Source organism: Rathayibacter rubneri, from assembly GCF_023743255.1.
Taxonomy (GTDB): domain Bacteria; phylum Actinomycetota; class Actinomycetes; order Actinomycetales; family Microbacteriaceae; genus Rathayibacter; species Rathayibacter rubneri.
Map to the genome: position 1 here is coordinate 1 of NZ_JAMRYM010000018.1, position 47,587 is coordinate 47,587.

Below are 47,587 nucleotides of genomic sequence, written 5' to 3' on the forward strand. Positions count from 1 at the left end.
TGGAACGACCCCGTCGCCGTCGCCGCCGGCATGCTCGGCGCCGCGATCGTCTCGGGCGACGTCGTCGTGCACAAGCCCAGCGAGCGCAGCCCCGGCACAGGCGCCCTCTTCACCCGCCTCCTCGCCGAGGCGCTCCCCGAGGGCGTCCTCACGCTCGTCGAGGGAGACGGCGCGGTCGGCGACGCCCTCGCCCGCACCGAGGGCGTCGACGTCCTCGCGCACGTCGGATCCACGGCCACGGGCCGCGCCCTCGCCCGCGTCGCCGCCGTCACCGGAGCGCACGTGATCCTCGAGAACGGCGGCAACGACGCGCTCGTCGTCGACGCCGACGTCGATCCGGTGTGGGCCGCCGAGCAGGCCGCCCTCGGCGCCTTCGCCAACGCCGGCCAGATCTGCACCTCCGTCGAGCGGATCTACGTGCACCGAGCCGTCGCCGAGGCGTTCACCGCCGCGCTCGTCGCCGAGGCCGAGCGCTGGAGCGCAGGCCCCCTCCCCCGCCTCGTCGACGCCCGCATGCGCGACGCCGTGCACGAGCACGTGACCGAGGCGCTCGAGTCCGGCGCCCGCGCCCTCACCGGCGGAGCGCCCGGCGACGGCACCTTCTACCCGGCCACGGTCCTCGCCGACTGCACCGACGAGATGCTCGTCATGACCGAGGAGACCTTCGGCCCGGTCGCGCCGATCGCCGTCGTCGACGACTTCGACGAGGCGCTCGCCCGCGCCGCCGCGAGCCCCTACGGCCTCGCCGCCACCGTGCTCACCGCCGACATGGAGCACGCGCACCGGGCGGCCGCGACACTCCCGGTCGGCACCGTCAAGATCAACGGCGTCTTCGGAGGCGCACCCGGCGGCAGCGCGCAGCCGCGCGGCACGAGCGGGTCGGGCTTCGGCTACGGCCCCGAGCTGCTGGACGAGATGACCACCACCACGGTCGTCCACTTCGGCCTCCCCGTCCTCCCCGGCGGCGCGCGATGAGCCTCGAGGGCTCCGCGCTCCAGCGGGCGAGCGCGCTGGTCGCGCACGTGCGCGAGCACCCTCCCGTCGTCGCCGTGATCGGCGACCTCATCCTCGACTCCTGGTGGCTGGGCGACGCCGAGCGGGTCACGCGCGAGGCCCCGGCCCCGGTCCTCCGCCTCGATGACGTCGTCGACGTCGCGGGCGGCGCGGCCAACACTGCCGCGAACCTGGCCGCCCTGGGAGCCGAGGTCCGCACGGTCGGAGTCGCGGGCCGCGACCCCGAGGGCGACCGCCTGATCGCCTCGCTCGAGCGCGCGGGTCTTCAGACCGGTGCGATCCTCCGCACCACCGCCGCCACCACGATCAAGACCCGCGTGGTGGGCGGCGACAGCGTCATGCTGCGCGTCGACTCCGGCCCGCACCGCCCCACCGACGCCGAGATCGAGCAGCTCGCCGAGCTCGCGGTCCGGGCGGCCGAGGGCGCCGACGCCGTGCTCGTCTGCGACTACGGCTCCGGCATCCTCCGCTCGGCCGTCGAGCGCGTGCTCGCCGCCCGGCGCCCGGGGCTCCTGGTCGTCGACGCTCACGAGCTCGCCGACTGGGCCTTCGCCCGCCCCGACCTCGTCACGCCCAACGCCAAGGAGGCCGAGGTCCTCCTGGGCGCCGCCCTCGGCCGCGGAGCCGCGAGGGCGACCGCCGTCCGCGACGCCGCCGACCAGCTGCGCGAGCGCTCCGGCGCCCGTCACGTAGTGGTCACCCTCGATCGCGAGGGCAGCCTCGCCCTCGACGAGGACGGCACCGTCAGCCGCACCTTCGCGCAGCCCGCGGAGGAGAAGCAGGCGTCCGGAGCCGGCGACACGTTCGCCGCCACCGCGACGCTCGCCCTGGCCGCCGGCCGCTCCCTCGCCACCGCCGTCGATCTCGCCCAGGCGGCGGCCGACGTCGTCGTCCAGCGCCCCGGCACCTCCGTCTGCTCCGCCGACGACCTCCTCGCCTCCCTCGCCGCCCCGGGCGCCGTGGTCCTCGGCGAGGACCGCCTCGTCGAGGTCCTCGCGGAGGAGTCGCGCCGCGGCCGCCGCATCGTCTTCACCAACGGCTGCTTCGACGTCCTGCACCGCGGGCACACCGCCTACCTCCGCCAGGCGCGCGAGCTCGGCGACGTGCTGGTGGTCGCCGTGAACGACGACGACTCGGTCCGCCGACTCAAGGGCGAGGGCCGACCGATCAATCCCGAGGGCGACCGCGCCGGAGTGATCGCCGAGCTGGGCTGCGTCGACTACGTCACGCTCTTCAGCGGCGACACCCCCATCCCGCTGCTCGAGCGCGTGCAGCCGCACGTCTACGTGAAGGGCGGCGACTACAACCCCGACATGCTCCAGGAGGCGGTGGTCGTCCGCTCCTACGGCGGCACCGTCACGACGGTCGGCTACGTGTCCGAGCACTCCACCACCGAGATGGTGCAGCGCATCCGATCGGCGGCCCCGCGGTGAGCAGCCGGCGCTGGTCGGGCCGCTGGGGGCGGCCCACCGTGCCCGAGGCCCCGCTGATCGACGTGCTCGTGCCGACCGTCGGGCGCCGCGCCGAACTGGCCGCGACCCTCGCCGGTCTCGCCGCGCAGGACGATCCCCCGTTCCGCGTGATGATCAGCGACCAGTCCGACGGTGCGGTCGCCGAGAACGATCCGACCGTGCTCGCGATGCTCCGCGTGCTCGAGGCGCAGGGCCGAGCGCCGTTCGTCAGCCGTCACCTCCCGCGCCGCGGTCTCGCGGAGCAGCGCCACTACCTGCTCTCCCTCTCGAGCGCCCCGGCCGTCCTGTTCCTCGACGACGACGTGTGGCTCGAGCCGGGCACTCTGCTCCGACTGCACGAGGCCCTGGAGCGCCTCGGCTGCGGCTTCGTCGGCTCCGCCGTGCAGGGGCTGTCGTACCTCGGGGACGAGCGCCCGCACGAGCAGGCGGCCTTCCAGCCGTGGGACGACGGCGTGCGGCCCGAGCGCGTCCGCCGCGGCACGCCCGAGTTCGACCGCTGGCCCCTGCACAACGCGGCGAACCTGACGCACCTCGCCGCCCGCCTCGACGTGGCCGAGGGCGACTGGCGCGCCTACCGCGTCGCGTGGCTCGGCGCCTGCATCCTCTACCGCCGCGACGCCCTGGTGGCCAGCGGCGGCTTCGACTTCTGGGAGCAGCTGCCCCCGGAGCACAGCGGCGAGGACGTCGCCGCGCAGTGGCGCGTCATGGAGCGGTTCGGCGGCGCGGGGCTCATCCCCAGCGGCGCCGTCCACCTCGAGACGCCCACGACGGTCACCGACCGGCGCGTCGACGCCTTCGACCGGCTCTTCGCCGAAGAGCACACCCCGTAACACCTGCACGGCGACGAAAGGACAGCACGATGGACGCACCGAACCCTATCCAGATCCAGAAGTACCTCTCCGGAATCGACTACCCCGCCTCGAAGGACACGATCGTCGAGACCGCAGAGAAGGAGAACGCTCCCAGCGACGTCCTCGACGCCCTGCGCGCCATCCCGGAGGGCGACTACGACGCGCCCACCGCGGTGAGCTCGGCCGTCTCGAACGTCTGACCCGCACGCGAGAGGCCCCTCGCGCCCGCCGTCCGGCGGTGCGCGACGGGCCTCTCCTCGTGTCCGGAGCGATCAGACGGTCGCGTCCTCGCGCTCGCGCAGCACTCCCGACTCCAGGGCCTGGAACGAGAGCACCTTGTAGCCCTCGGACTCGAAGAAGATCGTCGCCCGGTCCGACTCGACGCTCATGACCGTGCCGGTGCCCCACTCGCGGTGCTCCACCGACTCGTCGACCGAGAGCGGAGCGTCGGCCGGCGCCGAGGAGGCCGCCTCCTGCTGCGCCTCGTGCCGCTCGCAGCCGTCGCAGTTGCCGCACCACTCCGGGCCCTCGACGCCGAAGTAGTCGAGCAGCACCCGCCGGCGGCACTGCTGCGTCTCGGCGTACGCGCGCATCATCGACAGCCGCGACTCCGCGATCCGCTCCCGGGAGGCCACGGCGTCGGCCACCGCCTGCACGGCGTCGTCGGCGCTCGCCTCGCGGGTGGGGCGGACGCCCTTCCCGGTCTCGATCAGACCCGCGTCGGCGAGATCGTTGACGAGTCGGGAGAGGGTCCGGGCCGGCTTCCCGAGCTCCTGCGCGAGCTCCGCGATCGTGCGACCGGGCTCCGCGCTCACCGCGGCCCAGATCACGCGCAGCGCGGCCTTGTCGACCGAGCGCTTGGCGAAGAAGCGGCGCAGCCCCAGGTCCTCGGCGCGGTAGTGCAGCGCGCCGGTCGCTGGCTCGCCGTCGCGTCCCGCCCGCCCGATCTCCTGGTAGTAGGCGTCCAGCGACTCGGTCGTGGTCGCGTGCAGCACGAAGCGCACGTCCGCGCGGTCGATGCCCATCCCGAACGCGGAGGTGGCGACGACGACGTCGAGCTCGCCCGCGCGCCAGCGCTCGTGCACCTCGCGACGTTCGGACACCTTCAGCCCCGCGTGGTACGCCGCGACCGTGCGGCCCTCCGCGCCGATCTCCTCGGCGTACGTCTCGGTCTCCTTGCGCGTCGCGACGTAGACGAGTCCCGGAGCCGTCCAGCTCCGCGCCTCCTCGACCACGGCCGCGCGCTTCTCGTTCTCGCTCTCGTGGCGGTGCACGACGAGGCGGATCTCGGGCCGGTCCACGCCGTGGACCTGCACCTCCGGGTCCGTCATGCGCAGGCGCTCGATGATCTCGGCCCGCACGGGGCCGGACGCCGTCGCGGTCATCGCGAGCACCGGAGGGTCGCCCAGCTCGCCGCGCACGTCCGCGAGACGGAGGTAGTCGGGCCGGAAGTCGTGCCCCCAGCTCGAGACGCAGTGCGCCTCGTCGACGACCAGGAGCGAGACGCCCGCCTTCGCGAGACGCGCCACGTTCTCGGCCTTCGCGAGCTGCTCAGGCGCGAGGAGCACGTAGAGCGGACCGCCCTCGTCGATGCGCTCCCAGGCGCGGGCGACCGCCGCGGCGCCCAGGGAGGAGTTCACCGCGACGGCGGGCGGCGCCGCCGGCGCGGCTTCGATCGAGGCGAGCTGATCGGCCTGCAGGGCGACGAGCGGAGAGACGACGAGGACGACTCCCCCGCGCTCGGCTCCCGCGATCTGGTACACGGCGGACTTGCCGCCGCCCGTCGCGAGGACCAGCAGGGTGTCGCGTCCGGAGGCCGCCGATTCGATCGCCTCGCGCTGCCCCGGCAGGAGCGACGTCCAGCCGAAGTCCTCTCGGGCGATGCGTGCGACGGGGTCGTTCCGGGACGAGTTCATGCCTTCGACGCTACGTCGAACACCCCTTCGAGGGACTCCGCTTGACAGCTCGGGGGAGCTCGGTGAAGCGCTCCCAGCCGCCCCGCCCGCCGACGCGCCGGTCGCTTCCGCGACCTGTTTGTCAACGTCCTGCGGCGCCGCCGGCTCCGTGCTGGGCTGGAGATCCACCGACGAGAGGAACAGACATGGCGAACGAGGACCTCCCCGAGCAGACCACCGGAGCCGGCGCGACCGCGGGCGCCGACCCGACCGCCGTCGACGGCGCGCAGACCACCCTCCCCGGCGAGGACGCGACGGACGCCTCGATGGCGGGAGCCGCTCCCGGCGGCACCGCGATCGACCGCGGGACGTCCGACCAGGTCACCGACCTGGACAGCGGAGGCGACTCCGTCGCCGACGACGACGAGCTGCCCGACGAGACGACCGGCCCGACCACCGCCGACTGACCCTCCCGCTCCACGCCTCCGGCACACTTCCGGGTCGCGGAGGTCCGTCCGGCTCGCAGAACGACGTTCGGCTCGCGAGGATCAGCGATCCCTGCGAGCCGAACGCCTTCCTGCGAGCCGGATGTCCGACCGGGGCCGGACCGGAGACCCTCAGTTCCGGACGATCACCGGATTGAACAGCGTCCCGATCCCCTCGATGTCGATCGCCACCGTGTCCCCGTTCGCGATCGGCCCTATCCCGGCCGGCGTGCCGGTGAGGATGATGTCCCCCGGCAGCAGGGTGAACACCCGCGACACGTACGCCACGATCTCGGGCACCCCGTGGATCATGTCGCCCGTGTTCCCGGACTGCACGCGGCGTCCGTTCACGCGCGTCTCCAAGGCCGCCTCGTTCCAGACGAACTCGGTCTCGATGACCGGCCCGATCGGGCAGAACGTGTCGTAGCCCTTCGCCCGCGTCCACTGGCCGTCGCTCTGCTGCAGGTCGCGCGCCGTGACGTCGTTCGCGATCGTGTACCCGAAGACGACGTCCTCGTAGTCCTCCGCGCGCACGTTCCGCGCGACGGCGCCGATCACGATCGCGAGCTCGCCCTCGTAGTCGACCTGCCGGCTGTCCTCGGGCAGCACGATCGCCTCGTCCGGCCCGATCACGGAGGTGTTGGGCTTGAGGAACATCAGCGGCTCGGCCGGGGCGTCCCCGCCCATCTCGGCCGCGTGGTCCGAGTAGTTCTTGCCGATGCCGACGACCTTCGAGCGCGGGATCACCGGGGCGAGGAGCTTCGCCTCCGAGATCGGGATGCGCTCCCCCGTCGTGTCGAATCCGGCGAACATCGGGTCCCCGGCGAGCACGACGAGGTCGTCCTCGTCGACGATCCCGAAGTGGATCGCTCCCCCGTTGTCCCCCGAGCGCTGCGTGGCGAATCGTGCGATCTTCATGCGTCCAACCTCGTCATCCATCCGTGCCGGTCCTCGCGGCGTCCGTACTGGATGCCGGTCAGCTCCTCCCGCAGCGACATCGTGAGCTCGCCCGCGGGCGCGCCCTCGCGGCCGACCGAGAAGCCCTCGCCCTTGAGCTCGGCGATCGGAGTGATGACCGCGGCGGTCCCGCACGCGAACACCTCCACCACGTCGCCCGACGTCACTCCATCGCGCCACTCGTCGATGCTCACACGACGCCGCTCGACGCGGTGGCCGCGGTCCTCGGCGAGCTGCAGCACGCTGTCGCGCGTGATGCCCTCGAGGATCGAGTCCGACTCCGGAGTGACGAGCGTGCCGTCCTTCTTGACCAGCACCACGTTCATGCCGCCGAGCTCCTCGATGTACTGCGACTCCTGCGAGTCCAGGAACAGCACCTGCGCGCAGCCGTGCTCGTACGCCTCCTGCTGCGGCAGCAGCGACGAGGCGTAGTTGCCGCCGGTCTTCGCGGCGCCGGTGCCGCCCTTGCCCGCCCGGGCGTAGGAGGTGGAGAGCCAGATCGACACGGGAGCGACGCCGCCCGAGAAGTAGGCGCCCGCGGGGCTCGCGATCACGTAGTAGCCGACCTTCTCGGCCGCGCGCACCCCCAGGAACGCCTCCTTCGCGAACATGAAGGGCCGCAGGTACAGGCTCGTCTCGGGCTCCGAGGGCACCCAGTCGCCGTCGACCGCGATGAGCTGGCGGAGCGACTCGAGGAAGTGCCCGGTCGGCAGCTCCGGCAGTGCGAGGCGGCGGGCCGAGCGCTGCAGGCGCGCGGCGTTCGCCTCGGGGCGGAACGTCCAGATCGAGCCGTCCGCGTGGCGGTACGCCTTCATCCCCTCGAAGATCTCCTGCGCGTAGTGCAGGACCGCCGCGGCGGGGTCGAGCGCGATCGGCCCGTAGGGCTGCACGCGCGGGCGGTGCCAGCCGCCGGTGCGCGACCAGCAGATGTCGACCATGTGGTCGGTGAAGAAGACGCCGAAGCCGGGGTCGGCGAGGATCCGGTCGCGCTCCTCGGCCGAGCGCGGCTCGGGGTTCGGGGTCACCTGGAAGGCGAGATCCTGCGGGGCGAGCGGGAGGGGGATGGTCATCAGGGGTTCTCTCTACGAAGGCGTCGGGGAGGAGGGGCCGCCGGGGCGAAGGTCAGCGCAGGCGCGCGACGATCGCGTCGCCGATCGCCGAGGTGGCGCGGACGGAGCCGTCGCGGGACTCGATGTCGGCGGTCACCGCCGCCGTCACGCGAGCGGCCTCGTCGGTGCGGCCCAGGTGGTCCAGCAGCAGCGCCACCGAGAGGATCGCGGCGGTCGGATCGGCGAGCTGCTTCCCGGCGATGTCGGGCGCGGATCCGTGGACCGGCTCGAACATGCTGGGGAACGCGCCGTCGGGGTTGATGTTGCCCGAGGCGGCGAGGCCGATGCCGCCGCTGATCGCGCCGGCCAGATCGGTCAGGATGTCGCCGAAGAGGTTGTCGGTGACGATGACGTCGAACCTAGCAGGGTCGGTCACGAGGAAGATCGTCGCCGCGTCCACGTGGAGGTAGTCGACGGCCACGTCCTCGTAGGTGGCCCCCACCTCGTCCACGAACCGCTTCCACAGCGATCCGGAGAACACGAGCACGTTGGTCTTGTGCACGAGGGTGAGCTTGGAGCGGCGCTTGCGGGCCAGCTCGAACGCGTGGCGCACCACGCGCTCGACGCCGTAGGCCGTGTTCACCGACACCTCGTTGGCGATCTCGTGCGGGGTGCCCTGCCGGATCGCCCCGCCGTTGCCGACGTACGGGCCCTCGGTGCCCTCGCGGACCACCACGAAGTCGACGTCGCCGGGCTCGGAGAGCGGCGACGGCACGCCCGGGTACACGCGGGTCGGGCGCAGGTTCACGTAGTGGTCGAGCGCGAAGCGCAGGCGCAGCAGCAGTCCGCGCTCGATGTTCGCGTCCTTCAGCCGCGGGTCCCCGGGAACCCCGCCGACGGCGCCCAGGAGGATCGCGTCGTGGGCCGCGATCGCCGCCAGGTCCTCGTCGGTGAGCACGTCGCCGGTCTCGAGGAACCGGGCCGCCCCGAGCGAGAACGGGGTCTTCTCGATCACCAGGTCGGAGTCGGCGGTCACCGCGTCGAGGACCTTCACGGCCTCGGCGATCACCTCCGGTCCGATCCCGTCTCCGGGGATGACGGCGAGCTTCACGGTGCGGGGCATGGGCATCCTCAGGCGTGCGGGGAGGGCAGATACGATCCCAGCGTACTCTCGGGCACTCAGCTGCGGCGCAGGCGCCAGGCGGCGATGACGGCCGCGAGCAGCACGAGGCCCACTCCGATCCACGCCGACCAGCCCACTCCGGCGTCGAACGCCGCACCGGCCGAGGCCAGGAGGCTCGCCGCGGAGTCGGCGGGCAGCTCGCCCGCCACCGACACCGCGCCGCCCAGGGTCTCCCCCGCGCGCTGCACCTGCCCGGCGTCGAGACCCTCGGGCAGCACCACGCCGCTGCGGTACGCCGCCGTCAGCACGGTCCCGAGTGTCGCGGTCCCGAGCACCGCGCCCAGCTCGTAGGCCGTCTCGGACACCGCGGAGGCGGCTCCGGCCTTGTCGGCCGGGGCGTTCGCGAGGACGAGCTCGTTCGAGACCGTCTCGGCCGCGCCGATGCCCAGCCCGAGGAACGCGAACGAGACCGCGACCGTCAGAGCCGTGGCTCCCCCCTCGACGCCGCTGCCGAGGGCCAGCAGTGCGTAGCCGACGGCCGACACCACGAGCCCGGCGGGCACGACGACGCGCGGGGAGATGCGGCGCGCGACGGGCACGACGCCCAGTCCCGCCACGATCATGACCGCGAGCCCCGGCACGAGCACGAGCCCCGCCTGCAGCGGCGAGAGGCCGACGACCAGCTGCAGGTGCTGCGAGACGAAGAAGAGCCCGCCGACGAGCGCGACGACGCTGAGGAGGTTGACGACGATCGCCGCGCTGAACGAGCCGCGGCGGAAGAGCGAGAGATCGAGCATCGGCACCGCGCGGCGCTGCTGGCGCCGCACGAACAGCACGCCGCTCACCGCGCCGACCACCAGCGCGACCACGGCCACGGCGTCGACCCCGTGCTCGGCCGCCGACTTCACCGCGTAGACGATCGGGGCCATGGTGGCGAGCGAGAGGACGATGCTGACCACGTCGACCGGCCCCGGGTGCGGATCGCGCGACTCCGGCACCAGGATCGGCGCGAGCACGACCAGCGGCAGCAGCACGGGCACCGCGAGCAGGAACACCGCGCCCCACGGGAAGCTCTCGAGAAGGACCCCGCCTACGAGCGGCCCCACAGCCGAGCCCACCGCGAAGCCGGTGGCCCAGATCGCGATGGCGAGCCTGCGCTGGTCGCGGTTCGGGAACAGGCTGCGCAGGAGCGACAGCGTCGAGGGCATCAGGGTCGCCCCGAACAGGCCCAGCGCCGCGCGGGCCGCGATGAGCGCCCCGGCCGTCGGAGCGAAGGCCGCGGCCACCGAGACGACGGCGAAGCCGATCGCGCCGATCACGAGCAGCTTCCGACGGCCCACCCGGTCGCCCAGGCTCCCCATCGCGACCAGGAGGCCCGCGAGCACCAGCGGGTACGCGTCGACGATCCACAGCAGCTCGGTACCCGTCGGTCCGAGGTCCTCGGCGATCAGCGGCAGCGCGAAGTTGAGAACGGTGTTGTCGACCGAGACCAGCAGCACCGGCAGCATCAGCACCGCGAGGGCGAGCCATGCGCGGCGGCCGACGCGGTCGGCGGCGGCGGGGGGAACGGTCACGGAGGCGGTGCGGGCGGACACGGTGGTGCTCTCTCTCGGAGTCGGGTCGCGCCGGGCGCGGAAGGGCTCGGCCGGCGACTCCGGAAGTATACCGTCCAGCCGGTACAGTAACGCAAGGGCGACCGTAGGATGGGGGCCGTGCCCCCCGCCTCCTCCGCCCGCGACCGCGTCCTCGACGCCTTCGAGGAACTGCTGAACGAGCAGGGCGAGCGCGCCGCGACCCTCGATGCCGTCGCCCGCGCGGCCGGCGTCTCCAAGGGCGGGCTGCTCTACCACTTCCCCTCGAAGGACGCCCTCGTCGACGGCCTGCTCCAGCGCCTCGACGAGCGCCTGGCCGAGGACATCGAGCGCATCCGCGCGTCGGACGAGGGCGTCGTTCCCTACCTGATCCGCACGTCCTTCGCGGTCGACACCCCCTTCGACCGCACCATCCTCGCCGTCTCCCGCATCGCGCAGGGCAACGACGAGCGCGCGAGCGCCGGCCTCGCCCGCCTCCACGACAGCTGGACCGCGGTGGTCGCCGAGGCGGTCGGCGATCCCCTGGTCGCGCGCGCGATCGTGCTGATGAGCGACGGGCTCTACTACAACTCCGCCCTGCTGCCCACGGGCAGGGAGTCGCCCGGCGACGTCGACGAGGTCCTCGCGATCATCGACCGCCTGCTCGCCGCGCCCGGCGCCGAGCACTGATCCCGGAACGACGGAGCCCGCCCCGCGTGCACTCGCGGGACGGGCTCGGAACGCGCTCGAGGAGCGCCGGGGTCACTGCTCCGTGATGTCGATCTCCTGCATGATGTCGGCGTCGATCGCGACGCGGACCTTCTCGAGCAGGCCCGCCGGCGCCGGCGAGTCGATCGTGATCACCGAGAGGGCCTTGCCGCCCGCCTCGGTGCGAGCGACCTGCATGCCCGCGATGTTCACCGAGGCCTCGCCGAACTCGCGGCCGTAGACCGCGACGATGCCGGGGCGGTCGACGTAGCTCATGACGACGTGGTGCTTCGCGATCGGCACCTCGACGTCGTAGCCGTTGATCGCGACGAGCTTCTCGACCTGCTTGGTGCCGGTGAGCGTGCCCGAGACCGAGATCTGCGAGCCGTCCGAGAGGGCGCCGCTCAGCGTGATCAGGTTGCGGTACTCGTCCGAGACGGCGTCGGTGATCAGGCGCACCTCGATGCCGCGCTGCTCCGCGAGGACCGGGGCGTTGACGTACGAGACGGTCTCGGACACGACGTTGGTGAACACGCCCTTGAGCGCCGCGAGCTTGAGCACCTTGACGTCGTAGCCGGCGAGCTCGCCGCGCACCTCGACGTCGATCGAAGTGACGGGCGAGTGCGCGAGGCCGGCGAAGACCTGCCCGAGCTTCTCGACCAGCGGGATGCCGGGGCGGACGTACTCGTCGATGACGCCTCCGGCGACGTTCACCGCGTCGGGGACGAGCTCGCCCGACAGCGCGAGGCGCACCGACTTGGCGACCGAGACGCCGGCCTTCTCCTGCGCCTCGTCGGTCGACGCTCCGAGGTGCGGAGTGACGACGACGTTCTCGAGCGCCAGCAGCGGCGAGCCGACCGGCGGCTCCTTGACGAACACGTCGAGCCCGGCGCCGGCGATGGTGTTCGCGACGAGCGCGCGGTGCAGCGCGTCCTCGTCGATCAGCCCGCCGCGGGCGACGTTGACGATGTAGGCGCTCGGCTTCATCAGCGCGAGCTGCTCGTCCGAGATCATGCCGGTCGTCTCGGGGGTCTTCGGCATGTGGATCGTGATGAAGTCGCTCTGCGCGAGGAGCTCCTCGAGCGACAGGAGCGTGACTCCGAGCTGCTGCGCGCGAGCGCTGGTGACGTAGGGGTCGTACGCGACGACGTCCACGCCGAAGGCCTGCAGGCGCGCGGTGATGAGAGCGCCGATGCGGCCGAGGCCGATGATGCCGACGGTCTTCTCGTAGAGCTCGGTGCCGGTGTACTTCGAGCGCTTCCACAGCCCCTGCGCGAGCGCGCTGTGCGCCGCCGGGATGTGGCGGGCGAGGCTCAGGATGTGGCCCACGGTCAGCTCGGCCGCCGAGATGATGTTGGAGGTCGGCGCGTTGACGACCATGACGCCGGCGGCGGTCGCCGCGGTGATGTCGACGTTGTCGAGACCCACTCCCGCGCGTGCGATCACCTTCAGCGACGGCGCCGCGGCGATGGCCTCGGCGTCGACCTGCGTCGCCGAGCGGACGAGGATCGCGTCGGCGGTGCCGAGCGCCTCGAGCAGCGCCGGGCGGTCGGTGCCGTCCACGTTCCTGACCTCGAAGTCGGGACCCAGGGCGTCGACGGTGGCGGGCGAGAGTTCTTCGGCGATCAGGACGACCGGCTTTGTCACGAGTGCGCTTCCTTCGGGGAGGGGACGGTGCAGGCGCCGGACGCGGGGTCGTGGAGCCCCCGCCACTGTAGCGGAGGCCCGCCTCTCGGCCCCGCTGTGTGACGCGGCTCAGCCGAGGGTGACGAGGCTCGCGAAGCCGAAGACCTGCTGCAGGTCCAGCGACAGCGCCGCCGAGACGCACAGCGCGGCGAGCAGGAGGCCCGCCCGGGCGGCGACCCCTCGGCGCCGACCCAGCACCAGGGCGAGGACGAAGCAGACGACGGGGAGGGCGAGCGAGAGCAGCAGCACCGTCCAGCCGGTGGCGTTCAGATCCGTGCCCAGGCCCGCCGCGTAGGCGCGGATGCCGACGAGGTTGCCGATCGCCTCCCACACGTCCCAGGCGAGGAGCGCGCCGACGACCACGGCGAGCAGGACGGTCAGGGCGAGGCCCTTGCCGCGCCCCGTCCGTCGGCCGCCGAGGGTCGCCTTCACGGCGGTGTCGTCCGTCATCCTCACGCCCCCTTCAGGAACGGCAGCGGAGCCAGCAGCACGAGCCCGGCGAGCAGCCAGAGCACGCGGGTGCGCACCCGGGAGTCGCGGGCGCCGAGCAGGACGACGGCGAACCAGGTGACCGGAGCGGCGACCGCCAGCCAGAGGCCGAGTCCGTAGAGCGCACCGCCGAGCGGATCCCCGGCGAAGGTCGCCGTGATCGTCGCGTTCTGCCGGGTCGCGGTGATCATCCAGCCGATCGTGTACAGGAGGTAGAGCCCGGCGGTGACGCCGGTGGCGACCAGGAGCACGGAGGAGGCGGCGGCCGCCTCGGCCTCGGTCGTCCGGTCGTCGTCCTCGGCTCCGTCGTCCTCGGCTCCGTCGTCCTCGAGGAGCTCCTCCGGGACCTCCTCGGCGGTCTCGCCGTCGAGGGCAGGGCGCGAGGCGGGCGCCGAGCGCACCGCCCGCGGCGGACGTCGTCGCGTCGCGGTCTCCCCGGCCGCGAGCGTCGGGTCCTCGTCCTCGCCCGCCCAGCTGAGCGCGTCGTCGTCCCTGGCATCGATCACCCCGACACCCTAACCGCGCCCGCCTTCCAGGAGGCTCGGAGCCGCCGTCGCCCGGGCGTCACCTCGCAGACACCCCCGCGCCACCAGCCGGTCCCCCGTCCGCGCGATTCTCCTCCGATGGGGGAACGCACTGCGGCGGCCGGCGAGCGGCGCTTCGTCGCGATCGGCGACTCCTTCACCGAGGGCGTCGGCGATCCGCACCCGCGGCTGCCCAACGGCGTCCGCGGCTGGGCCGACCGGGTCGCGGACCGGCTCGCGAAGGCGGAGCCCGGCTGGGAGTACGCGAACCTCGCGATCCGCTCGAAGCGCCTCGCCCAGATCCGCGACGAGCAGCTGCAGCCCGCCCTCGCACTGCGGCCGACGCTCGTCTCCCTCTACGCGGGCGGGAACGACATCCTCGACCTCGGCACCGACATGTGCGTCCTGGTCCGCGAGTACGAGAGCCTCGTCGACGCCCTGGCCACCACCGGAGCCTCGCTCGTCCTGTTCACCGGGTTCGACATCCCGGGGCTGCCCGCACCGCGGATGTTCGTCCGCCGCAATCGGATCTACAACAGCGCCGTCCGCCGCATCGCCCGCGAACGCGGCGCGATCCTCGTCGACTACTGGCGCATGCAGGCGTTCCGCGAGCCGATGATGTGGTCGCCCGACCGGATGCACCTCTCCAAGCGCGGCCACCGCTACCTCGCGGCTCGCGTGCTCGAGATCCTCGGCGTCCCGCACACGATCTCGGCGGGTCCGTGGGAGGCGCCAGAGCCGCTGACTCCGCGGGAGTGGCTGCGCGACCAGCACCGCTGGACCGCCGACTGGCTGCTCCCGCTCGTCGGACGCAAGATCCGCCGGGTCACTCTGGGCGACGGCCTGCAGCCGCGCTGGCCGGACCCGGTGCGCGTACCGCCGAAGGGCGGCCTGCGCCGCCTCGCCCGCGACGCAGGCGGCTAGCTCAGCAGCGGCAGCACGATCACCGGGAGCAGGGCCACCGCCAGCAGGACGATCGGCGCGATCCGTCCCGCGACGGGATTCTCGGGCGCCGCCTTCCGCGACGCACCGGACAGCGCCCGTCGGTCGATCCCGGCCACTCCCCCGCGGACCGACAGCGGCCCCTCCTCGAGGTCTCCCGGCCACAGCTCGGTGAGCAGGCGACGGCTCCGGGCCAGATGCGCATCGGCGTCCGTCCTCATGGCTATCGGCAGAGCGCTCGCCTGCGACGACCCGATGCCCACGGCGGCCCCCGCCGCAGCGAGGACGCCGGCCGCGAGCACGCGCCCGTCCTCCACGCCGAGGACCACGGCCGAGATCAGCAGGAGAGCGCCCGCTCCCGCCGCGAGGACGCCGGCGAGCGAGAGCAGGCTGAAGACCACCGAGCGGCGCCAGAGGCCGGCCGATGCGCTCCGCGACCGCGCATCAGCCCGCTCCGCAGCCGACGGTGCGAGGATCCTCGCGAGGTCCGCCGGGGTCAGGGCGTCCTCGGGCAGCCGGACGTCGTACGGGAGATCGGCGGTCTGGTCGAGGTCGCTCCGGTCGAAGTCGGAGGGCACCGGCCACGCGGCGCGCGTGAACCGCTGCGCCGCTCGTTCCGACCGGTGGCGGAGTGCGACCGCGGTGGCGACCAGCGTCGTCGCCGCGATCAGCGCGAGCGGGAATCCCGCGAGGATGCGCAGCAGCGGCGGCGACGACTCCAGGATCCCGCCGGACAGCAGCGCGAGCGCCGCCGCGAGCCCCGCCCCCGTCAGCCCGGAGAGGACGACCCCCGCCGACACTCCCCACGACATCCCGTCCCGAGCCGCCGCAGTCGTCTCGTCCCACTGCCGCAGCCGCCGCGCCCGTCGCTCCATCCGCCCCACGCTACCCGCAGCAGCGAGGGCGGACCCGCGTCCTGCGCGCGCCCTCCTAGCCGGTCGAGCAGCCCCGCGGGGTCGCATCGAGACCCGCACCTCTCAGCCTCGATCTCCCGGGAACAGACCCCGCCCCCTCCTGCTGGTCGAGCAGCCCCGCAGGGGCGTAGTGAGCGGCGGAACCGCGTTGCTCGTCAGTCTGCTGGTCGAGTAGCCCCGCAGGGGCGTATCGAGACCCGCGTCCACCAGCAGATGCGCTGATGACCCGGCCTCGTGGCGATGGTGGATCTCGATACGCCCGCTGCGCGGGCTACTCGATCAGCAGAGGCGGCCCGGACGCGAGGGAACCCCGACCCGTCGAGGGAGCCCGCAGGAGCGGGTTCCTTCGACGGTCCGGGGTTCCCTCGGTCCGTCCGACGTCAGTGCGTCAGCGCGCGACGCTGCCGTCGGTGTAGTCGGTGTCGGTCTGCTTCCAGGCGAACAGCTTGCGCAGCTCGCGGCCGGTCGCCTCGATCGGGTGCTGCTCGCCCTTGGCGCGCAGCTCCTGGAACTCGGGCGCTCCGGCGTCCTGGTCCGCGATGAAGCGCTTCGCGAACGCGCCGCTCTGGATGTCGCCGAGGACCGCCTGCATGTTCGCCTTGACGCTGGGGTCGATGACGCGGGGGCCCGACACGTAGTCGCCGTACTCGGCGGTGTCGGAGACCGACCAGCGCTGCTTGGCGATGCCGCCCTCCCACATGAGGTCCACGATCAGCTTGAGCTCGTGGAGCACCTCGAAGTAGGCGATCTCGGGCTGGTAGCCGGCCTCGACGAGGGTCTCGAAGCCGTACTGCACGAGCTGCGAGGTGCCGCCGCAGAGCACGGCCTGCTCGCCGAACAGGTCGGTCTCGGTCTCCTCGGTGAAGGTGGTCTTGATGACGCCCGCGCGGGTGCCTCCGATGGCCTTCGCGTAGGACTTCGCGGTCTCCCAGGCGGTGCCCGACGCGTCGTTCTCGACGGCGATGATGTCCGGGATGCCGCGGCCGGCGACGAACTCGCGGCGCACGGTGTGGCCCGGGGCCTTCGGCGCGATGAGGATCACGTCGACGCCCGCGGGCGCCTCGATGTAGCCGAAGCGGATGTTGAAGCCGTGCGCGAAGGCGAGCGTCTTGCCCTCGGTCAGCTTGTCCGCGATCTGCTCGCTGTAGATCGCGCGCTGGTGCTGGTCCGGCGCGAGGATCATGATCAGGTCGGCCCAGTCGGCGGCGTCGGCGACGCTCTTGACCTCGAAGCCGTCGTCCTCGGCCTTGGCGGTCGACTTCGACCCGTCCTTGAGCGCGATGACGACCTGGACGCCGGAGTCGCGGAGGTTCTGCGCGTGGGCGTGGCCCTGCGAGCCGTAGCCGACGATGGCGACCTTCTTGGCCTGGATGATCGAGAGATCGGCGTCGGTGTCGTAGATGAGCTCGGTCACGTGGTGTGTCCTTTTCTGTTGAGGAGTGGTCGCGGTCAGTTCTTGAAGACGCGCTCGGTGATCGACTTCGAGCCGCGCCCGATGGCGAGCAGGCCCGACTGCGCGATCTCCTTGATGCCGTAGGGCTCGATGACGCGGAGGAAGGCGTTGGTCTTCCCGGAGTCGCCCGTCACCTCGATGACGAGCGCGTCGGTCGCGACGTCGACCACGCGGGCGCGGAAGAGGTTCACGGCCTCGAGCACCTGCGAGCGGGTGACGTTGTCGACGCGCACCTTCACGAGCAGGTGCTCGCGGTGCACCGACTGGTCGGGGTCGAGCTCGACGATCTTGATCACGTTGACGAGCTTGTTGAGCTGCTTCGTGACCTGCTCGAGCGGGAGGTCCTCGACGTCGACCGCGACCGTGATGCGCGACAGGCCGTCGAGCTCGGTCGGGCCCACGGCGAGGGACTCGATGTTGAAGCCGCGGCGGGCGAAGAGCCCGGCGACACGGGTGAGCAGTCCCGGCTTGTCCTCGACGAGCAGGGAGAGAACGTGGTGCGTCATGCGGTCTACTCCTCGTCGTCCCAGGTCGGGCTGTGGTCTCTGGCGTACTGGACGTAGCTGTTCGAGACGCCCTGGGGCACCATCGGCCACACCATCGAATCGCGGCTGACCACGAAGTCGATGACCACGGGACGGTCGTTCGTCGCGATGGCGAGGCGGATCGCGTCGTCGATCTCCTCGGGCTTCGTGACCCGGATGCCGAGAGCGCCGTACGCGTCGGCCAGCTTCACGAAGTCGGGCACGCGCACGGTGTCGTGTCCCGTGTTGAGGTCGGTGTTGGAGTAGCGGCCCTCGTAGAAGAGGGTCTGCCACTGCCGCACCATGCCGAGCGAGGAGTTGTTGATCACCGCGACCTTGATCGGGATGTCGTTGATCGTGCAGGTGGCGAGCTCCTGATTGGTCATCTGGAAGCAGCCGTCGCCGTCGATCGCCCACACGACGCGGTCGGGTTCGCCGACCTTGGCGCCCATGGCGGCCGGGACGGAGTAGCCCATCGTGCCGGCACCGCCCGAGTTCAGCCACGAGTTGGGGCGCTCGTACTTGATGAACTGCGCGGCCCACATCTGGTGCTGGCCGACTCCGGAGGCGAAGACGCCCTCGGGGCCGGTGAGCTCGCCGATCCGCTTGATCACGTACTGCGGCGAGAGCTGGCCGTCGGTCGGCTCCGTGTAGCCGAGCGGGAACTCCTCCTGGAGGCCCTTGAGGTACGACCACCACTCGGAGGTGTCGGGCGCGCCGCCGTCGATCGCCTTCGCGAACGCGTCGGTGAGGTCGGGCAGCACGTCCTTGAGGTCGCCCACGATCGGCACGTCGGCGGTGCGGATCTTGGAGATCTCGGCGGGGTCGATGTCGACGTGCACGACCTTGGCGTGCGGAGCGAAGAGCGCCGCCTTGCCGGTCACGCGGTCGTCGAAGCGCGAGCCGAGCGCGAGGATGAGGTCGGCCTCCTGCAGCGCCAGCACCGCGGGGACGGTGCCGTGCATGCCGGGCATGCCGAGGTGCTGGTCGTGCGAGTCCGGGAACGCTCCGCGGGCCATCAGCGTGGTGACCACCGGGGCGCCGGACGCCTCGGCGAACGCCAGGAGCTCGGCGGAGGCGCGGGCGCGGATGATGCCGCCGCCGACGTAGAGCACCGGCTTCTTCGACTCGGCGAGCAGCTGGGCCGCGGCCTGGATCTGCTTGCCGTGCGCCTTGGTGACGGGCCGGTAGCCGGGCAGGTCGATCTTCGGCGGCCAGAGGAACGGCGCCTCGTTCTGCTGCGCGTCCTTCGTGATGTCGACGAGGACGGGGCCGGGGCGGCCGGTCGTCGCGATGAGGGCGGCGGAGGCGAGCGCCTGCGGGATGTCCTCGGGGCGCGTGACCAGGATCGAGTGCTTCGTGATCGGCATGGTGATGCCGACGATGTCCGCCTCCTGGAAGGCGTCGGTGCCCATCAGCGTCGAGAAGACCTGGCCGGTGATCGCGAGCATCGGGACGGAGTCCATGTAGGCGTCCGCGATGGCCGTGACGAGGTTCGTCGCTCCAGGGCCGGACGTCGCGATGCAGACGCCGAGCTTGCCTGTCGCCGAGGCGTAGCCCTCGGCGGCGTGGCCGGCGCCCTGCTCGTGGCGGACCAGGATGTGGCGGATCTTCGACGAGTCCATCAGCGGGTCGTAGACCGGGAGGATCGCGCCTCCGGGCAGACCGAAGACGTCCTCGATGCCGAGCATCTCGAGCGAGCGGACGACCGCCTGCGCTCCGGTGAGGTTCTCGGCCTCGGGGGCCGGGGCCGCAGCGGACGCGGCGGGACGGGGTGGCTGGGGCGTCGGTGCGGGATGCACGGCGGACGGGTCCGGGGTCATGCGGGTGTCGTTTCCTTCGAGAGGGAGTGCGGCGGCGGGCACCGGACCGCGAGGTCCGGAACCCGGGAGGCGCGAGTGCGCGGCCGACCGGAGCGGGCCGGGGTCACCCGGTGGTGGCGCCCACGGCCGCCGAGCGCACGAGCTTGGCGTACTTGGCGAGGACACCGCGGGTGTAGCGCGGAGGAAGGGGGGCCCAGCCTTCTCGGCGGGCGGCGAGCTCGGAGTCGTCGACAAGTAGGTCGATCGAGCGAGCGGCGATGTCGACCCGAATCGGGTCCCCATCGCGGACGAATGCGATGGGACCTGCGTCCACCGATTCGGGTGCGATGTGTCCGATGCACAGGCCGGTTGTGCCGCCTGAGAATCGTCCGTCGGTCAAGAGTAGTACATCTTTTCCGAGCCCCGCGCCCTTGATGGCGGCGGTGATGGCGAGCATCTCGCGCATCCCCGGGCCGCCCTTCGGGCCCTCGTAGCGGATGACCACCACGTCGCCCTTCTCGATCTCGCCGTTCGTCAGGGCGTCCATCGCGGCGCGCTCGCGCTCGAAGACGCGCGCGGGGCCCTCGAACACGGAGGCGTCGAAGCCGGCGGTCTTGACGACCGCGCCCTCGGGGGCGAGCGAGCCCTTGAGGATCGTGAGGCCGCCCGTCGCGTGGATCGGGTTGTCGAGCGTGCGGATGACCTCGCCGTCCAGCGGCGCGATGTCCATCGCCGCGAGGTTCTCGGCGACCGTCTTCCCGGTGACCGTGAGGCAGTCGCCGTGCAGGAGGCCGGCGTCCAGCAGCGCCTTCATGACGGCGGGCACGCCGCCGTGGCGGTCGACGTCGTTCATGACGTACTTGCCGAACGGCTTGAGGTCGCCGATGTGCGGGATCGTGTCGCCGATGCGGTTGAAGTCGTCGATCGTGAGGTCGACCTCGGCCTCGTTGGCGATCGCGAGCAGGTGCAGGATGACGTTGGTCGACCCGCCGAAGGCCATCGCGACGGCGATCGCGTTCTCGAACGCCTCCTTCGTCAGGATGTCGCGCGCGGTGGTGCCGTTGCGCAGCATCTCGACCACGGCCTCCCCCGACTTCCGGGCGAAGTAGTCGCGGCGGCGGTCGGCCGCGGCGGGCGAGGCGGAGCCGGGCAGGCTCATCCCGAGCGCCTCGGCGACGCTGGCCATGGTGTTCGCGGTGTACATGCCGCCGCACGAGCCCTCGCCCGGGGCGAAGGCGCACTCGATGCGCTTGGCGTCCTCCTCGGACATGATGCCGGCCTTCACGCCGCCGACCGCCTCGAAGGAGTCGATGATCGTGATGTCCTTCTCGGTGCCGTCCGAGAGCTTCACCCAGCCCGGGGCGATGGAGCCCGCGTAGACGAAGACGGCGGCGAGGTCGAGTCGCGCGGCGGCCATCAGCATGCCGGGCAGCGACTTGTCGCAGCCGGCGAGCATGACGGTGCCGTCGAGGCGCTCGGCCATCATCACGGTCTCGACGGAGTCGGCGATGACCTCGCGCGAGACGAGCGAGAAGTGCATGCCCTCGTGGCCCATCGAGATGCCGTCGGACACCGAGATGGTGCCGAACTGCAGCGGGTACCCGCCACCCGAGTGCACGCCCTCCTTGGCGGAGCGCGCGAGGCGCTCGAGGGAGAGGTTGCAGGGGGTGATCTCGTTCCAGGAGGACGCGATCCCGATCTGGGGCTTCTCCCAGTCGTCGTCGCCCATTCCGACGGCGCGGAGCATCCCGCGCGACGTCGTGGCCTCGATGCCGTCCGTGACGGTGCGCGAACGAGGCTTCCAATCGATTTCCGGCATGTGACGAGGCTACCGCCTCGCGACGCCTGCTCCGGCGCTCCCGGGCCCCGCGATCAACGGGTGCGTCACGCTGAGGCGCCGCGGAACTCCGCCAGCAGGGAGAGCACGTGCGCGACCTGCTCGGGGCCCCGGACGCGGTACGCGGCGGAGGTGGTGCCCGGTCCGCTCTTCACTCCCACGTCGCCGGAGCGCATCACGGCGAAGGCGTCCTCGTCGGTCACGTCGTCGCCGGCGTAGAGCACCGCGGTCGCCCCCGTGTAGCGGCGGAGGTGCTCGACCGCCTCGCCCTTGGTCGTCGAGCGCACCGAGAACTCGAGCACGTTCTTGCCCTCGCGCACGTGCACGCCCGCGACCTCGGCGCGGGCCTCCGACAGCGCGACGACGTGGGCGACCCGGCTGTGCTTGTCGGTCGCGAGGCGCGTGTGCAGCGCGAATCCGGCCGGCTTGTCCTCGATCCAGACGTTGTCGATCCCGCGGGCGATGCCCTTGAGCACGCCCTCGAGGCGGTCGACCTTGGCGAGCTCGACGGGGTCCAGGCGCACGGCGTCCTCGTCGGGGTCGAGGCGGATCTCGACGCCGTGCGAGCCGACCAGCAGCGCCTCGTCGGGCAGCTGCGACACCTCCTCCAGGCTCTCGAGCGCGCGGCCCGAGACGAGGGCGACGCGGGTGCCGGGCAGGGCCAGCAGGCGCAGGACCGCCTCGCGGGCCTCCGGCAGGGCGCGGGCGCGGGCGGGGTCGTCGACCTCGGGCGCGAGCGTGCCGTCGAAGTCGAGGGCGACCAGGAGCCGACCCGTCGCCGCCAGCTCGCGCAGGGCGAGGACGAGGCGGTCGGGGACGCCGGGCAGGTGCGGGTCGACGGGCGACGGGGTGACGGTGCTCATCGCGCCTCCGCCTCCTTGCCGCGCTCGGAGTCCTCGCGGTGCTCGGCCTCCTGGCCGAGGGGCGCCTCCTGGCCGCGCGCCGCGGGATGCACGTCGAGCTGCTGGCCCTTCGCGTGCTCGGCGAGCGCCGCGAGGAAGCTCTCGGACCAGCGGGAGACGTCGTTCTCGAGCACGCGGCGCCGCAGCGCCCGCATCCGCCGCGACTTCTCGGAGCGCGGCATGCGGGCCGCGGCCTCCATCGCGTCCTTCAGCCCGGAGATGTCGTGGGGGTTGATCTGCACGGCCTGCTTGAGCTCGTCGGCGGCTCCGGTGAACTCGCTCAGCACCAGCACTCCGTCGTTGTCGAAGCGCGAGGCCACGTACTCCTTCGCCACCAGGTTCATCCCGTCGCGCAGCGCCGTGACGAGCATCACGTCGGCGGCGAGGTAGAGCGCCACCATCTCCTCGCGGGGGTAGCCGTGGTGCAGGTAGCTGATCGCCGGGTGCCCGATCTTGCCGTAGTCGCCGTTGATGCGGCCGACCTGCAGCTCGATGTCGTCGCGCAGCTGACGGTAGGTGTCGACGCGCTCGCGGCTCGGGCTCGCGACCTGCACGAGGACGGCGTCCTCGGTGCTCAGCCGGCCGTCGGCCAGGAGCTCGCCGAAGGCCTTCAGTCGGTGGCCGATGCCCTTGGTGTAGTCGAGGCGGTCGACGCCGAGCATGATGACCGCCGGATTCCCCAGCTCGTCGCGGATCTCCCGGGCGCGGGCCTGGATCTCCGGGGTGCGGGCCATGGCCTCGAAGAAGGCGGAGTCGATCGAGATCGGGAAGTGGCGGGCGACGACGGGGCGCACGCTCGCGCCGCGGCGCGAGCGGTTGACGCGGCGCGTCCCCTCGACCGCCTCCTCCTCGACCGGCACCTCGACGACGGTGCTGCGCGTGTCGTAGCCGAGCAGGCGGCGGACCGCGCGGAGGAAGCTGCCCGCGTCGCCCTGTCGCTGGAAGCCGATCACGTCGGCGCCCAGCAGTCCCTCGACGATCTGCTTGCGCCAGGGCAGCTGGGCGAAGATCCCGTAGGGCGGGAACGGGATGTGGTTGAAGAAGCCGATGGTGACGTCGGGGCGGAGCTCGCGGAGCATCTTGGGCACGAGCTGCAGCTGGTAGTCCTGCACCCAGACCACGCCGTCCTGCTCCGTCACGGCGGCGGCGGCCTCGGCGAAGCGGCGGTTGACCCGGACGTAGGCGTCCCACCAGTCGCGGTGGTACGTGGGAGGTGCGATGACGTCGTGGTAGAGCGGCCAGAGCGTGTCGTTCGAGAAGCCCTCGTAGTAGTCCTCGAGCTCCTGCGCGCTCAGTGCGACGGGCACGATCAGCACGCCGTCGTTCTCGAACGGGGCGACGACCTCGTCGGCGACGCCGGGCCAGCCGACCCAGGCGCCCTCGTTCGCGCGCATGACCGGCTCGAGCGCCGTCACGAGTCCGCCGGGGGACGTCTTCCACGACGCGGTGCCGTCCTCCGCCGTGACGCGGTCGACGGGGAGCCGGTTGGACACCACCACGAACGCGTTGCGCGGTGCCGGAGCACCGTCCTGAGGATCGGGGACTGAGTGCTCGGAGATGGTGTACCCCTCGTCGAATCGGGTCGTCGTGGACCCCAGGAGGCTACCAGCCCCTCTCGAACGGGTGTCGGACAGGAGGTGTCCTCCCGTCGGTCAGCCCTGCGCCAGAGCGAGGGCGAGCGTCGCTCCTGCGACGGTCGGCACGACCGCGACCAGACCGAGCAGCGCGTACTGCGTCCAGGAGATCCGCACCCCCATCGCGGTCAGGCGCTGGTGCCAGAGGAGGGTCGCGAGCGAGGCCCAGGGCGTGATCAGCGGACCGGCGTTCACGCCGATCAGCAGCGCGACCAGTCGCGCGGGATCCGCGGCGACCGGCTCCAGGGCGAGGTACGCGGGCAGGTTGTCGACGAGGTTCGCGGCGACGGCGCCGGAACCGGCCAGACGCAGCAGGTCGACGGTTCCGGTGCCCTGCCCCGCGACCACGGCGAGCGCCGACCCGAGCCCGAGCTGGTGCGCCGCCTCCATCGCGACGAAGAGGCCCGCGGCGAACACGACGAGCTGCCACGGGAGGAGGGACGGCCGCAGTGCCGCGGGCCGACGCACCGCGAACAGCACGACCAGCACGAGGGCGGCGACGGAGGCGGGGATCCACACCTCGACCCCCGAGACCAGTGCGGGCAGCAGCAGGAGCACCACGAAACCGGCGCCTCGGAGCAGCACCCGGTCCTCCACGGGCGTCCTCTCCCCCGCCCGGTACCGGCCCGACAGCTCGCGCCGGTACCGGACGGCGAGCACGATCACCGGGACCACCGCCGCGACGAGCGCGGCTGCGGCGGTCAGCGCCGCGAACTCCAGCGGCCCGTCGACGCCGAGGCGCCGCTCGGCGAGCAGGTTCGTCAGGTTCGAGACGGGCAGCAGGAGCGACGCGCAGTTGGCCAGCCACACGGTCGCCATCGCGAACGGCAGGGGAGGCACTCCCACGTGCGCTGCGAGCAGCACGACGACCGGGGTCAGCAGCACCGCGGTCGTGTCCAGCGACAGGAAGACGGTGCAGAGGATCGCGAGCACGACGACGAGGAGCCAGAGCACCGCCGTGCGTCCGCGGCCCCACGACGCGGCCCGCTCGGCGACCACGGTGAAGACGCCGGCCTCGGACGCCAGCTCGGCGACGACGGTGACCGCCACGACGAAGGCGAGGATCGGACCCGTGCGCTCGACGAGCGCGCCGAGCGCCTCCGGCGGCAGGACGCCCGTGAGCACTGCCACCGCCCCAAGGGCGAGCAGGAGTGCTCCGATGAGTGCCGTGCGCATCCTGCTGCTCCCTCTGCTGGTCCCGCTCCCGGGCAGCTCACCGTAGCTGGCGCCCTCCGCCCGCCCTGTCAACCGGTCCGGGTGCACCGACGACACCGGTAGCGTCGTCTCGAACACCGGGAGGCAATCGATGCGCAAGTTCATCCTCAACTCGAGCGTCATCAGCGCGCTGGTCGGCGGCTGGTCGATCCTTCAGACGACCCGCAAGGGGCCGCGCGACTGGCGGCTCGCCCTGCAGTGGGTCAGCTGGGCGATCGCCGTGGCCGTCGCCTTCGGCTCCGTCTCGTACGACTCGAAGGAGCTCGCCAAGGAGGCGAAGGGCAAGAAGCGCGATCGCTGATCGCTGATCGCGCCCGCCGAGGCCCTCTGACGCGCCGTTCGCCGACCGGCGCGGCGTGTCAGGGGGCCTCTCGGCCCTTCCCCGGCGAGACTGGAGCGAGTCGTCAGCCGCACGGGATCGGGGTTCGTCATGAGGTTTCGTCTGAGGCGCCGCCAGCCGGCCCCCGAGGTCGTCGCGGCCCCCGCCCTCACCCAGGACGAGCTGTTCGCCGTGGTCCACGAGCGTCTCGCGTCGTTCGTCGGCTCCGAGGGCGCGTGGGTCGTCACCCGGCGCAGCCACGACGACCGCGACCCGATCTTCCACGGGATGCTCGCCCGCTCCCTCGCGCACGAGCTCGCCGCCGCGATCCAGGCCGAGCAGCTGCGCGCCGGCGCTCCCGAGAGCGCGAACCCCGTCACCTCCGCCATCCCGGTGATGCGCGCCTCGACCCCGCCCGTCGCGACCGAGCCCGCCGCCCTCACCTGGGACCCGCAGCCGATCGCCGTCTGGGCCGAGCCCGAGTCCCCGGCCGCCGCCCCGGTCGACGCGACCCGCTAGGCCCGGAGCTCCGGGCGATGCGGGTCTCGATACGCGCCTCCGGCGCTACTCGACCAGCAAGGATCGACCAGCCCACGCAGGGGCCTTCCTGCTGATTGCCCAGCACCGGCAGGGCGCCCTTCCTGCTGATCGAGTAGCCCGCGCAGCGGGCGTATCGAGATCCCTCCACTCCGGGCGGGACGGGTCTCGATACGCGCCTCCGGCGCTACTCGACCAGCAAGGATCGAGCAGCACGCGCAGCGGACCGCTCAGACCTGCTTCCAGCCCTCCGGGCCGCCGCTGCCCGCGGGGTACTCGTCCAGCGGCACCGCGCCCGAGCGCCACGCGTCGAGGGCGGGCTGCACGATGCGCCAGCACTCCTCCGCCGCGTCGCCGCGCACCGAGAGCGAGGGGTCGTCGTCGAGGATCCCGGACAGCACCTCGCCGTACGCCAGGAGCTCCCCCTCGCCGAAGGTCGCCTCGAGCGACGCGCGCTCCAGCGTGTAGGGATCTCCGGGTCCGTTGATGTTCAGCTCGAGCGCCATCTTGTCCGGCGCGAGGAACAGGCGCAGCACCGAGGGCTCCTCCGTGCCGTGGAAGCCGCTGGGCAGATGCGGCACCGGCTTGAAGCGGATCACCACCTCGCGGCGCCGCTCCCCCAGCGCCTTCCCGGAGCGGAGGGTGAAGGGGACGCCCGCCCAGCGCCAGGTGTCGATCTCGACGGTCAGCTCGGCGAGCGTCTCGGTGCCGCGCTCCGGGTCGACGCCCGGCTCGGAGGCGTACGCCGGGAGCTCGCGGCCGTCGACCGAGCCCGCCCCGTAGCGCGCGCGTCGCGAGCCGTCCTCCTCGCGGATCCGCGTGGCGCGCAGGACGATGCCCTTCGAGTCGCGCAGGTCGGCGGCGTCGAGCGTCGAGGGCGCCTCCATGGCGACGACGGCGAGCACCTGCAGCAGGTGGCTCTGGATCATGTCGATGAGGGCGCCGGCGCCGTCGTAGTAGCCGGCCCGCCCCTCCAGCCCGAGCTGCTCGTCGTAGACGATCGCGACGCTCTCGATGTGCTCGGCCGACCACAGCGGCTCGAGGATCCGGTTCGCGAAGCGCAGTCCCAGGAGGTTCATGACGGTCGCGCGCCCGAGGAAGTGGTCCACGCGGTGCACGCGCTCCTCCGGGACGAGCGCGGCGAGGCGCTCGTTCAGGGCGCGGGCGCTGGCCTCGTCGACGCCGAACGGCTTCTCGAGGGCGAGGACGGTCCCGTCGGGCAGGCCGTGCACCGCGAGCGCGTCGCAGGCCTTCGCCGCGATGGCGGGCGGCAGGGCGAAGTAGATCGCCTCGGGCCCCTCGCAGCTCGCGAGCAGCGCGGCGAGCGCCTCCGGATCGGTCACGTCGATCTGCACGTAGCGCGTGCCGGCGACCATCTCGTCGGCGCCGGTGCCGCTCGCGGCGACGGTGCCGAGCGAGGAGGAGAGCACCTCGTGCCAGTGCTCCTGCGTCCAGTCCTCCCGGCCGGCCCCGACGAGGTGCAGGCGGCGATCGGGCTCCCGGGTCAGCAGCTGGCCGACGGCCGGGAGGAGGAGGCGGGAGGACAGGTCCCCCGTCGCCCCGAGGATGAGCAGAGTCGAGACCGAGTGCGTCATGCGGCTCACCCTACGGCGCGGCTCGGACCGGATGCTCCGCCTTGACGGGGAGTGCTCGGCTCCTGCTGAGAGGATCCAGGCATGGTCTCCCCGATCGAGGACTACGCGGTCCTCTCCGACTGCCGCACCGCCGCTCTCGTCTCCCGCGACGGCGGCATCGACTGGCTCTGCCTCCCCCGCTTCGACTCCCCCTCCGTCTTCGGAGCCCTGCTCGGGGGCGACGACCAGGGGCGGTGGTCGCTCCGGCCGATCGACGCCGGCGCCCGGGTCGAGCGCCGCTATCTCGGCGACACCCTCGCCCTGGTGACGCGCTGGACCACGTCGACCGGAGTCGTCGAAGTCACCGATGTGATGCCGCTGCGGGACGACCGGGCCGAGCTCGTGCGCCGGGTGCGGGGCGTCTCGGGCACCGTCCGGATGCGGCAGGAGCTGCGGCTCCGCTTCGACTACGCCCGGGTCGTGCCGTGGGTGCGCCAGGAGGGGACCGACGAGGCGCCGCTGCTGGTCGCCGTCGCGGGCCCGGACGCGGTCGTCGTGCGCGGCATGCGGCTGACGGCCACCGACCACGTCCACTCCGCCGAGTTCGACGTCGCCGAGGGGTCGACGATCGACCTGTCCATGGCCTGGTTCCCCTCGCACCACCGCTCGCCGAAGGCCCTCGACGTCGATCGCGCCCTCGAGAGCACGCTCGGCTGGTGGTCGGAGTGGGCGGGGACGATCCGCTACGACGGCCCGTACCGCGACGCCGTCGTGCGCTCGCTGCTCACCCTCCGGGCGCTGACCGACGACGAGACCGGGGGCATCGTCGCTGCCGCCACCACGTCGCTCCCGGAGGAGTTCGGCGGCAGCCGCAACTGGGACTACCGCTACGTGTGGCTGCGCGACGCCTCACTGACCCTGCAGGCCCTGCTCGCTCACGGCTTCGAGCAGGAGGCGCAGAAGTGGCGCGCGTGGCTCCTCCGTGCCGTCGCGGGCGACCCGGCCGACGTCCAGATCATGTACGGCATCGCGGGCGAGCGCGATCTGCCCGAGCGCACGATGCCGAGCCTGCCCGGCTACGACGGCGCCTCCCCCGTCCGCATCGGCAATGCTGCGGTCGACCAGTACCAGGCCGACGTCATCGGCGAGGTGATGGTCGCTCTGCACGAGGCGCGGACGGCCGGAGTGGACGAGACCCGCTTCTCGTGGCCCCTGCAGCGCGCGCTGCTGGGGTTCGTCGAGCAGAACTGGCGGCGACCGGACAACGGCATCTGGGAGATCCGCGGTGAGCCGCGCCACTTCACCCACTCGCGCGTCATGATCTGGGCGGCCCTGGACCGCGGCGTGCGCGGCGTGCGCGAGAACGGCCTCCCCGGGCCCGTCGAGACCTGGGAGGCGCTGCGCGACGAGGTGCGCGCCGAGATCGACGCCCAGGGCTACGACGCCGAGCGCGGCCACTTCGTGCAGTCCTACGGGTCCACCGAGGTCGACGCGTCCCTGCTGGTCCTGCCGATGGTCGGCTACCTCGACGCGGACGACCCGCGGATGACCGGCACCGTCGCCGAGATGGAGCGGACGCTCCTGCACGACGGGCTGCTGCACCGCTACCGCACCGAGTCCTCCGTCGACGGTCTGCCCGGCGGCGAGCACCCGTTCCTCGCCTGCTCGTTCTGGCTCGTGCGCCAGTACGCGTCCTCCGGACGTCTCGACGACGCGCGCGTGCTGATGGACCGGCTGGTCGGGCTCGCGAACGACGTGGGCCTGCTCGCGGAGGAGTACGACGTCGAGAACCGCCGGCACGCGGGCAACACCCCGCAGGCGCTCTCGCACCTCGCCCTCGTGCAGGCGGCCGACGCGATCGCGGACGCGCGATGAGCGCGCGACGGCGCCGGCCGCTGCGCCTCGTGCTCCTCGTCCTCGGCGCTCTCCTCGCGGTCGCCGTGCTCGGGTTCCTCGTGTGGTCCTCGATCGTGAGCGGGCCCGACGAGGAGGCCCTCGAGCGCGTCCGGGCGGACGGCGCCGTGAGCGTCGAGCGCACCGACTCCGCGATCGTGATGACGCCGACCGGCCGCTCCTCGGGCGAGGGCCTCGTCTTCGTCCCCGGCGCGAAGGTGGACGCCGCGTCCTACGAGGCGACGCTCGCTCCGCTCGTCGAGGAGGGCGCGACCGTCGTCATCACCCGGCCGATCCTGAACCTGGCCTTCTTCGACCTGCGCTCGCTCGAGAGCTTCGCCGATCAGGCGGAGGGCGTCGACGAGTGGTTCGTCGGCGGGCACTCGCTCGGCGGAGTGAAGGCGTGCCAGTGGGCGGAGGACGACGACGTGGCGGGTCTCGTCCTGCTCGGCAGCTACTGCGCGAACGACCTCTCCGGCTCCGGCGCGGCGGTCCTGAGCGTCAGCGGCTCCGAGGACGGGCTGAGCACCCCCGAGAAGGTCGCCGCCGCGCGCGACCTGCTGCCCGATTCCGCCGTGACGATCGAGATCGAGGGCGCGAACCACGCCGCCTTCGGCTGGTACGGCCCCCAGGCCGGCGACGGCACGGCGACGATCGGGCACGAGGAGTCCGATGCGCAGCTCGCGGCGGCGCTCACCGCGTTCCTCGCGTCCTCGCGCTGATCGGGGACGCCCGCACGGACCCGCTTGACCTCGAGCGCGCTCGAAGTCCTAGGGTGGCGCCATGTCCACCACCCGCATCCCCGAGGCGCCCGCCGCCCCGGCCCTGTCCATCTCCGAGGTCGCCTCGGCGACCGGTCTCACCGTGCACACGCTGCGCTACTACGAGCGCGTCGGGCTGATGCTCGAGCCCGTCGAGCGCGCTTCGTCGCGGCACCGGCGCTACAGCGCCTCGGACGTCGGGTGGGTCGACTTCCTGACCAAGCTCCGCGCGACGGGGATGCCGATCGCGCGCATCCGCGAGTACGCGGGGCTGCTCAGGATCGGTCCTGCGAGCGAGCCCGAGCGCCTCGCCCTCCTCCAGGCGCACCGCGCCGAGGTGGAGGAGCAGCTCGCGCGCACCCGCAGGAGTCTCGCCGCGATCGACTACAAGATCGCGGCCTACCAGGAGAGGACCACCTCGTGAAGCACACCATCCTCGGCTCCGGGAACCCCGGAACCGCCCTCGACGTCTCCCGCCTCGGCCTCGGCGCCATGGGCATGTCCGCCTTCTACTCGGGCGCCGGCAGCGACGACGCGGAGTCGATCCGCACGCTGCACCGCGCCGTCGACCTCGGCGTCGTCTTCCTCGACACCGCCGAGATCTACGGCCCGTTCCTCAACGAGGAGCTCGTGGGGCGCGCGCTCGCCGACCGCCGGGACGAGGTCGTGATCGCCAGCAAGTTCGGCATGATCCAGCACCGCGGCTCCGGCGAGCGCGGTCTGGACGGCTCGCCCGAGAACCTCCGCCTCGCGGTCGAGGGGTCGCTGAAGCGCCTCGGCACCGACCGCATCGACCTCTACTACCAGCACCGGATGGACCCGGGCGTGCCGGTCGAGGAGACCGCCGGCGCGTTCGCCGAGCTGATCCAGGAGGGCAAGATCCGCGCCTACGGCCTGTCCGAGGCGGCCCCGGCGACGATCCGCCGCGCTCACGCCGTGCACCCGGTCACCGCCGTGCAGTCGGAGTACTCGCTCTGGACGCGCGACCCGGAGGCGGAGGTCCTGCCCCTGCTGCGCGAGCTGGGCATCGGCTTCGTGCCCTACTCGCCGCTCGGACGCGGCTTCCTGACGGGAGCGATCCGCTCGGTCGACGAGCTGGGCGACGACGACTTCCGCCGCTCGAACCCCCGGTTCGCCGACGGGAACCTCGAGGCGAACATCCGCATCGTGGAGGAGGTCGACCGGGTCGCGGCCGAGGTCGGCGCCACGTCGGCGCAGGTGGCCCTGGCCTGGCTGCTCGCGCAGGGCGAGGGCATCGCGCCGATCCCCGGCACCAAGCGCGTGTCGCGCATCGAGGAGAACGCGGCGGCGGATGCGCTCGACCTGACCGCGGCGCAGCTCGCGGCGCTCTCGGCCATCGAGCCGCCGGTCGGCGACCGCTACGCCGACATGTCGTCGATCGGCCGCTGACCGGCCGGCTCCGGCCCCCGACGGCGAGACGCCGCTCCTGCACGTCCGACACGGGGTGTCGCGTACCGGAGCGGCGTCCCGCGGAAGCGGCCGGAGCGCTCAGTCCTGCTTGCGGGTCTCGCGCAGGTCGATCAGACCGGTGAACAGCGCGCCGCGCTCGTTCGACGCCGCGTCTCCCGAGAACAGGTTGTCCGGAGTCGCGTGCTGGCGCGGCACAGGGCGGGCGGCGCCGTTCGCGCCCGGCTCCTGCCGCTCCATCTCGACGCGCTGACGGGGCAGGGCCACCGGATCGTTCTCGTGCAGCCACTGCACGAGCCGCTCCCGCACATAGCAGCGCAGGTCGAAGAGCGTGGGCGCGTCCTTCGCTGTGACGAGCACGCGGATCCGCACGAAGCCGCCGACCGCGTCGGTCACCTGCAGCACGCTGACGCGCTGGTCCCAGAGCTCGGTCTCCTCGAGGATCCGGTGCAGCTCCTCGCGCATCTCGTCGGGCCGCACGCGCCAGTCGAGATCGAGCTCGACCGCCCCGAGCAGCTCCGACCCCGTGCGGGTCCAGTTCTGGAACGGCATCGTCGTGAAGTGGTTCGTCGGCAGCACGAGACGGCGGTCGTCCCAGAGGTGCACGACGACGTAGGTGAGGGTGATCTCCTCGATGCGGCCCCACTCGCCCTCGACGATCACGACGTCGTCGAGACGGATCGCGTCGCTGAAGGCGAGCTGCACGCCCGCGAAGATGTTGGTCAGGCTCGACTGAGCGGCGAGGCCCGCCACGATCGAGAGCACTCCGGCCGACGCGAGGAGGCTGGCTCCCGCCGTGCGGGCCTGCGGGAAGGTGAGGAGCGCCGCTCCGATGGCCACGACCACGACCGCGGCGACGGCGACGCGGCGGATGATCGTCATCTGCGTCCGCAGGCGGCGTGCGCGCCGGTTGTCGACGGTGTCGGTGCGGTAGCGCTCGGCGCCCAGGTCCTCCAGGAACACGATGAGGGCGCCGACCAGCCAGGCCGATGCTCCGATCGTCGCGATCTGGAAGATCCGGTCGACGAGCTCCGGAGCGAGATCGCCCGACACGGTGGCGGCGAGGGCCACCCAGACCGCGATCGTGAGCAGGAGCACGCGGAACGGGATGCGGACGCGGCGGATGAGCAGCCGCGCCCAGGTCTTGCGCTTGCCGATGGTGCGGATCACGAGGGCGACCACGGCGGTCACGACCACGGCGATCACCACGGCGATGGCGACGGCGAGGGCGATGCCGCCGATCTCTGGGAGGACGTCTTCGGGCACGTCGGTCCTTTCGTCTGGAGGGAGGGATCGAGCGAGCGGACAGCCTCCCACGGACGAGCCGGGAGCCGGAGAGCGCCGGGGCGACGTCTCGCCGGACGCCCAGCACGGTGCGGGCCCGCGCACAGCGGACCCGATCGGGTGCGGGCCCACGAGCGCGGAGAGGGCCGACGGCCGCTCACGCGCGGGGCGACCGCGCCCCGGAACGACGAAACGCCCGCCGGAGGGGCGGGCGTCTCGGGTGGTGCACCCCCTCGGACTTGAACCGAGAACCCACTGATTAAGAGTCAGTTGCTCTGCCGATTGAGCTAGAGGTGCGTGGCGATGCTGCCTGGCCGGAGAAAAAATGCTTTCCGAACCGAGGAATCACATTAGCAGTGGCTCCCCCCTCCTCGTCAAATCGAGACGCGGCGGATCTCGGCGCACCCCCCTCGGCACCGCTGGGCGACGGACCCGCTCAGTATCGTGGAGCCGTGACCCCGAGCCTCGACGACGACCTCCGCTTCGCCCTCCGACTCGCCGACGCGGCCGACGCCGTCTCGAGCGAGCGCTTCCTCGCGCGGGACCTCGAGGTGACGACCAAGCCCGACCGCACCCCGGTCACGGACGCCGATCGCGCCGTCGAGGAAGCGCTGCGCGCGCTCCTCGCCGCGGAGCGTCCCGAGGACTCGATCCTCGGGGAGGAGTTCGGCACCTCGGGCGACGCCGCCCGGCAGTGGATCCTCGATCCGATCGACGGCACGGCCCACTTCCTGCGCGGGGTCCCGATCTGGGCCACGCTCATCTCTCTCGCCGTCGACGGCGTCCCGGTCGTCGGAGTGGTCTCGTCGCCGGCCCTCGGCAAGCGCTGGTGGGCGGCGAAGGGCTCCGGGGCGTGGACCGACGAGAGCGCCGGCGCCGTCGGGCGCATCGAGCTCCCCGACGAGCTGCGCGGGGTGCTGGCCGCCCCTGCTGCGCAGCAGCCGCGGCGCATCCGGGTGTCGGGCATCGCCGATCTCGCCGAGGCGACGTTCAGCTACAACAGCATCCAGCAGTGGGACGGCGCGGGGAGGCTCGACCAGCTGCTCGAGCTCGCCCGGGGGGTCTGGCGCGACCGCGCCTACGGAGACGCGTGGGGCTACATGCTCGTCGCCGAGGGCCTGCTCGACGGCGCCGGCGAGTTCGACGTCAAGCCGTACGATCTCGCCGCGCTCGTCCCCATCGTCGAGGAGGCGGGCGGCCGCTTCACCTCCGCCGACGGGGAGCCCGGCCCCTGGCACGGCAGCTCGCTCGCCACCAACGGCCTGCTGCACGACGAGATCCTCGCGATCGTGGCGGAGCGATGAGGCGGGTCCTCCCCTTCCTCGCCGTCGCGGCCCTGGCGCTCGCCCTGTCGTCCTGCTCCTCGGTCGTCGGCTCCGAGGCGCCCGACGTCGTCCGCGACGAGGCCGGAGCGGTCGTGACCGCGGGTGTCGTCGACCCGTTCTCCCTCCGCAAGGGCGACTGCCTCCTCTCCCCCGACGGGGACCGGATCGCCGACGTCGAGCTCGTCCCGTGCGGCGAGGTCCACGACCTCGAGGTCTTCCACGTCTTCGACCAGCCCGGCGAGGAGTACACGAGCCGCAACACGCTCCTCGCGCAGGCGAAGGCGGCGTGCGACATCGAGTTCCCGAACACGATCGGCATCTCGTACGGCGCTTCCGCGCTCGAGTACCGCAGCATCGTCCCCTCCGAGGTGAGCTGGAGGCACGGCGATCGCGCCATCGCCTGCGCGGTCTTCGACCCCACCGCCGGCCCCGCCGCGGGCACCCTCTTCGGCGCAGCGCGCTGAGTCCGGGCCCCCGATCGGCGGCCGTCAATCCCCGACCGGGACCCGTTGACAGCCGCCACCCCGCGGCGCACTGTGTGAGGACCCGAGAACGGCCCGGGGGGCGCCGGACGTAGCGACGAGGAGTCGTCCATGCACCAGGAGCACGCCGCTGATCAGCCGGAGCGGCCCGGAACAGCGGAGCGGGAGTTCGCCCCGGCGGACACTCTCTTCGACCGCATCCGGCACGAAGCGGCGCTCGTCGCCGCCGCCGAGGCTCTGGAGCCCCTCGGCCACCCGATCTGGGCCGGCCTCCTGCGCGACTACACGATCGCTTCCGACCGCGTTCTGTCCGTCCACGGGGACGCCGAGGCCGCGACGCTGGGCTGGCTCAAGCCCCGCGGTATCGTCTCGCTGCTCGTCACGGAGGAGTGCAGCGATCGGCACACCGTCGAGCACCTGGCCGCCGCCCTCGCCGCGATGAACGCGGTGACCCTGACCGTCGACGACGAGCGCTCCGCGCGCCTGCGGCCGGTGATCGACGCCGTCGTGGCGGTCCTCCCGGATGCGGTGGCCGAGCTGCCCGTCCGAGCGCAGTCCGACTACCCGCCGGGCGCGGCCGCAGCGGTCCTCACTCCGACCGCTCTGTACCGCTCCTGGGCGCCGCCGACGCTTCTGAGCGGGCCGGCGCGCGACGAGGCGGACCGGGTCGAGACGCTCACCCTCTACGGGCGCGTGCGGCAGCTCGACGTCCGACCGGGCTGAGCACGGCCCGCGGGCGGCGCGGACAGCACGAAGGCCCCGCCTCCCTCCCGGGAGCGGGGCCTCTGCCTCGACGTGTGCGACGACGACCGGTGGTGGAGATGGGGGGAATTGAACCCCCGTCCATCGCTGTGATTCTGCGCCTTCTACGGGTGTAGCCAGTGAAAGCGTTCTACTCGGCCCCGACCGTTACCACTGACGCATCGGTCGACGGGCCCAGCCCGAGTGCGAGTCCCGCGTCGCCCTCAGGCGTAACGACGCAGCAAGTCCTCTAGATGACGCCAGGACCCGGGGCGAGGACGCACCCTCGGGCTGACGGACTATCGACTCTGCTTAGGCAGCGAGAGCGAAGTCGGTGCGCTTCTGTTCGGCACCTGTGTTTTTCAGAGATCGTTAACGAGATAACCCTGAATCCTCGACCCGCTTCTCGCAGTTTCGCAGGCAATGTCGAAACCGATCATCCCCGCGAGCACTCGGTGCGGATGCCCTGAGGCACCGCCCTGGAGTGGGTCGTCGTCGCACACTGTCGAGTTGTGGATCCGCTGCTCCTCAGGAGGAGCGGCGGCTGCCGCGAGCGGATGGACCGCAGTGGCAGATGACCATTCTAGCCGCTCCGGGCAGCCCGTGGGGCCCGCAGCCGACCTCCGTCAGGACTCCGATCGCTCCGTCACCCGGCGGCGGCGCAGATCGAGGAGACCGAGCGCGAGCGCCAGGGCGATCAGTCCCAGAGTCACGAAGGCGCCGTTGCGGAAGGCGTCGTGGTACGCCACGAGCCCCTCGGTCATGCCGGCCTCGCTGGCGAGCGTCGCGAAGAAGACGGCCGAGGCGCAGGCCGTGCCGACCGCCGTCCCCAGGCGCTGGCCGAGCTGCCCCACGGAGCCCGCGACGCCGCCCTGCTCCGGTGAGATCTCGGCCAGCGTCAGCGTCTGGTTCGGCGAGACGACGAAACCGCCGCCCGCTCCGGCGATCAGCATGGCCGCGGCCATGCCGTACGCCGCGGTGCCGGCGGGCATCAGCTCGGCCGCCAGCAGCACCAGGGAGAAGCCGACGATCACCAGCACGATGCCCAGCACGACGAGCGAGCGGCCGTACGTCTGCACCAGCTTGCCGCCGTACCAGGCGGTCAGTGCCGAGGTGAGGGCGAAGGGGATGCTCACCATGCCGGCGAACACCGGCTCGAGCCCCAGGCCCTGCTGCAGGAACAGGGTCGTCAGGAGGAACGTGGCCGGGATCGCGGCGAAGTAGGCGGTCGCCAGGAGGATCCCGTTGCGGTACGAACTCGTGCGGAAGATCCGGAAGTCGATCACCGGGGTGCGCCCGAGCGACGCGTAGTGCGCCTCCCAGCGCACGAAGACGGCGGCGGCCGCCACCGCGAGCACCAGCCAGAACCAGCGGTACGGCGAGTCGGTCGAGGCCCCCGTGGTCAGCAGGAACGGGAGCATGAAGGCGAAGATCGCGACGCCCAGGAGCAGCAGCCCGACCGGATCGAGCGAGGTGTCCCCCGAAGGCTTCCGCTGCACCCGCGGCAGGAGGCGCCAGGCGAGGACCAGCGCGGCCACGCCGAGCGGGATGTTCATCCAGAACAGCAGGCGCCAGCCGTCCTCCTCGCCGCCGATCGCGATGAGCAGTCCGCCCAGGGTCGGACCGAACGCCGTCGACAGCCCGATCACCGCGCCGAACACCCCGAACGCCCTCGCCCGCTCGGCGCCGGTGAAGAGCTGCTGCACGAGACCGAGCACCTGCGGCATCTGGATGCCCGCCGCGATCCCCTGCAGGAAGCGCGCGACCACGAGCAGTTCGATCGACGGCGCGACGGCGCAGAGCAGGCTCGTCAGAGTGAAGACGGTGAGGCCGATCAGGAAGAGCAGCCGTCTCGAGCGGATGTCGCCCAGGCGTCCGGCCGGCACGAGCGCCAGACCGAACGCGAGCGCGTATCCCGCGACGATCAGCTGCAGCTGGCTCGCGTCCGCCGAGAGCGACTTCTCGATCGACGGCAGGCCGACGTTGACCTTCGAGAGGTCCAGGATCGTGAAGGCCGCGACCGAGACCGCCACAGCGAAGGCCCGCCAGCGGGTCCTCTCCTCGGCGGCGGTGCGCGGTGCATCGGGGGAGCTCTCGGAGGCGGTCACGCCCTCCAGTCTTCCAGGGCCCGCGGACGCGGCGAGCGGCTTGCGTCGGACCGGCCGCGCGGCCTAGTCGTACTGGGCCGTGAGATCGGTGACGCGTGGGGTCTTGCGACGTGAGGAGGCCTCCTGGCGTGATGGAGCTGTGTCGTTCGACCATCGCCAGGAGGCCTCGACCTCCCGCTTGATGCCCGATCGACGGTTCACGGGAGGCTGCTGCTCCGTTCTGAGATCGCTGTTCGGCGCACCTGCCTGGTTGTCGGCGCAGGCGCAGGACGGTAGTCAGCGTCTCGCCAGCGTGATGGTCGCAGTTCGGTCGGCAGGGCGGTCACGAGAACGCCCGGCCGAGGTCACTCGACCGGGCGTTTCAGGACCTGCCGCTTGTCGGCCGGCCCTCCCTCGTGGTGTGACAACTCCTGAGAGCCGCCGCAGTGCGGGGGTATCGCTTCGTCCAGCTCGAACGCGCTGCTCAGGATGGAGCTCTTACCGACTGATCAAGCCTCGAGCTTTTCGATCTTCTCGACGATCTTGTTCCGTTTCCGATTCACTCTCCACCAACTGACTGAATGGCGCACGGTGAGCCGACCGATCTCAGCCAGGTCGGGAAGATCCTCCTCGGCCAACTTCTTGTTCACCAATTCTTTGTCATCGCTGTCGGTGGACTCGATGATGGCATGGGCACGAGTGACCCGATCCGACGCGAGCGGGTGGGCTGCCACGGCAGCGTTCGCCGAGGCGAGCTTCGCTTGCAGCTCTTCCAGAGAGTCACGATCGAACACAGGTCAGCTTCTTACTCTCCCCTGATGCAGGCGAGAGCGGCTTTCGCCAGAGCTCCGCCCAGGGATGCTCAAAACGACGGTGAACGACCATGATTCCTCATCTCATACTCCCATTGTGTGCACGCGATGAATACTGCGCTTCTGGGAAAGCGGACATGGTGAACAAGGCGACACTTATTCCCAGCGAGCGCTTCGCTCGACGACAAGATGCGGGAATGGATCGCGCGTCGAACACCTCTGGCGCGTTCTCGACCGAGGCTCAGTACGCTCGGCGTCGGTCCACACCTCACGAGACAGCTCTCCGGATCGGCCGCCTCTGCACCTCTCGGGCCCTTGCAACGCAGTGCGTGCATCCGAGGTACGCCCCGGCTTGACGTCCAACAGTGCCGCGGACCCGTCACGTCGACGTCGGATGTGCCTTGGTCGACACCGCTCTTGTCCGACTCGTAGAGCTCGGGGAGACCAGCCCGGAACGAGAGGCCGTCGTGCTGGAGGCTCGGGCGCGACTGCGGTCAGGTCCCGCGAGACTCGCTCTCGAGACCGGCGTTCCCGCGCGCACGATCTTCCGGATCCTGAATCGCCACCACGTGCCGCCGCTGGCCTGGATGGACCGGATCACCGGCGCGATCATCCGAGCGACCCGCGCCGCGGCGAACCGCTACGAGCACGAGCAGCAGCTGTCCGTGACGCTCCACCACGTGCGCCGAGCGCCCCGACCTCCGCCGAGGAGGCGCTAGTCGCCCAGGCGGCGGCGCGTCGCCATGGCGCGGTCCGCCTCGCGGCGGTCCTGGCGCTCGCGGAGCACCTGGCGCTTGTCGTAGTCCTTCTTGCCCTTGGCGACCGCGAGCTCGACCTTGGCCTTGCCGTCGCTGAAGTAGAGCGAGAGCGGGATCAGCGTGTACCCGCCCTCCTTCACCTTGTTGTGGATCTTGAGGATCTGCGCCTTGTGCAGCAGCAGCTTGCGCTTGCGGCGGGGCGGGTGGTTCGTCCAGGTCCCCTGCGCCCACTCGTTGATGTGGACGGCGTCGAGCCAGGCCTCCCCGCCGTCGACGAAGGCGTAGCCGTCGACGAGCGAGGCGCGTCCGGCGCGCAGCGACTTGACCTCGGTGCCCGTGAGCACGAGGCCGGCCTCGTAGGTGTCCTCGATGAGGTAGTCGTGGCGCGCCTTGCGGTTGGTCGCGACGACCTTCTGTCCCTGTTCCCTGGGCACGGCGGCTCCTTGAGTCCGAGAGCGATGATGGGCCGCCCCGTTCGGAGCAGCCCACCAGTATACGCGCGTCGTCGGGTCAGACCCGCAGGTACCGCGCGATCGCGACGTTGGAGGCGATGGCCGCGAGGATCGCTCCGACCACCACCAGGATCGGCACGACGATGAGCGCGTCGTCCAGACCCACGAACGACGTGAGCGGGATCCGGTACGCGAGGAACCCCTGCACGAAGAACTGCACGATCGCCACGACGGCGACGCCCGCGAGGAGCGAGCCGAGCAGGGCCGCGAAGACGCCCTCGAGGATGAACGGGGTCTGGATGAAGCGGTTGGACGCGCCCACGAGGCGCATGATCCCGAGCTCCCTCCTCCGCGAGAAGGCCGAGAGCCGGATCGTCGTGGCGATCAGCAGCACCGCGGCCACCAGCATGAGCACCGCGATGCCGATCGCCGTGTAGCTCGCGGCGTTCAGGATCGAGAAGATCTGGTCGAGGTACTGCCGCTGGTCGGTGACGCTCTCGACGCCCGAGACGCTCGAGAGGCTCTCGACGAGCACGTCCGACTGCGTCGGGTCCTGCAGGTTGATCCAAAAGGTCTGGTTCAGCAGGTCCGGAGTGACGTACTCGGCGACCGGGTTGCCCGCGAACTGCTGCTGGAAGTTCGCGTACGCCTGGTCGTGGTCCTCGAAGTAGAACTGGTCGATGTACGGGTCGAGGGTCGCGCCGGTCAGCTGAGCCTCGACGGAGTCGATCTGCTCCTGCGTCGCGTCGGATCCGCTGCAGTTCGAGCCGCCGGACGTAGCGGTGCACATGTACACCGCGACCTGCGCCTTGTCGTACCAGAAGTTCTTCATCTGGCCGATCTGCATCTGCAGCAGGATCGCCGTGCCGACGAAGGTGAGGGAGATGAAGGTCACCAGGATCACCGAGACGACCATGGAGACGTTGCGCCGGAGGCCGCTCGCGACCTCCGACCAGATCAGTGCGAATCTCACTTGACGGGCCCCACGTTCTGCTGGTCGTCCCCGGTCTCGTCGCCCTCGCCCGCGTGGGCGCGCAGGCCCAGGCGGGCCGCGAGGGACTCCTCGGGGAGCGCGCCGGTGTCGGCGGGCAGGTAGATCGGACCGGTCTGGCTCTGGAGCTCGACGACGCGCGGGGCGGCCGGCGCCTCCGGCTCGACGGGCGCGGGGGGCGGCACCGGGGTCTCCCCGGTGCGGGGGTGCGCGGCCGTGACGTGCGTCTCGGCGGCGGCCGAGCGGCGGCCGTCCGGGATGCGGGGCTGCGAGGCGGTCTGCGAGAAGCGCGGGCGCAGGAAGGCGCCGGTCCGCGAGGCGGGTTCGGGAGCGGCCGTCTCGACCGCGGCCGTCTCGGAAGCCGCGGCGGCCGGGGCGGCGACCACGGGCTCCGTGCGCGGCGGTGCGCTGCGGCGGAGGTCCTGCTCGGGCACCTCGGCCGGAGCCAGCTCGCCCTCGATCAGCACGGGGGCGACGATCGGCTCCGCGACCGGGTGGTCGTCGGCCGCGACCACGACGACGCCGTCGTGCACGACCGTGATGCTCTCGGTCTGGCCGTAGCCGCCGCTGCTCTCGTCGCGCACGATGCTGCCGGCCGAGAGCTCGATGACGCGGCGCTTCATCTGGTCGACGATGCCGGCCTCGTGGGTGGCCATGATGACGGTCGTGCCGCCGGCGTTGATCCGCTCGAGGAGGGCCATGATGCCGGCGCTGGTCGTGGGGTCGAGGTTGCCCGTGGGCTCGTCGGCGAGGAGGACCGCCGGCTTGTTGACGACGGCGCGCGCGATCGCGACGCGCTGCTGCTCGCCGCCCGAGAGCTCGTGGGGCAGCCGCGAGGCCTTGCCCGCGAGTCCGACCATCTTGAGCGTGTCCGGGACGGCCTCCTGGATGAAGCCCTTGGACTTGCCGATGACCTGCAGGCTGAACGCGACGTTGTCGAAGACCGACTTGTTCGGCAGGAGCCGGAAGTCCTGGAACACCACGCCCATGTTGCGGCGGAAGTACGGCACCTTGCGGCTCGAGATCTTGCCGAGGTTCTGGCCCAGCACGTGGATCGACCCGGACGAGGGCCGCTCCTCCTTGAGGATCAGCCGGAGGCAGCTCGACTTGCCGGACCCGGAGGCGCCGACGAGGAAGACGAACTCCCCCCGCAGGATCTCGAGGTCGATGGCGTTCAGGGCGGGTCTCGTGCCGCCGCGATACTGCTTGGAGACGTTGTCGAAGCGAATCATGTCGATACGAGGGTAAGCGACGATGCCCCGGGCGCCGCCGCCGTGCTCCCCCGGCGCGCCGGGCGAGGCGTCCGGGAGGGTGCTGCGGAGGGCCTCAGGCGGACTTGCGCCAGCGGATCCCCGCGGCGATGAAGCCGTCGAGATCGCCGTCGAACACGTGCGCCGGCGTGCCGACCTCGTAGTCCGTCCGGAGGTCCTTGACCATCTGGTACGGAGCGAGCACGTAGCTGCGCATCTGGTCGCCCCAGCTGGCCGTGATGTTCCCGGCGAGCTCCTTCTTGGTCGCCGCCTCCTGCTCCTTCTGCAGCAGCAGCAGGCGCGACTGCAGCACGCGCATGGCGGCCGCGCGGTTCTGGATCTGGCTCTTCTCGTTCTGCATCGAGACGACCGTGCCCGTGGGGATGTGGGTCAGCCGGACGGCGGAGTCGGTGGTGTTGACCGACTGGCCGCCGGGGCCGGACGAGCGGAAGACGTCCACGCGGATGTCGTTGTCCGGGATCTCGATCGCCCCGGCCTCCTCCATCAGCGGGATGACCTCGACCGCCGCGAAGGAGGTCTGGCGCTTGCCCGCCGCACCGAAGGGGCTCATGCGCACGAGGCGGTGCGTGCCCGCCTCGACCGACAGCGTGCCGAACGCGTAGGGGGCGTCGATCTGGAAGGTGGCGGACTTGATGCCCGCCTCCTCCGCGTAGCTCGCGTCCATGACGGTGGCGGAGTACTTGTGCTTCTCGGCCCAGCGCAGGTACATGCGCATGAGCATCTCGGCGAAGTCGGAGGCGTCGACGCCGCCCGCACCCGCGCGGATCGTGACGACGGCGGGACGGTCGTCGTACTCGCCGTCGAGGAGGGTCTGGACCTCGAGCTCGCCCATCACCTTCTGCAGCGACGCGAGCTCGGCGATCGCCTCCTGCTCGGAGTCGGCGTCCTCGGCCTCGTTCGCCATCTCGACGAGCACCTCGAGGTCGTCCAGGCGGCGCTCGATCGAGGTGATGCGGGCGAGCTCCGACTGCCGGTGGCTGAGCGCGCTCGTCACCTTCTGGGCGTTGACGGTGTCGTCCCAGAGGTCGGGGGCGCCGGCCTGCTCGTTCAGCTCCGCGATGCGGGTGCGGAGGCGATCGACGTCGATCACGGCGCGGATGTCGTCGAAGGTGGAGCGGAGAGCAGTGATCTGCTCGGTGAAGTCGTTGTCCAGCATGGTGGACCCAGACTACCGGGGCGCGCCCGCGGAGCCCTGAGCGCGCGGGGCGCGCGCGTAGGCTGGGGACGGTGACCGACTCCGCCGAGCGCCCGTTCCCCGTGGGTCCGCTCCTGCTGTCGACGTTCCTCCCCACCCTCCTCTTCTCGATCGGCGAGGGCGCGATCATCCCGCTGCTGCCGGTGGCCGCCGGCGATCTGGGCGCGACGCTCGCGATCGCGGGCCTGGTCTCGGGGATGATCATGATCGGCGAGCTCGCCGGCGACGTGCCCAGCGGATGGGTGGTGTCGCGCATCGGCGAGCGCGGCGCGATGCTCGCCGCCTCGGCCGCGTCGATCCTGGGGCTCGTGATCTGCCTGCTGTCCACCTCGTGGGTGGGGCTCACGGTGGGCGTCTTCGTGATCGGAGTCGCGACCGCGGTGTTCGCGCTGGCGCGGCACGCCTTCATGACGTCGTTCGTCCCGGTCGGCTACCGGGCACGCGCGCTGTCGGCGCTGGCGGGGGCCTTCCGCGCCGGCTGGCTCGTCGGGCCGTTCGTCTCGGCGGGGGTGGTGCACCTGACCGGCACCGTCGAGTCCGTCTTCTGGATCCACATCGTCTGCTGCGTGCTGGCGGTCGCCGTGCTGCTCCTGGTGCCGGATCCGGCCACGATCCTCCGCCGGTCCGCGGCGCCTGTCGAGCGGACCGCGCCGCCCGAGCCGCGCCGGGGGCTCGCCCGCACCCTCCGAGAGCACCGCGGGGTCCTCGCCCGGATGGGCACCGGCGCCGCATTGATCGGCGGGCTCCGGGCGAGCCGCACGGTGGTCCTGCCGCTCTGGGCCGTGAGCATCGGGATGGGCGAGACGGACACCGCGATCGTCATCGGCATCGCGGGCGGACTCGACTTCGCCCTGTTCTACCTGGGCGGCCAGCTGATGGACCGCTTCGGCCGCGGCGCCACGGCGATCCCGTCCATGATCGGACTCGGAGCGGGCCACCTGGTGCTCGCCGTCACCCTGCTCGCGGTCGATCCCGTGCCGTGGTTCGTGGCGGTCGCGTGCCTGCTCGCGGTGGCGAACGGAGTCGGATCGGGCATCCTCATGACGATCGGAGCGGATCTCGCACCGCAGGACGATCCCGCGCCCTTCCTCGGCGCGTTCCGCTTCACGGGCGACGTCGGCGGTGCCGTCGCCCCGCTCGTCGTCGCGGGGCTGACCGCCGCGGTGTCCCTGCCGTTCGCCGCCGGGGCGGTGGGAGTGCTGGGTCTCGTGGGCGCGGGCGCGCTCGCCCGGTGGATCCCGCGCTACCTCCCGCACGGGCGGCCGAGCGGCTGAGGCCGCCCTCCTACACTGGAGCGGCACCCGCGGGAGTGGTGGAATGGCAGACACGCAGGATTTAGGTTCCTGTGCCGCAAGGCGTGAGGGTTCGAGTCCCTCCTTCCGCACACGTCGCGGACCCGCGCGACCGGACCGCGGACCGCGTTCCGCGGCACGGCTCGCACGGCGGCGGCGCCCCGGTCGCGCAGCCCCTGGAGCGGGTCGCGCATCCACGGCCCGCGCGAGGGGTCGAGCGCTACGCTGAGCGCTGTCACGCCTTCGCCCCACCGCCCACCGGCCGAACGGCACCGCCGACGACTGGAGACCCGTTGAACCACGCCGCCCTCATCCCCTGGCTCGATCCGGAGACGATCCTCACCTCGTTCGGGCCCTGGGGCGTCGTCGTCGTCTGCCTGATCGTCTTCGCAGAGACGGGCCTGCTGATCGGCTTCCTCTTCCCGGGCGACACCCTCCTCATCATCACCGGGCTCCTCGCGCACGAGAACGCGTCCAACGGCGGACTGGGCGTCCCCATCTGGCTCATCTGCCTGGCCGTCGGCTTCTCGGCCTTCGTCGGCGGCGAGGTCGGCTACCTGATCGGGCACAAGGCGGGCCCGCGCATCTTCGAGCGCAAGGAGTCGGGCTTCTTCAGCGTCGAGAACGTGCGGCGCACCAACGCCTTCTTCGAGCGTTTCGGCGGCCTCGCCGTCATCCTGGCGCGCTTCGTCCCGATCGTGCGCACCTTCGCACCGATCGCCGCGGGCGTGGCCCACATGAACTACAAGAAGTACAGCCTGTACAACCTCATCGGAGCGCTGGTCTGGGGCAGCGGAGTGACCCTCCTGGGCTGGCTGCTCGCCTTCATCCCGCCGGTAGCCGACTTCGTGTCGCACTACATCGACGTGATCCTGCTCGGAGCCGTCGCCCTCGCGATCATCCCGACGCTCTTCCACTTCTTCCAGCAGCAGCGCAGGGCGAAGCACGCGGCCGACCCCGAGACCGACGCGGCCGAGGCGAGCGCGCTCGTCCTCGACCCGTCCGCCGTCGACGACGAGCGCCGCGAGCACTGACCGCAGGCGGGCTCAGGGCAGGCGCGCCGCCAGCCCGGTCAGCTCGGCGCGCAGCGCCGTGAACGCGCGGGCCCGGTGGCTCGCCGCGTTCTTCTCCTCGGGCGAGAGCTCGGCCGCCGTGCGGTCCGAGCCCTCCGGGACGAAGACCGGGTCGTAGCCGTGGCCGTTCCCGCCCCGCGGTGCGGTCGCGATCGTCCCGGGCCAGCGGCCCTCGACGACGATCTCCTGCCCGCCGGGCAGCACCGACTCCGGCACCACGAGCGCGATCGTGCAGACGAAGTGCGCCCCGCGGTGCTCCTCGTGCACGTCGGCGATCTGGGCGAGCAGCAACTCGAGGTTCGCCACCGCGTCGTGCGGCCTCCCCGACCACCGGGCCGAGAAGATCCCGGGTGATCCGCCCAGGACGTCCACGCGGATCCCCGAGTCGTCCGCGAGCGAGACGAGGCCCGTGTGCGCCGCGGCGGCGCGCGCCTTGATCAGCGCGTTCTCGGCGAAGGTGACCCCGTCCTCGACCGGCTCGGGGCCGTCGTAGGAGCGCACGCCGACGCCCGGCAGCGCCTGGGCGAGCATGGCGCGGAACTCCTCGACCTTGCCCGCGTTGTGCGTGGCGAGGACGAGATCCAGGCTCACGCTCCCGCCTCCGCGGCGAGCGCCTCCGCCTGGATCCGGGCGAGGTCGGACGCGCCGGCGACGGCCAGGTCCAGCAGAGCGTCGAGCTCGCGGCGGTCGAACGGAGCGCCCTCGGCGGTTCCCTGCACCTCCACGAAGAGTCCCCGGCCGGTGACGACCACGTTCATGTCGGTCTCGGCGCGGACGTCCTCGACGTAGGCGAGGTCGAGCATGGGCACGCCGTCGATGATGCCCACCGAGACGGCCGAGAGGCTGTCGAGGAGGGGCACCGCCTTCTGCCCGATGTACTTCTTGCCGCGCGCCCACTCGATCGCGTCGACCATCGCCACGTAGGCGCCGGTGATCGCCGCGGTGCGGGTGCCCCCGTCGGCCTGCAGCACGTCGCAGTCGATGACCAGCGTGTTCTCGCCCAGCGCCTTCATGTCGACGACCGCGCGCAGGCTGCGCCCGATGAGGCGGGAGATCTCGTGGGTGCGCCCGCCGACCTTGCCCTTGATCGACTCGCGGTCCATGCGGGAGTTGGTGGAGCGGGGCAGCATCGCGTACTCGGCCGTCACCCAGCCCTTCCCCTTGCCCTGGAGCCAGCGCGGCACGCCGTTGGTGAACGACGCGGTGCAGAGCACCTTCGTGTTCCCGAACGAGACGAGCGCGGACCCCTCGGCCTGCGTGCTCCAGCCGCGCTCGATGGTCACGGTGCGCAGCTCGTCGGGTGCGCGGCCGTCCTTGCGGACGACGGTCGGGGCGGTGCTGTCGGTCACTGGGGTCTCCCTCGATGGGGCGCGGCCGCATCCAGCTCGCGCAGATTGATGGTGCCGGTCTCGACGAGGTCGACGCTGGAGACCTCGGGGCCGAGGAAGCGGCGGGCGAGGCGGACGAAGTCGCTCGAGCCCGTCTCCTCCCACCGGTAGGTCGGCGGCGCGGCGGCCGTGCGCTGCAGCCCGTGGGCCACGAGCGTCCGGTACACGTCGAGCGCGGTCTCCTCGGCGCTCGAGACGAGGCGGACGTCGGGACCCATCACGTAGGCGATCGCGCCGCGCAGCAGCGGGTAGTGGGTGCAGCCGAGCACGAGGGTGTCGACGCCCGCGGCCTTCATCGGCGCGAGGTACTCCTCGGCGACGGCGAGGAGCTCGTCGCTCCAGGTCACTCCCGCCTCGACGAACTCGACGAAGCGCGGGCAGGCGGCGGTCACGAGCTCGAGGTCGGGGGCCGCGACGAAGGCGTCGTCGTACGCCCGCGAGCGGATCGTGCCGACCGTGCCGATCACTCCGACGCGGCGGTTGCGCGTGTCGCGCACGGCGCTGCGGACGGCGGGCTGGATCACCTCGACGACCGGGATGCCGCGGCCGATCGTGTAGCGCTCGCGCGCATCCCGCATCATCGCCGCCGAGGCCGTGTTGCAGGCGATGACGAGCAGCTTCGCGCCCTGGTCGACGAGCGTGTCGAGCGTGTCGAGCGCGTAGGCGCGGACGTCGGCGAGCGGCTTGGGCCCGTACGGCGAGTGCGCGGTGTCGCCGAGGTAGACGATGGACTCGTTCTGCAGCTGGTCGATGATCGAGCGGGCCACCGTGAGTCCACCGACGCCCGAGTCGAAGATTCCCAGGGGTGCGTCGGTCACTGTCTCTTATAACCATCTGACGCTGCCGACGAATCGAGAGGTGCAGATCATTCGGGTCG

At 72.0% G+C, this 47,587-nt stretch carries 45 protein-coding genes, 2 tRNA genes, 1 other RNA gene and 1 pseudogene; 20 read left to right on the plus strand and 29 right to left on the minus strand.

Features of this window, described 5'->3' with window-relative positions; all coding sequences use genetic code 11:
- From NB037_RS06540 to NB037_RS06555, 4 genes are all read left to right on the plus strand, one after another.
- Positions 1-975: aldehyde dehydrogenase family protein (locus NB037_RS06540; protein ID WP_251944494.1), on the plus strand; the 975-nt coding region annotated here is incomplete at its 5' end.
- A complete protein-coding gene (gene rfaE2, locus NB037_RS06545) occupies positions 972-2,447 on the plus strand; it encodes a D-glycero-beta-D-manno-heptose 1-phosphate adenylyltransferase (RefSeq protein ID WP_251944495.1) in 1,476 nt (491 codons plus the stop codon). The genes NB037_RS06540 and rfaE2, both read left to right, overlap by 4 nt.
- On the plus strand, positions 2,444-3,316 hold the full coding sequence (locus tag NB037_RS06550) for a glycosyltransferase family A protein (protein WP_251944496.1): 873 nt from the start codon (positions 2,444-2,446) through the stop codon (positions 3,314-3,316). The genes rfaE2 and NB037_RS06550 overlap by 4 nt, the downstream gene beginning before the upstream one ends.
- A gap of 29 nt (positions 3,317-3,345) precedes the next feature.
- A complete protein-coding gene (locus tag NB037_RS06555) occupies positions 3,346-3,537 on the plus strand; it encodes a DUF2795 domain-containing protein (RefSeq protein ID WP_055793540.1) in 192 nt (63 codons plus the stop codon).
- 72 nt (positions 3,538-3,609) lie between these two features.
- Here NB037_RS06555 and NB037_RS06560 read toward each other — a convergent pair whose 3' ends face one another.
- On the minus strand, positions 3,610-5,253 hold the full coding sequence (locus tag NB037_RS06560) for a RecQ family ATP-dependent DNA helicase (protein WP_251944497.1): 1,644 nt from the start codon (positions 5,251-5,253) through the stop codon (positions 3,610-3,612).
- A gap of 185 nt (positions 5,254-5,438) precedes the next feature.
- On the opposite strand from NB037_RS06560, the gene NB037_RS06565 reads away from it, so the two are divergent.
- Positions 5,439-5,699, plus strand: a complete 261-nt coding sequence (locus NB037_RS06565) for a hypothetical protein (protein WP_207404699.1) — start codon at positions 5,439-5,441, stop codon at positions 5,697-5,699.
- 150 nt (positions 5,700-5,849) lie between these two features.
- On the opposite strand, the gene NB037_RS06570 is transcribed toward NB037_RS06565, so the two are convergent.
- The 4 genes from NB037_RS06570 to NB037_RS06585 are packed head-to-tail and all read right to left on the minus strand — an operon-like array spanning position 5,850 to position 10,441.
- A complete protein-coding gene (locus tag NB037_RS06570) occupies positions 5,850-6,635 on the minus strand; it encodes a fumarylacetoacetate hydrolase family protein (protein WP_251944498.1) in 786 nt (261 codons plus the stop codon).
- Positions 6,632-7,744, minus strand: a complete 1,113-nt coding sequence (locus tag NB037_RS06575) for a branched-chain amino acid aminotransferase (RefSeq protein WP_251944499.1) — start codon at positions 7,742-7,744, stop codon at positions 6,632-6,634. Before NB037_RS06575 ends, NB037_RS06570 begins: the two co-directional genes overlap by 4 nt.
- 52 nt (positions 7,745-7,796) lie before the next feature.
- A complete protein-coding gene (locus NB037_RS06580) occupies positions 7,797-8,846 on the minus strand; it encodes a 3-isopropylmalate dehydrogenase (RefSeq protein WP_251944500.1) in 1,050 nt (349 codons plus the stop codon).
- A gap of 56 nt (positions 8,847-8,902) precedes the next feature.
- Complete coding sequence (locus NB037_RS06585) at positions 8,903-10,441, minus strand: MFS transporter (protein WP_251944501.1); 1,539 nt, start codon at positions 10,439-10,441, stop codon at positions 8,903-8,905.
- A gap of 108 nt (positions 10,442-10,549) precedes the next feature.
- On the opposite strand from NB037_RS06585, the gene NB037_RS06590 reads away from it, so the two are divergent.
- Positions 10,550-11,107 carry a TetR/AcrR family transcriptional regulator gene (locus tag NB037_RS06590; protein ID WP_251944502.1) on the plus strand — a complete coding sequence of 186 codons (558 nt, stop codon included), beginning with the start codon at positions 10,550-10,552 and terminating at the stop codon, positions 11,105-11,107.
- Positions 11,108-11,179: 72 nt separating this feature from the next.
- On the opposite strand, the gene serA is transcribed toward NB037_RS06590, so the two are convergent.
- The 3 genes from serA to NB037_RS06605 all read right to left on the minus strand — a co-directional run bounded on the left by serA (position 11,180) and on the right by NB037_RS06605 (position 13,806).
- A complete protein-coding gene (gene serA, locus NB037_RS06595) occupies positions 11,180-12,772 on the minus strand; it encodes a phosphoglycerate dehydrogenase (RefSeq protein ID WP_251944503.1) in 1,593 nt (530 codons plus the stop codon).
- A 108-nt stretch (positions 12,773-12,880) separates the two neighbouring features.
- Positions 12,881-13,261: a hypothetical protein gene (locus NB037_RS06600; RefSeq protein ID WP_251944504.1), complete on the minus strand. Its 381-nt coding sequence runs from the start codon at positions 13,259-13,261 to the stop codon at positions 12,881-12,883.
- A 2-nt stretch (positions 13,262-13,263) separates the two neighbouring features.
- Positions 13,264-13,806, minus strand: coding sequence for a DNA polymerase III subunit gamma/tau (locus NB037_RS06605; RefSeq protein ID WP_251944505.1), 543 nt, complete (start codon positions 13,804-13,806; stop codon positions 13,264-13,266).
- Positions 13,807-13,923: 117 nt separating this feature from the next.
- Between NB037_RS06605 and NB037_RS06610 the strand changes: the two genes are divergently transcribed.
- On the plus strand, positions 13,924-14,748 hold the full coding sequence (locus tag NB037_RS06610) for an SGNH/GDSL hydrolase family protein (protein WP_251944506.1): 825 nt from the start codon (positions 13,924-13,926) through the stop codon (positions 14,746-14,748).
- On the opposite strand, the gene NB037_RS06615 is transcribed toward NB037_RS06610, so the two are convergent.
- The 8 genes from NB037_RS06615 to NB037_RS06650 all read right to left on the minus strand — a co-directional run bounded on the left by NB037_RS06615 (position 14,745) and on the right by NB037_RS06650 (position 25,008).
- Positions 14,745-15,641, minus strand: a complete 897-nt coding sequence (locus NB037_RS06615; protein ID WP_251944507.1) for a hypothetical protein — start codon at positions 15,639-15,641, stop codon at positions 14,745-14,747. The genes NB037_RS06610 and NB037_RS06615 overlap by 4 nt on opposite strands.
- Positions 15,642-16,068: 427 nt before the next feature.
- Entirely contained in the window at positions 16,069-17,094 is a 1,026-nt protein-coding gene (gene ilvC, locus NB037_RS06620; protein ID WP_207404679.1) for a ketol-acid reductoisomerase, read from the minus strand.
- A gap of 35 nt (positions 17,095-17,129) precedes the next feature.
- Positions 17,130-17,639: an acetolactate synthase small subunit gene (ilvN, locus tag NB037_RS06625; protein WP_055793566.1), complete on the minus strand. Its 510-nt coding sequence runs from the start codon at positions 17,637-17,639 to the stop codon at positions 17,130-17,132.
- Between the two features lie 5 nt (positions 17,640-17,644).
- Complete coding sequence (locus NB037_RS06630) at positions 17,645-19,480, minus strand: acetolactate synthase large subunit (protein ID WP_251944508.1); 1,836 nt, start codon at positions 19,478-19,480, stop codon at positions 17,645-17,647.
- 103 nt (positions 19,481-19,583) lie between these two features.
- On the minus strand, positions 19,584-21,278 hold the full coding sequence (gene ilvD, locus NB037_RS06635; protein ID WP_207404676.1) for a dihydroxy-acid dehydratase: 1,695 nt from the start codon (positions 21,276-21,278) through the stop codon (positions 19,584-19,586).
- Between the two features lie 65 nt (positions 21,279-21,343).
- A complete protein-coding gene (gene otsB / locus NB037_RS06640) occupies positions 21,344-22,159 on the minus strand; it encodes a trehalose-phosphatase (RefSeq protein WP_251944509.1) in 816 nt (271 codons plus the stop codon).
- Positions 22,156-23,691 carry an alpha,alpha-trehalose-phosphate synthase (UDP-forming) gene (locus NB037_RS06645; protein ID WP_372490710.1) on the minus strand — a complete coding sequence of 512 codons (1,536 nt, stop codon included), beginning with the start codon at positions 23,689-23,691 and terminating at the stop codon, positions 22,156-22,158. Before NB037_RS06645 ends, otsB begins: the two co-directional genes overlap by 4 nt.
- Positions 23,692-23,850: 159 nt before the next feature.
- On the minus strand, positions 23,851-25,008 hold the full coding sequence (locus NB037_RS06650) for an SLC13 family permease (protein WP_251944510.1): 1,158 nt from the start codon (positions 25,006-25,008) through the stop codon (positions 23,851-23,853).
- 130 nt (positions 25,009-25,138) lie between these two features.
- Between NB037_RS06650 and NB037_RS06655 the strand changes: the two genes are divergently transcribed.
- A complete protein-coding gene (locus tag NB037_RS06655) occupies positions 25,139-25,348 on the plus strand; it encodes a hypothetical protein (protein WP_207404669.1) in 210 nt (69 codons plus the stop codon).
- 129 nt (positions 25,349-25,477) lie between these two features.
- Entirely contained in the window at positions 25,478-25,885 is a 408-nt protein-coding gene (locus NB037_RS06660; RefSeq protein WP_251944511.1) for a hypothetical protein, read from the plus strand.
- Positions 25,886-26,133: 248 nt separating this feature from the next.
- On the opposite strand, the gene NB037_RS06665 is transcribed toward NB037_RS06660, so the two are convergent.
- Entirely contained in the window at positions 26,134-27,498 is a 1,365-nt protein-coding gene (locus NB037_RS06665; protein WP_251944512.1) for a glucose-6-phosphate dehydrogenase, read from the minus strand.
- A gap of 81 nt (positions 27,499-27,579) precedes the next feature.
- Here NB037_RS06665 and NB037_RS06670 point away from each other — a divergent pair, with 81 nt between their 5' ends.
- From NB037_RS06670 to NB037_RS06685, 4 genes are all read left to right on the plus strand, one after another.
- Entirely contained in the window at positions 27,580-29,352 is a 1,773-nt protein-coding gene (locus tag NB037_RS06670; protein WP_251944513.1) for a glycoside hydrolase family 15 protein, read from the plus strand.
- Complete coding sequence (locus tag NB037_RS06675; RefSeq protein WP_251944514.1) at positions 29,349-30,092, plus strand: alpha/beta hydrolase; 744 nt, start codon at positions 29,349-29,351, stop codon at positions 30,090-30,092. Before NB037_RS06670 ends, NB037_RS06675 begins: the two co-directional genes overlap by 4 nt.
- A gap of 61 nt (positions 30,093-30,153) precedes the next feature.
- Positions 30,154-30,555, plus strand: coding sequence for a MerR family transcriptional regulator (locus NB037_RS06680; protein ID WP_251944515.1), 402 nt, complete (start codon positions 30,154-30,156; stop codon positions 30,553-30,555).
- Positions 30,552-31,541 (plus strand): aldo/keto reductase, encoded by a 990-nt coding sequence (locus tag NB037_RS06685; RefSeq protein WP_308202058.1) that lies wholly within the window; start codon positions 30,552-30,554, stop codon positions 31,539-31,541. The genes NB037_RS06680 and NB037_RS06685 overlap by 4 nt, the downstream gene beginning before the upstream one ends.
- 99 nt (positions 31,542-31,640) lie before the next feature.
- Here the strand turns inward: NB037_RS06685 and NB037_RS06690 are convergent, their stop codons facing one another.
- Positions 31,641-32,825: a mechanosensitive ion channel family protein gene (locus NB037_RS06690; RefSeq protein ID WP_251944516.1), complete on the minus strand. Its 1,185-nt coding sequence runs from the start codon at positions 32,823-32,825 to the stop codon at positions 31,641-31,643.
- A gap of 239 nt (positions 32,826-33,064) precedes the next feature.
- A tRNA-Lys gene (locus tag NB037_RS06695) sits at positions 33,065-33,140 on the minus strand.
- A gap of 155 nt (positions 33,141-33,295) precedes the next feature.
- Here NB037_RS06695 and NB037_RS06700 point away from each other — a divergent pair.
- From NB037_RS06700 to NB037_RS06710, 3 genes are all read left to right on the plus strand, one after another.
- A complete protein-coding gene (locus NB037_RS06700; protein ID WP_251944517.1) occupies positions 33,296-34,147 on the plus strand; it encodes an inositol monophosphatase family protein in 852 nt (283 codons plus the stop codon).
- Positions 34,144-34,632 carry a septum formation family protein gene (locus tag NB037_RS06705; RefSeq protein ID WP_251944518.1) on the plus strand — a complete coding sequence of 163 codons (489 nt, stop codon included), beginning with the start codon at positions 34,144-34,146 and terminating at the stop codon, positions 34,630-34,632. The genes NB037_RS06700 and NB037_RS06705 overlap by 4 nt, the downstream gene beginning before the upstream one ends.
- A 129-nt stretch (positions 34,633-34,761) precedes the next feature.
- Complete coding sequence (locus NB037_RS06710; protein ID WP_251944519.1) at positions 34,762-35,373, plus strand: hypothetical protein; 612 nt, start codon at positions 34,762-34,764, stop codon at positions 35,371-35,373.
- Between the two features lie 90 nt (positions 35,374-35,463).
- On the opposite strand, the gene ssrA is transcribed toward NB037_RS06710, so the two are convergent.
- The 3 genes from ssrA to NB037_RS06725 all read right to left on the minus strand — a co-directional run bounded on the left by ssrA (position 35,464) and on the right by NB037_RS06725 (position 38,272).
- Positions 35,464-35,835: a transfer-messenger RNA gene (gene ssrA, locus NB037_RS06715) on the minus strand.
- A 182-nt stretch (positions 35,836-36,017) separates the two neighbouring features.
- On the minus strand, positions 36,018-37,508 hold the full coding sequence (locus tag NB037_RS06720; protein ID WP_279308669.1) for an MFS transporter: 1,491 nt from the start codon (positions 37,506-37,508) through the stop codon (positions 36,018-36,020).
- Between the two features lie 479 nt (positions 37,509-37,987).
- The gene (locus NB037_RS06725) at positions 37,988-38,272 is read right to left on the minus strand and encodes a hypothetical protein (protein ID WP_251944521.1); all 285 of its coding nucleotides are present in this window, start codon (positions 38,270-38,272) and stop codon (positions 37,988-37,990) included.
- A 461-nt stretch (positions 38,273-38,733) separates the two neighbouring features.
- Between NB037_RS06725 and NB037_RS06730 the strand changes: the two are divergent.
- A pseudogene (locus NB037_RS06730) lies at positions 38,734-38,994 on the plus strand (IS481 family transposase); the annotation flags it as partial.
- An 11-nt stretch (positions 38,995-39,005) separates the two neighbouring features.
- On the opposite strand, the gene smpB reads toward NB037_RS06730, so the two are convergent.
- The 4 genes from smpB to prfB form a co-directional block, all read right to left on the minus strand.
- Positions 39,006-39,482 carry an SsrA-binding protein SmpB gene (gene smpB, locus NB037_RS06735; protein ID WP_068252130.1) on the minus strand — a complete coding sequence of 159 codons (477 nt, stop codon included), beginning with the start codon at positions 39,480-39,482 and terminating at the stop codon, positions 39,006-39,008.
- Between the two features lie 76 nt (positions 39,483-39,558).
- Complete coding sequence (ftsX, locus tag NB037_RS06740) at positions 39,559-40,473, minus strand: permease-like cell division protein FtsX (protein ID WP_251944522.1); 915 nt, start codon at positions 40,471-40,473, stop codon at positions 39,559-39,561.
- On the minus strand, positions 40,470-41,723 hold the full coding sequence (ftsE, locus tag NB037_RS06745) for a cell division ATP-binding protein FtsE (protein ID WP_251944523.1): 1,254 nt from the start codon (positions 41,721-41,723) through the stop codon (positions 40,470-40,472). Before ftsE ends, ftsX begins: the two co-directional genes overlap by 4 nt.
- Positions 41,724-41,817: 94 nt before the next feature.
- On the minus strand, positions 41,818-42,918 hold the full coding sequence (gene prfB, locus NB037_RS06750; protein ID WP_055793603.1) for a peptide chain release factor 2: 1,101 nt from the start codon (positions 42,916-42,918) through the stop codon (positions 41,818-41,820).
- Between the two features lie 71 nt (positions 42,919-42,989).
- Between prfB and NB037_RS06755 the strand changes: the two genes are divergently transcribed.
- The 3 genes from NB037_RS06755 to NB037_RS06765 all read left to right on the plus strand — a co-directional run bounded on the left by NB037_RS06755 (position 42,990) and on the right by NB037_RS06765 (position 45,283).
- On the plus strand, positions 42,990-44,231 hold the full coding sequence (locus tag NB037_RS06755; RefSeq protein ID WP_251944524.1) for an MFS transporter: 1,242 nt from the start codon (positions 42,990-42,992) through the stop codon (positions 44,229-44,231).
- Between the two features lie 29 nt (positions 44,232-44,260).
- A tRNA-Leu gene (locus NB037_RS06760) sits at positions 44,261-44,341 on the plus strand.
- A 201-nt stretch (positions 44,342-44,542) separates the two neighbouring features.
- Positions 44,543-45,283 carry a DedA family protein gene (locus NB037_RS06765; RefSeq protein ID WP_251944525.1) on the plus strand — a complete coding sequence of 247 codons (741 nt, stop codon included), beginning with the start codon at positions 44,543-44,545 and terminating at the stop codon, positions 45,281-45,283.
- A 12-nt stretch (positions 45,284-45,295) separates the two neighbouring features.
- On the opposite strand, the gene rdgB is transcribed toward NB037_RS06765, so the two are convergent.
- Genes rdgB through murI form a run of 3 tightly spaced genes read right to left on the minus strand, consistent with a single transcriptional unit; the run spans position 45,296 to position 47,528 of the window.
- Positions 45,296-45,913 (minus strand): RdgB/HAM1 family non-canonical purine NTP pyrophosphatase, encoded by a 618-nt coding sequence (gene rdgB / locus NB037_RS06770; RefSeq protein ID WP_308202059.1) that lies wholly within the window; start codon positions 45,911-45,913, stop codon positions 45,296-45,298.
- The gene (gene rph, locus NB037_RS06775; protein ID WP_251944526.1) at positions 45,910-46,671 is read right to left on the minus strand and encodes a ribonuclease PH; all 762 of its coding nucleotides are present in this window, start codon (positions 46,669-46,671) and stop codon (positions 45,910-45,912) included. The genes rdgB and rph overlap by 4 nt, the downstream gene beginning before the upstream one ends.
- Positions 46,668-47,528 carry a glutamate racemase gene (murI, locus tag NB037_RS06780; protein ID WP_251944527.1) on the minus strand — a complete coding sequence of 287 codons (861 nt, stop codon included), beginning with the start codon at positions 47,526-47,528 and terminating at the stop codon, positions 46,668-46,670. Before murI ends, rph begins: the two co-directional genes overlap by 4 nt.
- Positions 47,529-47,587 lie beyond the last annotated feature (59 nt).

Excerpts from the sequence above, each read along its gene's own strand:
- rfaE2 (WP_251944495.1), top strand. The coding sequence starts at position 972 with ATGAGCCTCGAGGGCTCCGCGCTCCAGCGGGCGAGCGCGCTGGTCGCG.
- NB037_RS06555 (WP_055793540.1), top strand. The coding sequence starts at position 3,346 with ATGGACGCACCGAACCCTATCCAGATCCAGAAGTACCTCTCCGGAATC.
- NB037_RS06560 (WP_251944497.1), bottom strand. The coding sequence starts at position 5,253 with ATGAACTCGTCCCGGAACGACCCCGTCGCACGCATCGCCCGAGAGGAC.
- NB037_RS06565 (WP_207404699.1), top strand. The coding sequence starts at position 5,439 with ATGGCGAACGAGGACCTCCCCGAGCAGACCACCGGAGCCGGCGCGACC.
- NB037_RS06570 (WP_251944498.1), bottom strand. The coding sequence starts at position 6,635 with ATGAAGATCGCACGATTCGCCACGCAGCGCTCGGGGGACAACGGGGGA.
- NB037_RS06575 (WP_251944499.1), bottom strand. The coding sequence starts at position 7,744 with ATGACCATCCCCCTCCCGCTCGCCCCGCAGGATCTCGCCTTCCAGGTG.
- NB037_RS06580 (WP_251944500.1), bottom strand. The coding sequence starts at position 8,846 with ATGCCCCGCACCGTGAAGCTCGCCGTCATCCCCGGAGACGGGATCGGA.
- NB037_RS06590 (WP_251944502.1), top strand. The coding sequence starts at position 10,550 with ATGGGGGCCGTGCCCCCCGCCTCCTCCGCCCGCGACCGCGTCCTCGAC.
- NB037_RS06600 (WP_251944504.1), bottom strand. The coding sequence starts at position 13,261 with ATGACGGACGACACCGCCGTGAAGGCGACCCTCGGCGGCCGACGGACG.
- NB037_RS06610 (WP_251944506.1), top strand. The coding sequence starts at position 13,924 with ATGGGGGAACGCACTGCGGCGGCCGGCGAGCGGCGCTTCGTCGCGATC.
- NB037_RS06615 (WP_251944507.1), bottom strand. The coding sequence starts at position 15,641 with ATGGAGCGACGGGCGCGGCGGCTGCGGCAGTGGGACGAGACGACTGCG.
- ilvN (WP_055793566.1), bottom strand. The coding sequence starts at position 17,639 with ATGACGCACCACGTTCTCTCCCTGCTCGTCGAGGACAAGCCGGGACTG.
- NB037_RS06630 (WP_251944508.1), bottom strand. The coding sequence starts at position 19,480 with ATGACCCCGGACCCGTCCGCCGTGCATCCCGCACCGACGCCCCAGCCA.
- ilvD (WP_207404676.1), bottom strand. The coding sequence starts at position 21,278 with ATGCCGGAAATCGATTGGAAGCCTCGTTCGCGCACCGTCACGGACGGC.
- otsB (WP_251944509.1), bottom strand. The coding sequence starts at position 22,159 with ATGAGCACCGTCACCCCGTCGCCCGTCGACCCGCACCTGCCCGGCGTC.
- NB037_RS06650 (WP_251944510.1), bottom strand. The coding sequence starts at position 25,008 with ATGCGCACGGCACTCATCGGAGCACTCCTGCTCGCCCTTGGGGCGGTG.
- NB037_RS06655 (WP_207404669.1), top strand. The coding sequence starts at position 25,139 with ATGCGCAAGTTCATCCTCAACTCGAGCGTCATCAGCGCGCTGGTCGGC.
- NB037_RS06660 (WP_251944511.1), top strand. The coding sequence starts at position 25,478 with ATGAGGTTTCGTCTGAGGCGCCGCCAGCCGGCCCCCGAGGTCGTCGCG.
- NB037_RS06665 (WP_251944512.1), bottom strand. The coding sequence starts at position 27,498 with ATGACGCACTCGGTCTCGACTCTGCTCATCCTCGGGGCGACGGGGGAC.
- NB037_RS06670 (WP_251944513.1), top strand. The coding sequence starts at position 27,580 with ATGGTCTCCCCGATCGAGGACTACGCGGTCCTCTCCGACTGCCGCACC.
- NB037_RS06675 (WP_251944514.1), top strand. The coding sequence starts at position 29,349 with ATGAGCGCGCGACGGCGCCGGCCGCTGCGCCTCGTGCTCCTCGTCCTC.
- NB037_RS06680 (WP_251944515.1), top strand. The coding sequence starts at position 30,154 with ATGTCCACCACCCGCATCCCCGAGGCGCCCGCCGCCCCGGCCCTGTCC.
- NB037_RS06705 (WP_251944518.1), top strand. The coding sequence starts at position 34,144 with ATGAGGCGGGTCCTCCCCTTCCTCGCCGTCGCGGCCCTGGCGCTCGCC.
- NB037_RS06710 (WP_251944519.1), top strand. The coding sequence starts at position 34,762 with ATGCACCAGGAGCACGCCGCTGATCAGCCGGAGCGGCCCGGAACAGCG.
- ftsE (WP_251944523.1), bottom strand. The coding sequence starts at position 41,723 with ATGATTCGCTTCGACAACGTCTCCAAGCAGTATCGCGGCGGCACGAGA.
- prfB (WP_055793603.1), bottom strand. The coding sequence starts at position 42,918 with ATGCTGGACAACGACTTCACCGAGCAGATCACTGCTCTCCGCTCCACC.